The following is a 40,692-nucleotide window of genomic DNA, read 5'->3' as shown; positions in this document are numbered from 1 at the left end:
CATCAAGTATGACCGCTGTTTTGTTGTTTTGCCTGAACGATAAACATCTCGTTCAAAACTGCTCCGCATCTTAAAAAGAGAGGTTTTTGTGTCGGGCAAGGCGAAGACGCGCGGAAATACTTGATGTATTTCAAGCGGCTTTAACGCAGACCGGCGCGAAAAGATCCTTTTTAAGACCGGCGTATCCCTGATTTGCACGCCCTAAGGGCCGTGCTTTATCAGTTGAGAAGACTAACCGTTGATGCGTTCCTTCAGGGTGTCGATAACGAGGTTCTGCTTCGGATCGAGCTTCTCCTTGATGGTGTACCAGCTTTCGCCGTTCATCGCCATGCTGAAGTATTCGTCGAGCGATACCAGATCGATGCAGGTGTACTGGTTCTTATACTTGCGGGGCGCGCGCATACGGAGGAACTGATCGTAGGTCCAGCCGTTGATCTCGCACTGCGCGAGCGTGGAGGTCTTGTCGTATTCGGGGGTCTGCTTATAGAAGTTGAAGATCTCGATGAAAGCTCTCGCTTCGTTGACGTTCTTCGCGCCGATCGGGATAGCGTGACCTTCGATGTAGTAGTCCTGCCTCGGACCGAGACCGTTGGCGGTGTTGTCGGGGACCGGTACAAAGTCGATCTTGCCGTTCGCAGCCATCGTGCGGTAGGGCTCGGACATGGTCAGCCAGTTGCCGTAGTAGAGCATCGCGAGCTTGCCGGAGGCGAAGTAGGCGTTCGCTTTATTGAGGTCGCACCATACCTTCTCGACAGTGTTCATCCTGGTGGCGTAGCTCATCGCGTCGGCGAGCTTGGGATCGTCGGTGTTGCTGACGTAGAGGCCGTCCTTGAAGACCGCGAGGTTGGTATCGAACATCGCGAGGATGTCGCGGTACCAGCAGTGGTCGAAGCCGAAGCCGTAGATGCTGGTGTTGCCGCCTTCCTTAATGGTCAGCTTGCGGCAGATGCTGTCGAAGTTATCCTTCGTCCACTGGCCCTTGTTCCAGAGGGAGAGCGGGTCTTCAACGCCGTATTCCTCGAATATGGTCTTGTTGAACCACACCATGTAGTTGGCGTTGACTTCGGGAGCGGCGAGGATCTTGCCCTTGTAGGTGACGTACTGCATATACTGGGCGAGGTCGCGCCAGTTGCGGTTGTTCCAGTCGAACTTGTCGGAAACGTCGGACCAGACGTCCGCGTAGAGCAGACTGGTAAGGTCGCCGATACGGAGCTTGTAGACGTCGGGGGCGTTTTCCGCCAGGACCATCGCCTGGAGCTTCATTCCGCAGTCGCCGTAGTTATAGGTGAGGAACTTGATATTCGGTCCGCCGTACTTCTCCATATAGGCGATCATATGGACGGAGTCGGGGGTCTCGGCGTTCCAGTGGCTCAGGAAGGTGATGGTCTTGTCACGGTAATGATAGTCGGGCGTGACGTATTTCTCGCCTTCGGGGTCGACGAATTCTTTTTCGGTACCGATGTCGACGGACGCCGCGTCGATACTGACAAAGCGGTTGCCGTTGGTGTTTTCACCGGGCTCGAAGTTGGCACCCGAGCTGGAGGATTCTCCGCCGCCGCCCGTCTTCTTGCAGGCCGCAAGCGCGAACGCCATGGCGAGCACGAGTACGGCCGCGAGGATTCTTAACAGATTCTTCTTCATAGTATCATCTCCGAAGCGTGTTTTTGCGGCTCCTGCCGCGGTATCGGGTTTTCCCTCGTCTATATTATACGATATGATAATAAAAAGTGCAAGTATATTCGGCGTTTTTTTTCATTTTTCGTAAATAGAACTTATTTCCATAAAAAATATATCATAATTACGGAAAGCTCCGGAACGGTTCAAACCGTTCCGGAGCTTGAAAAAGGCGTCAGTTATTCAGACTTGGCAGGGAGTCGAGTACGAGCTGCTGCTTCGGGTCGTACGCGGCGCGTATCTTATACCAGCTTTCGCCCTTCATCGCTTCCTCAAAAGCGGGATCCCAGTCGGTGAGGATTATCGCTGTGTAGGGATTTTTGTAATAGCGCGGCGCGCGCATGCGGTAGAATTGCTCGAGCGTCAGCCCGTTAAGCTCGCAGTCGGCGAGCGTGGAGGTCATATCGAGCTCCGGCGTCTGCTTGTAGAAGTTGAATATCTCGATAAACGCCCGCGCCTCGTCGACGTGTTTGGCGCCGACGGGTATGGCATGTCCCTCAACGTAGTAGTCCTGTCTCGGACCGAGACCGGTGGCGGTGTTTTCGGGGACCGGCACGAAGTCGATCTTGCCCTGCGCAGCCATTGAGCGGTAGGGATCGCTCATTGCGAGCCAGTTGCCGTAGTAGAGCATCGCGAGCTTGCCGGAGGCGAAGTATGCGTTCGCCTTGTTCATGGCGCACCATAGCTTCTCTGTATTGTTCATCTGCGAAATGTACGCGAAAGCGTCGGCGAGTTTGGAGTCGTCTGTGTTGCTGACGTACTTGCTGCCGTCGAAGATCGCGAAGTCCGTGCCGTACATTCCGAGAATATCGTAGAACCAGCGGTGGTCGAAACCGAATCCGTAAATCGTGGTATTACCGCCTTCGCGGATAGTGAGCTTGCGGCATATCTTGTCGAAGTTATCCTTCGTCCATTGCCCCTTGTTCCAGAGGGAGAGCGGGTCCTCAACGCCGTATTCTTCGAATATGGTCTTGTTGAACCACACCATATAGTTGGCATTGACCTCGGGCGCCGCCATAACTCTTCCGTTGATGGTGCAGTATTTCATAAAGGGCTTTAAGTCGCGCCAGTTGCGGTTGTTCCAGTCGAACTTGTCGGTGACGTCGGACCATACGTTCGCGAAAAGCAGCGTCGTCAGGTCGCCGATACGGAGCTTATAGACGTCGGGGGCGTTTTCCGCCAGCACCATCGCCTGAAGCTTCATTCCGCAGTCGCCGTAGTTGTAGGTGAGGAACTTTATCTGCGGTCCGCCGTATTTGTCCATATAGGTGATCAAGTGGAGGCAGTCCTCGGGGTACCAGTGGCTCAGAAAGGTCACGGTCCTGTCGCGGTAGTTGTAATTAGGCGTGATGTATGGCTCGCCGGATTTATCGACTATCGTCTCGACTTCGCCGAGGTCTATCGAAGAAATATCTCTGATATTGCTCCCCTGGCTGTAGGATTCGATTTCGGACGTAAATCCGTAATCAGGATTGCTGTTTGAGCTGCCCTCGTCGGCGTTATTGCCGGCGACCTTGCAGGAAGTCAGCGCGAAAACCGTTATTATCGCGGTTATCAGCGCAACCGCCCGGGCAATGCGTCTCTCTTTTTTCATAGAGATCATCTCCCGTCTCATTTTTTGTGTTTTGGTTTAATTCGGTACGGTCGTATTCCTGCTCTATCACCCCCGTTTCAATTACATATTATAACATAGCCGTCCGCGCAAAGTCAATAATCTTTATTTAGGGATTTGCGGGCTAAACGAACTTGTTCGGCGGATTTAGGATAATACCGACTGCGTAATGAAATAATTGTTGCAATATTTCTTGAAAGTGCTATAATGATAAAATCAGATATTATTTTTTTCGAGAGTTACAGAGGCGGTACCGATGGACACACGGCGCGTTGCGCGGGGCGAAACGGATATGACTAAGGGGAGCGTATACTCCCATATTATCCGCTTTGCGCTGCCGGTTTTCGTCAGCATGGTCTTCCAGCAGCTTTACAATACCGCAGACAGTCTCATCGTCGGGCAGTTTCTCGGCACGGAGGCGCTCGCGGCGGTCGGTTCCTCGGGAACGATCATCTTCATGCTGATCAGCTTCTTCGAGGGAATGTTCATGGGCGCGGGCGTGCTGATTTCCCGCCGCTTCGGCGAAGGGGACCTCAACGGCGTCTCCCGCGCTGCGCACACCAACGTCGCGATAGGACTTTTAAGCGGCGCGGTGCTGACGGTCATCGGCGTTTTCTTCACCCCGACGCTGCTGCGCTGGATGAACGTCGACCCCGACGTTATGCCGCGCGCGATCGACTATTTCCGCTATTTCTTCCTCGGCTCGATCGGCATGGTCATGTATAACGTCTGCCGCGGGATGATGTCCGCGGTCGGCGACAGCCGGCATCCGCTCTATTACCTTATGTTTTCGTCGCTGCTGAATATCGCGCTCGACATAATCTTCGTCGGCGTGCTCGGCTGGGACGTTTGGGCCGCGGCGGTCGCTACGGTGATCTCGCAGGTGCTCAGCGCGGCGCTCTGCTTCATCCGGCTGATGCGCCGGGGAGGCGCGGTGAAGATATACCTGCGCCGCATACGCATCCACGTCGAGTCGCTGAAAAAGATACTGAAATACGGCATACCGTCCGGCATACAGAACTCCGTTATCGGACTTGCCAACGTCATCGTGCAGTCGCAGATAAACACCTTCGGCAAGATGGCGATGGCGGCGTTCGGCGCCCACGCGAAGATAGAGGGCTTCACCTTTATGCCCATAAACAGCTGCTGCTTCGCGATAACGACCTTCGTCAGCCAGAATCTCGGAGCGCAGGAGCATGAACGCGCGAAAAAGGGCGCGCGGTTCGGGATTCTTTCCGGAATGATAATGGCGGAGATCATCGGCGCGATATACTTCATTTTCGCTCCGACGCTGATCTCGGCTTTCGACGCTACGCCGGCGGTCGTCGCCTTCGGAACGCAGCAGGCGCGGATAGAAGCGCTCTTCTACTGTCTGCTCGCGCTTTCGCACGCGATAGCGTCCGTCTGCCGCGGCGCCGGCAAGGCGTTCGTGCCGATGACGGTCATGCTTTCGGTGTGGTGCGTTTTCCGCGTGATATACATTTTCTCCGTGATGCACTTCTTCGGCACGATAAACATGATATACTGGGCGTACCCGATAACCTGGGCGATCAGCTCGGTCATCTACGTAATTTATTATTTGAAGTCCGACTGGGTACACGGCTTTGAGAAAGAAAAGCTTCGGGAGGCGGTCGCGTGAAGTGTGAGGCGCTGATAAATAAAGACAAGGCGCTTTACGCCGATATGCTCGACGCGCTTGAAGGCGGCCGCGCGCACGTGGTCTTCGATTCCGAAACCGCCGTGCTTGCGCGGTATAACGCTTTCCCGATGTATATGCTCGGCGCGGAGGACGAAGCCGCGGGCGAACGTCTGCTTAACGGCATTTCCGAGCCGGAGTACACCGTCATCCTGCGCGGAGAAGCGCTGATCGCTTACGCGAAGGCGAAGGGCATGTGGGTATCCAATCCCTGCTTTCAGGTCTTCTACGAGGGCGCGCCGCTCGACGAAAGCGGCCAGATGGAGATACGCCGCCCGTCGCCGGAGGACTTCGACGCCGTCGCCGCGACCTACTCGCTGACTACGAGGGAGGAGCTGCGCAAGGATTTCGAGCGCGAGGACTTCTTCTGCGGATACCTCGGCGGAAAGCTCGCCGCCTACGCCGGAGTGCATTCCGAGGGCTCGCTCGGTATGCTTTACGTTTTTGAAGAATACCGCGGCATGGGCCTTTCCAAGCAGATGTCGCGTTTCATGGTCAATAATCAGCTCAGAAAGGGCAGACTGCCCTACGCGCAGGTCTTTTGCGACAACACGGCGTCGCTGGGACTTCAGCGCCGGAACGGGATGACCTTTTCGTCCGGCGTCATCGCGTGGGCGCGCACGTCGCCGCGGAAAAGAGATGATAGCGAAGAATGAGTAAAAAACAACGGAATATCAGTCTTGCGGTCTTTATCGGGCTTGTCGTGCTGCTGCTCGTCGGGATATTTCTGACAAAGGGAGCGCCGAAGACCGAGACCGTTACCGAAACGATGCGCGACGCGGTGCTCCACGAATCCGCGCGCATAAACCTTTTCGGCATAACGGTCAACCCGGCGCTGATCTCGGCGTTCTGCGTGACGGGAGTACTGCTGCTCGCGGCGCTGCTGCTGCGGATATTCGCGGTGCCGAGGTTCAAGGACAGGCCCGGAAAGCTGCAGCTCCTGCTCGAGCAGGGCGTCGGACTTTTCGACGGGCTCGCGCACGAGAACGGCACGCGCAAGACGCGCTTTCTGAGCGCGTACGTCTTCACCGCGGGAGCGTACATCTTCTTCGGAACGCTCTTCGAGCTGCTCGGCTTCCAGGCGGTGACGACCGCGGGCGCGCCTGTGTCGCTTCCGGCGCCGCTTGCCGACATCAACGGCGCGATCTCGCTCGGAGTGCTCTCCTATTCGGTGATACTCTTCGGCGGGCTCTTCGCCGCGGGGCCGAAGGGCGCGGGACGCGCGCTGAAGGACATTTCGCTGCCGATCTCCATGAGCTTCAGACTCTTCGGAGCGCTGCTCAGCGGCGCGATAGTCACCGAGCTGGTCTATTACTATTTCGCGACCAGCTTCGTCATCCCCGTAATCGTCGGCGTGCTGTTCACGCTGCTCCACGCCGTCATACAGGCGTACGTTCTGACGATGCTGACCTCGCATTTCTACGAGGAATCCACCGAGAAGAAGCCGAAAAAAGTCAAGGCAAAATAAAACAGTTCACATAAAGGAGAAAACCGCTATGAAAAAGTTTATCAGAGTATTCGCGATCGTTCTTACGCTCTGCGCGCTGATCGCGTGCGTATCCATGCCGGCGCTCGCCGCCGAAGGCAACGAAGCCGCCGAAGCGGCGGAGACCGTCGCCGCCGCGACGGACAGCACCGCCGTCAAGGCGATAGTCGCCGCCGCGATAATCATTGCCGGCGCCGGTATCGGCGCGGTGTGTATGGCGATCGCGATCAAAAAGTCGGTCGACAGCACTGCGCGCCAGCCCGAAGCCGCCGGGGACATCCGTTCCTCGATGATGCTCGGTCTGGTCTTCATAGAAACCGCGATAATCTACGCGCTGATAGTCGCGATACTCGTGATCTTCGTAATGTAAGGGAGCGGAAAGATGGGTCTTCCCCTGAACATCGACCTGCAGCAGATACTGCTGCATATGCTGAACTTCGTGCTGCTGTTCGGCGGTCTGTATTTCATTCTTTACAAGCCCGTGAAGAAGTTTATGGACAGCCGCGCTTCGCGCTACGCCGAAAAGGAATCCGAAACGGAACGCAAACTGCGCGAGGCGGAGGAAGCGAAGGCGGAGTATGAGGAGAAGCTGAAAAACGCCGAGGCCGAGATCGCCGCCATGAAGTCCGAAGCGGCGGCGCAGGCGGCCGCGGAAGCGCAGGCGGAACACAGCCGCGCGCTTCAGGACGCCGAAAGCATCCGCCGCTCCGCCGAAGCGGAAGGCGAAGCGGAGAAACAGCGCCTTATCCGTCAGGCGAACCGCGAGATCTCCGATCTTGCGGCGCAGGCGGCGGAAAAGGCGGTCTTCGGCAGCGCCGAAGAGGCGTTCGACAGCTTCCTCGACAGCGCCGAGAGGAGCGACGGCGAATGAGCAGAAAGCTGACCGCCGTAATATACTCCGAAAAGGCGCCGGACGAGGCGCGCCGCGCGCGCTTTCTCGGTTTCATCGAGAGCAGATACGGCAGGAGCGCCGTTCTCGAATGGCGCCCCGATGAAAGCATAAAAAACGGCTTTCGGCTCGAGGTCGGCTCGGACGTCTACGACTGGACGACCGAAGGCCGCCTTGCGCAGCTGAAACGCGAAATATACGCCGCCGGCGAAAGCGAAGGCGGCTTTGACGTCGTGCCGCTGATAAAGGAAAGCATCGGCGCGTGGGAGCCGCGCGTCGTCGCTGACCAGGTCGGCAGGGTAGTCAGCGTCGGCGACGGCATCGCCGTCGTCAGCGGACTTGCCGAGGCGTTTTACGGCGAGATAGTCATTTTTGAAGACGGCAGCCGCGGAATGGTGCAGGACCTGCGTGAAAACACGCTCGGCTGCATACTTTTCGGCGGCGACGAGGGGATATGGGCAGGCAGCGAAGTGCGCCGCACCGGCAGGGTGGCGGGCGTTCCCTGCGGTGAGGGTTTCCTCGGCAGAGTCGTCGACGCGCTCGGCTCGCCTATCGACGGCGAAGGCGCGATCGAGGCCGAGGGATACCGCCCCGTTGAGCAGGCGGCTCCGGCGATAATCGACCGCCGCCCCGTCAGAGTTCCGCTCGAAACGGGGATCCTCGCGATAGACTCGATGCTGCCGATAGGCAGAGGGCAGCGAGAGCTGATAATCGGCGACAGACAGACCGGCAAGACCTCCATCGCCGTCGATACGATAATAAACCAGAAGGACAAGGGCGTCATATGCGTCTACGTCGCGATAGGGCAGAAGGCGAGTTCCGTCGCCTCCATCGTCCGCACGCTGACGCTGGAGGACGCGATGAAATACACGGTCGTCGTCAGCGCGACGGCGGCGGATTCCGCGCCGCTGCAGTATATCGCACCCTACGCCGGCTGCACGATCGCGGAATACTTCGCCGCGTCCGGCAAAGACGTGCTGATCGTCTACGACGATCTTTCCAAACACGCCGTCGCCTACCGTGCGCTGAGCTTGCTGCTCGGACGCACCCCGGGCAGAGAGGCCTATCCCGGCGACGTTTTCTATCTTCATTCAAGACTGCTTGAACGCTCCGCCTGCCTGACGGAAGAGAAGGGCGGCGGCAGTATCACCGCCCTGCCTATAGTCGAGACGCAGGCGGGCGACGTTTCCGCGTATATCCCGACGAATATAATCTCAATAACCGACGGGCAGATATTCCTCGAAGTCGATATGTTCCACGCCGGCCAGCGTCCCGCCGTCAACGCCGGACTCTCCGTTTCCCGCGTCGGCGGCGACGCGCAGACGAAGGCGATGAAAAAAGCGGTCGGCACGCTGCGCCTCGACCTTGCGCAGCATCGCGAGATGGAAGCGTTCATGCAGTTCTCCGGCGATCTCGACGAAGCGACGCGGCACAAGCTGAAATACGGCGAATGCCTGATGTATATGCTCCGCCAGCCGAAGCAGGCGCCGATGAGTATGCACGCGCAGGTGATATTCCTCGTCGCCGCGCTCGCCGAATGTTTCCCCGACGCCGAGCCGGAGGAGTTCCGCGCGCGGCTCGAGCGCCTCGTGGGAGTCTGCGAGCGCGAGCATTCCGCGCTCTGCGCCCGCATCGACGGCGGAGTCCTTTCGGACGACGACAAGGCGGAGATAATCGCCGCGGCTGCGAAAATGGGATAACGGAATGTCGGATATAAAAGAGCTGAAAAACCGCATAGAAGGCATAACGGATATGCGGAAAATAACGAACGCGATGTACCTCATCGCCTCCGTCAAGCTGCGGAAGGCGAAGGAGGAGCTTGAGAAGACGCGCCCGTTTTTCGACGTCGTGCGGCATGAGATGAAGCGTATTTTCCGCGCCGATGAAGCGGAAAAGAGCGAGTATTTCTTTCCCGCCTACGGCGGCAAGCGCGACGACGAAACCACCGTCGGTTTCCTTGTGATAACCGCGGATAAAGGGCTTGCCGGCGCCTACAGCCGCGACGTTATAAAAGAAGCGCTCGCCCGCGCTCAGGCATGCACAGGGGCGGACGGCACAAAGCTTTTCGTCGTGGGCGAATACGGCAGGCAGTACCTCCGCAACCGCGCGATACCCTTCGCGGAGGAGTTCGACTTTCCCGCGCGCAACCCGTCGTATCACCGCGCGCACGAGATCAGCGTCGACCTGCTGAGGCGTTATGACAGCGGCGAGATAGACGAGTTGAGGGTGCTTTATACCGACTACGTCAATGGTATGAGCACGACCGTCAAAGAGGCGCGCATACTGCCGTTCGAGCGCCGCGACTTCGCGGACGAATCTGAAGAGCGCGATGAGTACGAATTCATACCGTCGATAGGGCGCGTGCTCGAAAGGGCGGTCACCGGTTACGTGACCGGCTTCGTTTTCAGCGCGATGGTCGACAGCTTCTGCAGCGAGCAGAGCGCGCGCATGAGCGCGATGGACGTTGCGAACAGGAACGCGGCGGAGCTGCTCGCCGAATTGAAACTTCAGTATAATCACGCGCGTCAGAGCGCGATAACGAACGAGATAACGGAGATATCCTCCGGATACAAGCACAGAAGAAGGGAGGCGCCGAGGGCGTGACCGGAAAAATAGTAAAGATCGCGGGCTCGGTCGTGGACGTCGCGTTTGACGGCGGGCTCCCGAGAATAAACGAGGCGCTGACCGCAGAACTTTCCGGCGGCAGGCGCGTCATGGAGGTCGCGCAGCATATAGGCGGCGGCATGGTCCGCTGCGTGCTGCTTTCCGGAGGCGAAGGTCTTTATCGCGGTCTCGAGGTTACCGCGACGGGCGACGGCATCCGCGTTCCCGTCGGAGAAGCGGTGCTCGGCAGGATGATGAACGTCACCGGCGATCCCATCGACGGCGGCGAACCGATACCGGATACCGCGGAGCGCTGGAGCATCCACCGCAAAGCGCCCTCTTTCGAGGACCAGGACCCCGCCGTAGAGATACTTGAAACGGGTATGAAGGTCATCGACCTGCTCGGTCCGTACCCCAAAGGCGGCAAGATCGGCCTTTTCGGCGGCGCGGGCGTCGGCAAGACGGTGCTCATCCAGGAGCTCATCCACAACGTCGCCGTCGAGCACGGCGGCTACTCGGTCTTCGCCGGAGTCGGCGAGCGCTCGCGCGAGGGCAACGACCTCTGGCGCGAGATGAAGCAGAGCGGCGTTATTTCAAAGACCGCGCTTGTTTTCGGCCAGATGAACGAGGCGCCCGGCGTCAGAATGCGCGTTGCGCTTTCGGGGCTCACGATGGCGGAATACTTCCGCGACCGCGAGGATAAGGACATACTATTCTTTATAGATAACATATTCCGCTTCGTGCAGGCGGGCAGCGAGGTCTCGACTCTGCTCGGCAGAATGCCCTCCGCCGTCGGCTACCAGCCGACGCTCGCGAGCGAAATGGGCGCCCTGCAGGAGCGCATAACCTCAACGAAGCGCGGCTCGGTAACGTCTGTGCAGGCGGTCTACGTGCCCGCCGACGACCTGACCGATCCGGCGCCCGCGACGACCTTCTCGCACCTCGACGCGACCACCGTTTTGAGCCGCAGGGTAGCGGAGCAGGGAATATACCCGGCGGTCGATCCGCTGGAATCCAACTCGCGCATACTCGATCCGACGATCGTCGGCAAGGAGCATTACCGCATCGCGCGTTCGGTGCAGGAACTTCTGGAGAAATACCGTGAGCTGCAGGATATTATCACTATCCTCGGCGTCGAGGAGCTCGGCGAATCGGACCGCAGGATCGTCAGCCGCGCCCGCCGCGCCCAGCGTTTCCTCGCGCAGCCGATGTTCGTCGCGGAGAGGTTCACCGGCGTTCAGGGGATGTATATCCCGCTTGAAGAAACGCTGAAGAGCTTCGATATGCTTATCTCCGGCGAACTCGATGGCTGTCCGGAGGAGGCGTTCTATAACGTCGGCACCGCCGAAGACGTGCTTGCCAAGGCGAAACGCCTGGAGGAGAACGGAAGATGAACACCTTCAACCTTCGCATCCTTGCGGCAGACAGGCCGTTTTTCGAGGGCGAATGCGCGTCGCTCCGCATTCAGCTCGAGGACGGGCAGTACGGTATCCTTGCGGGACACGCGCCGATAGTTGCCGCCGTGGTGCCGGGTGTGATGAAGTACACTCTGCCTGACGGGACTGCCGAAATGGTCTACGTTTCCGACGGCATCCTGCGCGTCGACAGAAAGGACGTGCTCGTTCTGACGTCGACCGCCGAGCGTCCGGACGAGATCGACGCGAAACGCGCCGAGCGCAGTCGGGAAGCGGCCCGTGAAGCGATCCTCCACCGCAAGACCGAGGAGGAGTACAAGCAGGCGCAGGCCCGCCTCGCCCGCGCTCTCGCGCGGTTGAAGGCGAAGGGCAAGACGCTTGATATGAGTGAATAACAGTTAAACGCCTTCCGGCCGGAAGGCGTTTAACCGAATACGAATAATTATTGAACAAATCCGCTTCCGAAAGGAAGCGGATTTGAGCGGTTTCGCCTATTTATGTATGCCGAGGAAGAATACGGCCAGCGTGCCGGGACCGGAATGTGCGCCGATGACGGGTCCGATGTCGGTTATCAGCGCAGCGGTAACTCCGAATTCCTCGGTGATTTTTTCTTCGAGCAGCTTCGCGTCGTCGATGCAGTCGCCGTGAGAGATGAAATAGACGGGCTTATCCTCCATGGCGAGCTCCTTCATTTTCGCGAGCATCGTGTTCAGCGACATGCGCCTGCCGATAACCTTGTGGACGGGGATCAGGTGTCCGTCGTCATCGACGTGCAGCACCGGCTTGATGTTCAGTGCGGTGCCGAGTAGGGCGGATGCAGTGCTGACGCGTCCGCCGCGCTTGAGATACTTCAAGTCGTCAACCGTGAACCAGTGGCGCATATGCGGCACTTTTTCGCGGATATCGGCGGCGTTTTCGTCGAGCGAAAGACCGTTTTTGAAGTTTTGCACCGCGTACCGGACGAGAAGCCCCTGTCCGGCGGAGGCGGCGAGGGAACTGACGACTTCGACGCGGCGTTCGGGGAACCGCTCCGCGAGCGTCTGTGCCGCCTTGACGGCGGCGCCCGCGGTGCTGCTCAGTCCGGAGGAGAAGGCGATATAAAGTATATCCGTCCCGCCCTCGAGCACGGGGGTGAAGGCGTTTGTGAAATCGTCTTCGTTGGCGGCGGAGGTCTTGAAGACCGCGCCCTCACGCATCTCGCGGTAGAATTCCGGAGTCGGCATCTGCGCCTGAACGTATTCAGCGGTCTCGCCGTCCCTGCGGAAGCGCAGATCGACGCATTCGACCTGCCATTCATTCAGCAGCTTCGGCGAAATATCGCATCCAGTATCGGTGAAAAGAGCGTAGTTTTGCATATGAGATCAGTCCTCCGCGTAAATAATTACAAAAACAACGTCAAGTAATATCGAAGATTAGTTTAACACATTTACATTATTATGTCAATACCCGATCGTTCGACAAAATATAGAAAAATTCGTGAAAACGCGCTTCAGTCGCGAAATCTGCTGAAAATCTTTGTTTTTTTGCTTGTCACCGTGATTATTTGGTAGTATAATATCCATATAATATTTGATTAAGCGAAGGGTGAGCTTATGAATTACGATAACGACCTCGTCGCCGGCAAACTTCGCCGCTGGGAAAAGTATCTGAACGAATACCGCCTTCCCGATTGGGACAGTATCCCCGATTTCGGGCTCTATATGGAGCAGGTGCTCGCGCTGCTGACAGAATACCTCGATTATCTCCCGCCGGAGATAAAGGAGGAACGCTTCATCACCGCCGCGACCATAAACAATTACGTCCGCAATAAGTTTATGCCGGAGCCGCGCAAAAAGAAGTATTACCGCATACATATAGTTTACCTGATCATGATATGCACCCTGAAACAAAGTCTCAGCATCGCGACTTTGCAGAAGATGATCCCCGTCGGCATATCCGAGGCGGAGGTCAAGGAGATTTACGACGCTTATGCGCTCCGCCACCGAGTCGCCGCAGAGTACTTTGTGGGTCAGGTCCGCGTTATCGCCGCCCCGCTGCTCGGTCACGACGACAGGGCGATCGACGAGTCCGTGCACAGCACCGGCGACCTTATATCGCTGAGCGCGATATTGAGCGGACTCTGCGGTCTGCTCGCGGAAAAACTGCTTCTGCTCGACGGCGTTCCGATGTCGGAAGAGGCGGTCAAGCTGCCGGAATAGGAGCGTTTCAGCCGTCCGGCAAAAAAAAACAGCGCAAAAAAACGGGGTATCGTCGATACCCCGTTTTTTGTTATTTCCGTTCTTTGTCCTCACACGATGCCGATGAAGCGGAGTACGCAGAGTATCGCGCCGACGATCGCGTAGATGCCCATCAGCGAGCCGACAACGTAGAAGACGACGCCGACGATGGCGATCTTGCTGAGTACGGTGAAAAGCCAGCCGATGACCGCGCAGATGATGAGGAATATCAGCAGCTGCACGAGGAAGGAGATCAGGTTGCCCTTCTTGATCTTGAACGGCGTAGGCCACAGTTTTTTGATAAGATCCATTATTATACCCCTCTCGTTTTGTTATGGAAATATTTTATCACAGAAAGCGCGTAAATTCAATATTTTTTTGATCCGCGCGCGGAGACTATTTAATGTTGCAAAAAACGGCCGCATATTGTATAATAAATTTGATCGGCGATCGCCGATCGGCAAGAAAGAGGTGAAGCGTATGGACGTTTTCCGCGATCCGTTTTACAGGATCGTCGACAGCGAAATAGTTATCCCCGGCGTCGCGGGAACGCATACGCTCATGCAGGTCAGCGACCTGCACCTCGCGGTTTCGGACGAACTGTCGGATGAGGAGGAACGCGAAACAGCCGCTTCGCGCGAGGCGAACTGGATGACGCTCCGCGAGGACTTCACCCGCTGGCACAGCGAGCCGTTTGACGATTCAAAGCGTATTCCGAGCGCGAAGGTGCTGGAAAAGATATTCGCGCTTGCGGAGGCGATGCGGCCGGATGTCCTGCTGATGACGGGCGATATGCTCGACTTCGTCGGCCCCGCCGGCGTGCGCGCTATGCGCGCGGCGCTTGCCGGCTACGGCGGACGGCTGATATACGTAGACGGCAACCACGACGCCGGTACCGGCGGAGTGCGCGGTGGAGGCGCCGAGGTCGCGCGGCTCGACGGTTTCAACGTCGTCGGAGTCAACAACGGAGGCCTGACCGTCTCGGACGCCGAGCTTGCGGAATTGAAGGCGCTGTGCGCCGAGGGGACGCCGCTCATAGTCGCGCAGCACGTTCCGGCGCTGACCGAAGCGAGCCGCGAAAAGATCGCCGGCTTCGGCGAATACTTCTACATCGACGCGGATTCGGAAAAAGCCAACGCCGCCGAATTCGTCCGCCTCGAGCGCGACGAAGAAGCGGTCAAGGCGGTGCTCTGCGGACATCTTCACTGCTTCGTCCGCAGTGAGATCGCGCCCGGCAAGCCGCAGCTTTGCGCTTCATCTGTATTATGCGGCTTCATACATAGAATAACGATAAGGGGGACAAGGGAGGTATTTTAATGAAAAGATTTGCAAAAATCGCGCTCGCGCTGCTCCTGGTCGGCGCGTCGCTGTTCGCGTCCGGCTGCGGAAACGAACAGAAAAACGTTGATCCGTCGTCTTCCTCACTCGATTTCGGTGAAGATGTGTTGTACATCAAGGATATGTATTACTATACGTACTATCAAGCTTTCAACCATAATCCCGAGGATTATAACGGTAAAAAGTTCGCCGTTGACGGAATGTTCCATATGAATAAATACGAGGGCGGAGAGACCCCGATGCTCTTCCGCTATCATCTCGAGACTGACCCGTCAGACGGGAAGGAATACGCCTACTACCGCGGATTTATGCTGAAGGGCGACGCCGTCAAGACCGACACGGAAGAAAAGGCGTGGATCCGTGTCGTCGGCACGCTCGATGCAGAACCGCACGATGATCACTATCACGTTTTCCTTGACGTCGAGAGCTTCGAGCTGCTCGATACGCCGGGGCAGGAGTACGTTGAGTAACTGTTATTCAGTTAAAAATACAAAAGAAGGAAGGGGGAGCTTATGAACAACAAACAGATCTACAAAAAGACGCTCGGCTTCTCGCTTCGCCGCCTGCTGTGGGATTTCCTCGCGCTCGTTGCCTTCGCGGGACTCAGCACAGTCGGTTACGTGATCGGAGACAGAGCCGCGAAGAACGGCCCGATAGGACTTCTTATCGGCGCGCTCGTCGGGCTTGTCGTTCTCATCATCGTGCTGCGCTTCGTGTCCTTCATGCTGAAGGCGGGGCAGATCGCGATGATGACGCGCGGCATAACTGAAGGCGAACTGCCGGATAACGTCGTCGCGGAGGGTAAAAAGACCGTCCGTGAGCGTTTCGTGACGCTCGCGGTCTACTTCGCGATAACCGGCGCGATCAAGGGCATCTTCCGCCAGCTCGGCAGACTTATCACCAAGCTCGGCGAGAGCATCGGGGGCGACACCGGAGGCACCGTCGGCAGCGCGATCAGCTCGATAATGCAGACGATAGTCAACTACCTCAGCGACTGCTGCCTCGGCTGGATCTTCTACCGCAAGGACGAAAAGCCCGCCAAAGCCGCCTGCGAAGGCGCCGTGATCTTCTTCAAGCACGGCAAGACCTTCTTCAAGAATATGGGCAGAGTTTTCGGCATCGGGCTCGCTTCGCTGATACTCATAGGCGGCGTGTTCTTCGGCGGCTGCTACCTTTTCCTGAGCGGACATCAGGAGCTTTACGCGAACCTTGCTTCGCAGATTTCCGAGAAGCTCGCCGGCAAGACCGGCTGGCTGGCGCAGGCGCTGCAGGATCCCAAAGCGCTCCCCGTCATCTTCTCGGTCATCGGCGCTCTCATCCTCTGGTCGATCGTCCACTCGATTTTCATAAAGCCGTTCGTCCTGACCGGCGTGCTGAGAAACTACATCGAGTCGGGTATGAACGATATCCCCTCGGAGCAGAGCTTCTCCGAGCTTGACTCCAAATCCAAGAAGTTCCGCAAGCTGCACGATCAGATCTGACGCATATCGCTCAATAAACGTAAAAGCGCCCCCGCGGGGGCGCTTTTTTCATACAAAAACAGCAGTCGTTAAAACACCGTGAACGGGTGCTTTTTGATGCCGTCGCCGCCGTCGGCGTCGCGGTCGAAGAACGCCTTGACCAGCTCCGCCGCGCGCTCGAAGTCGGCTTCGGAAACGTACAGCTCTTGACCGAAGACGGTATAGCCCATCGTCACCTTCATGAAGCCGCCGAGCCCGAGGTCCTTGACGAGCACGGGGATACCCTCGTCCTTCAGCAGCCCGACTATCATCTGACTTTCGGTGAAGTCGCTGACGGTGGTCAGCAGTTTAAGTTTGATTTCCTGTTTTTCTTCTTTTGCCATAATATCAGTCCAGACGCGGTTTGACCTTCAGCCCGTGCGGTTCGACGCCGCACTTGCGGGTGTCGGGGTCGACCTCGAGTATGCCGAAGGTGAGCAGGTCGCCTTCGCATATCGCTGGCTGGGTGTAATACATAACGCCGTTTACGGGGCGCAGACGCCCTTCGTGGTAATGGCCGGATACGACGAGCGGCACCTTGCCGCTTCTCTCGATTATCGCGCGCACCTCGGCGGCGTTGTCCGGCGCGTAGACGTCGGGCTTCTCCGGGGTGCCGAGGTCGTCGAGGCAATGGTGGCAGACGATTATCGCCCACTTGAAGTCCTCGCGCGCGAGGACGCGGTCAAGCCAGACGAGGCGGCTTTCACTGATATGCGCTACCGTCCAGTCGCGCGGCGCGCCGCCCTCCGCGGAGTAGTTGGCGTCCAGCACGACGAAGCGGACGTCTCCGCGCTTGAAGGAGTAGTCCGCGGCGGGCAGCCCGAGCGTTTGCACGAGCTCGGCACGGGGCATCGCCCAGAGGTCGTGGTTGCCGATGGCGTGATAGACCGCCAGCGGCTGTGCGTCGAGCGCCTTCAGCACGCGGCGCAGGTCGGAGCGGTCGATGTCGCGCTTGCCGGAGCCGTTGACGAGGTCGCCGAGATTCAGTATGAAATCGCAGCCGGAGACCTCCGTTATGAATCTGTCGAGCCGGTCGAGCGCACCGGAGGTGCGTCTGCCATCATAGTCGGCTACCGCGGATGAATAATGCAGATCGGCGAGCAGTGCTACCTTCATATATCAGATCTTCCTTTCGATAAGCGCCTTGACGTAGTCGTATACGCGTCCGGCGGAGTCGGCGTCGAGGCGTTCGGCGGCGGTGTGCACGTCGCGGAGCGTCGGACCGATGGAAACGCAGTCCGCGCCGCCGAGCTTCGCGGCGATGACCGCGGCTTCAAGTCCGGCGTGAATCGTGCCCACGAGCGGACGCGAGCCGTACATCTCTTCATATACCTTCACGCAGAGATCGCGAAGCGGGGAATCCGCGCGGAACTCCCACGCGCCGTAGCTGCTTGAAACGACCGTTCTTCCGCCCGTGAACGCGAAGAGCGTTTCAAGCCGCATACGCAGCTCCTCGGCGGCGCTGTCGATCATGCTGCGGAGCATAAAGGTCAGCTTCATGCCGTTTTCGTCGAGCTTGAGGATGCCGAGGTTGAGCGAGGTCTCGACCATGTCGTCAAGCCCGTCGCACATACGGACGATCCCGTCCGGCGCCTGATACCACGCGAAGAGCAGCCGCTCCTGATCCGCCGGCGTCAGCACGCGGCAGTCCGCAGCGCCGGCGGGCGCGAGCGCGATCGTCATACCCGGATCGGAAAGCGAGTATTCGTGTTTTATCGCCTCCGCGGAGGCGTTTATCGCGGCGGCGATCGCGTCGCCGTCGGAGTCGGAGATGAAGAGCGCCTCCGCTTTGCGCGGGATGGCGTTGTCGAAGAAGCCGCCCTCGGCGCAGGAAAGACGGAAGTCGGCGCGGAACTGAAGCTCGGTCAGCAGGCGGGCGAGCACCTTGTTCGCGTTCGCGCGCTGTGCGATTATCTCGGTGCCTGAGTGGCCGCCGATAAGCCCCTGCACGGTCAGCTTGTAGAGCATGCCGTGTATCTCTTCGGATTCGGCGCCGAATTCGCCGGTCAGGCATACGCCTCCGGCGCATCCGGTGGTGATGACGCCCTCCTCCTCGCTGTCGAGGTTGAGCAGACGCCTGCCGCGCAGCATGGAAACGTCGAGCGCGTTCGCGCCGATCATGCCGATCTCCTCGTCGGTGGTGAAGACGCATTCGAGGCGCGGATGCGAGAGCTCCTTATCGTCGAGCAGGGCGAGCATCATTGCGACCGCGATGCCGTCGTCGGCGCCGAGACTTGTCCCTTCCGCGCCGACAAGGCCGTCCTCGACCTTCAGGCGAAGCGCCTGCGTTTTGAAGTCGAAGTCGGCGTCGTCGTCTTTCGCGCACACCATATCGAGATGCCCCTGCAGAATCAGCGCGGGCTCGGCCATCCTGCCGGGCGTGGCTTCGGAGATTATCACCACGTTGTTCGCGCCGTCGCGGTGGTGCTCCAGCCGATGCTCCTCGGCGAAGCGCTCTACGAAGTCGGCGATGCCGTTCATATTTCCGGAGCCGTGCGGAATGGCGCAGATGCGCTCGAATATTTCAAACATTTTGCGCGGTTCAAGTCCGCGGAGAACATCCATAAAATGACCTCCAAAGTGATTTTCGCGGAATAAAGCCGTCCGCGCGGCAGAGAATAATCGTGGATTTCAAAAGAAAGGGGTGAGCGCCGTTGATACCCTGCGCGAAAGAATGCGTTTATCAGCTTGACGGCTGCTGCGGTCTCGAGCAGGTCTACGGAGCCGGCGGGGACGCCGACTGCTCATATTTCATCGCGCGGTCAGTCGCCGAAAAGCCGTCCGCACGCCTCGAAAACGGATTTGACGGGGATGAGGTTAAGCTTCGTGGAGAAGCCGTCGGGGAGGGTGCGCGCGGTGTGCGCCGGCAGCACGCAGTCGGTGAAGCCGAGGCGTTCGGCCTCGGTGATGCGCTTGACGGCGCCGCTGACGCCGCGTACTTCGCCGCCGAGCCCGACTTCGCCGAAGATGAGCGTCGTTTCGGGGACGGCGACGTTCTTCAGCGCGGAAACGAGCGCGGCGCAGACGCCTAAATCGGCGGCGGGCTCGTCGATCTTCAGTCCGCCGACGGCGTTGACGTAGACGTCGTTGACAGAGAAGCGGTAGCCGCAGCGCTTTTCAAGCACCGCGAGCAGCATCGCGAGGCGGTTGTAGTCGAAGCCGTTGGCCATTCTGCGCGGATTGCCGAAGCCGGTCGGGGTTACGAGCGCCTGCGTTTCGGTGAGTATCGGGCGGCTGCCTTCAACGAGGCAGATGACGCAGTTGCCGCTCGTGCCGCGGGGCCTGTCCTCCAGCAGCTTCGCGGAGGGGTTCTCCACCTCGGCGAGTCCGCGGTCGGTCATTTCGAAAACGCCGATCTCGTTGGTCGAGCCGAAGCGGTTTTTCACCGCGCGGAGTATGCGGTAGCTCATGCTGCGCTCGCCTTCGAAGTAGAGCACGGTGTCTACCATATGCTCCATCACCTTCGGGCCGGCGATCGCGCCCTCCTTGTTGACGTGGCCTACGATGAATACGCTTATTTCGTTCGACTTCGCGCATTCGGTCAGCCGCATGGTGCATTCGCGCACCTGCGAAACGCTGCCCGTCGAGGAGGTCACCGCGGAGCAGTACATAGTCTGTATCGAATCTATTATAACTATCTCGGGCGCGGCGGAGTTTATCGCCTCGATGACGGAATCTATATCGGTTTCGTTGAGAATGTATATCTCGCCGCCGTTCACTCCGAGACGCTCGGCGCGCATCTTCAGCTGTCTTGCGGATTCCTCGCCGGAGACGTAAAGCAGCTTGTGCTTTCCGCCGACCGTTCCGCAGAGCTGGAGCAGCAGGGTGGACTTGCCTATGCCGGGATCGCCGCCGACGAGCGTGACGGAGCCCTTGACGATGCCGCCGCCCATAACGCGGTCGAGCTCGCCTATACCGGTGGAGGAGCGGTCCTCGCCCTTCGCGGAAACGTCGTTTATATGCGCCGGCGCGGTGAAGGCGCGCGAAGGCCTGGCGTTAGCGGCCTTCTTCGGCTCCTCGGCGCGCACCTCCTCTACGAAGGTGCTGAACTCGCCGCAGTCGGGGCAGACGCCCATCCAGCGCAGCTCCTCGTGTCCGCAAGAGGAGCAAACGAATACGGTTTTGGTTTTCAAGGGTTTACCGCCTTTCAGCCATGCTTTCGCCGAAGAATCCCTCCGCGACGCCCTTCGCGATCGCGAAAGCGATCTCGGCGCGGCTTTCCGGTTTGGAGAGCGTCAGCGCGTCGAGCGGGTCGGAGAGGAATCCGCATTCAACGAGGATGGCGGGGTTCTTTGCGTTGTTGAGTATATAAACGGAGCTGCCCGCGGTCTTTACGCTGCGGGCGTTTTCTTTTCGCAGTTCCGCGAGAGCTTCGCGCACGCTTTCCGCGAAGGCGCGGCTGCGCTCGCCGTTCGGAGCGCAGAAAACCTGCGCGCCGCGTGCGACGCCCTTTCCGGCGTAGGAGTTCTGGTGAACGCTCACGCAGAGGTCGACGTCGCCGGCGTTTATCGCTTCCACTCGCGTCTGAAGGTCGGACTGTTTGCGCTTTCCCTCGCCGGTGTGGAGCGAAACGTCCGTTTCGCGCGTCATCCGCACGCGGAAGCCCATCAGCCGCAGCACGTCGCGCAGCTTAAGGGCGACGTCGAGGTTCAGCTCCTTCTCGAGCAGTCCGCCTGCGCCGGAGGCGCCTCCGTCTTCGCCGCCGTGTCCGGCGTCAACGAGGATGAGCGGAGCGTATGCTTTCGCCGTTCCGCCGACGCGCGCGGCCGAAAGCTTCGCCGCTGCAAGCGTGCAGAGCGCGACGCAAAACGCTGCGAGCGCGCACGCCGCGAGCCGCGCGGCAAGGGATTTGTTTATTCTGAATTCGATATGCTTTTTCATACGCATCCTCCCGAATAATACTATTGCGGGAGGCGCGCGGGTATGTTACTTATCTCTGTAGAAAATCTTCGGCAGCTTTACGCCCTTGATGACCACCATCCAGTAGGATATCTCGACGACGCAGATCATTATCAGCGGCGGGAAGAAGGGCGTCAGCCATGACTTCTGATAAAACGCCAGCAGGAAGCCGAAGACGGGACCGTAGAGAATATTGTGCGGGAAGCGCATCGCCTCATAGAAGTTCGTGTTCAAAAAGACTCCGCCGCCTGTCAGCGCGGTAAACGCGCTGAAAAGGAACGGCAGCGCGAAAACTATTCCCGCCGCCTTCAGCGCGAGCCATCTGTCGACCGGCGCTTCGTTGAACGGGGAGTTGATTTTTTCGGCGACCGGTCCCATATATCCGAGCGTCAGCGCGAAGTATATCAGCAGCGTGAAGCAGCCGAGTATCACGCAGGGGATGACGCGCGGCACGGTCACGTTGCCGTCCGCGGAGGTGGAGGTCACCACGCGGGTGAATGGCAGGTTTATGAAAAATACCATAAAGTCGACGGCAAGATACCAGCCGAGGACTTTTTTTATCATCGATCCGAGGGTTACGCTGTCGTTGTTCATATCGTTTTCCTTTCGGTGGGGTATTACCACCCGTTGAGGTGGGAACGGCGGATCGCGCCGAAGATCTTATTCATCGTGCCGCGCTTTTCCTTTTCGAGCGCGAGAAGCATTTCCTTCGTCTCCTGGCGGGAGGTCTCGCCGTCAGCGGGGCAGCGCTGACGGAGTATCGGCAGCTTCAGGCGGTTCGCGGCGCCGACGACGTCGCGTTCCGGCATCAGCGCGAGAGGACGGATGACGGTGATATCCTTGCGGTCGAGGTAGGTCATCGGCGCGAAAACGCCGAGCCGCCCTTCGTAAAGCATATTCATCACGAAGGTCTCCAGCAGGTCGTCGCGGTTGTGCCCGAGCGCGACCTTGTTGCAGCCGAGCTCCTTGGCCGCGTCGTGCAGCGCTCCGCGGCGCATACGCGCGCAGAGGGAGCAGGGGGAGTCCTCCTGCCGTATATTGAAGACGATCTGCCCTATCTGCGTTTCGCGGACGCGGTATTCGATCCCCTCGTTCGCGAAAAACTCCGCGAGCGGAGCGAAGTCCGTCTTCTCGTCAAAGCCCATATCCAGCGTTATCCCGACGAGCGAGAAGTCTATGCCGCAGAAGCGTTTGAAGGCGTTCAGCGCGCAGAGCAGCAGCAAGGAGTCCTTGCCGCCGCTGACGCCTACCGCGATGCGGTCGCCGTCGGATATGAGGTCGTAATCTTCAACTGCGCGGCGCAGGTATGACAGCACTCGCTGCATAAAAACGTCCTTTCGTTTGGTTCGTGTATGCGGCGCTCCGCGAAATCGGGCTACCGCACGCGGGCTGCGCCCGTGCCCGTCAGAATATCGACAGCTGCTTGTTCAGCTCGTCGCCTTCCGCGGGCTTAGCGCCTGCGGCGGGGAGGTTCTTGACGCGGTAGCGGTGCGGCGAGGAGAGCGAGCCGTCCTCGTAGACGCGGACGCCCGCGACCTTGTGCTGCGGTTTCATTGACATAACGGCGACGCCGATGGTATCCTTCGACGTCTTCAGCGGCACCTGAGCGGCGTCGATGAGCAGCAGCTTGCCGTTCGTGGAGTTGAGCAGCAGCAGGAGGTTGCCCTCCGTCTCGGTGAAGGCGGCGATAAGCGGGCTCTTGTCGCTGTAAGCGGAGATGAGGCGCTTGCGGTTGGTCTTCGTCTCGTAGCTCTTCAGCGCGATGCGGGCGCACTTGCCGTTCTCGAAGAAGAAGAGTATGCTGCCGGAATAGTCCTTCGTCGCGACCATATAGACGGGGAGCTCGTCCTCGTCCATGCCGAGCTTGACGGGCAGGAAGTCGCCGATGAGGGAAATCTTCGTATCCGCGAAGTTATACGCCTTCGCCTTATAGACCTGATGCTTGTCGGTGAAAAAGAGCAGGTCGGTGCAGTTGGTTATCTCCGCGGACTGCGCGACGGAGTCGCCCTCCTTGAGCTTGTGCTCGCCGCTCATACGGAGCGAAAGCGGAGTGACCTTCTTGAAGTAGCCGTCCTTCGTCATGAAGACGGTGACGGGGTAGTCGTCCGGCTCGTCCGCCGCGGCGACGGTCGGCTCCTCGAAGTTGTAGATGATCTCGGTCTTGCGCGGCATGCCGTACTTCGCCTTGACCTCGAGCAGCTCGCCGCGGATGACCGCGCGCTGTTTCTCGGGGCTTTTCAGTATCTCGCCGAGGCGCTTGACCTCGGATTTAAGGTCGCTTATCTCCTTGGTGCGCTTGAGGATGTATTCGCGGTTGAGGTGGCGCAGTTTGATCTCCGCGACGTACTCCGCCTGCGTTTCGTCGATGCCGAAGCCGATCATCAGGTTGGGCACGACCTCCGCCTCCTCGGCGGTGTCGCGGACGATGCGGATGGCCTTGTCGATATCGAGCAGGATCAGCTCGAGGCCTTCGAGCAGATGGAGGCGGTCGGAGAGCTTCTGACGGTCGAAGTAGATGCGGCGCTTGACGCATTCGATGCGGAAGGCGATCCACTCGAGCAGGAGCTGGCGAACGCCGAGCACGCGGGGCGAGCCCTCGATCAGCACGTTGATGTTCGCGGAGAAGGTGTCCTGCAGCGTGGTGGAGGCGAAGAGGCGCTCCATAAGCTTCTCCGGCTCGGCGCTTCCGCGCAGGTCGATCGTCAGGCGCAGGCCGTTGATGTCGGTCTCGTCGCGGATGTCGCGTATTTCTTTGAGTCCGCCGCCCTTGATAATGTCGATTATCTTATCCTTTACCGCCTCGACGGTGGTCGTCGGCGGGAGCTGGGTGATCTCGATGCGATTGCCGGATTTGTCGTAGCTCCAGACGGAGCGTATTTTGAAGCTGCCGCCGCCGGTCTCGATGACCTTGTTCATCTCCTCGGCGTTGTAGATGAGCTTGCCACCGCCGGGGAAGTCCGGCGCCTTCAGCACGGAGGCGACGTCGAAGTCCTCGTTTTCGAGCAGCTCGACGGTGACGTCGATTATCTCCGCCAGGTTGAAGGAGGGGATGTTCGACGCCATGCCGACGGCGATGCCGACGGTGGGGTTGCAGAGTATCGCGGGGAAGGTGACGGGCAGCAGGCGCGGCTCGGTCGTCGTGTTGTCGTAGTTGGGGATGAAGTCGACGGCGTCGCGGTTGATGTCGCGGAAAAACTCGGAGGTTATCTTCGCGAGCTTCGCCTCGGTATAACGCGCGGCGGCGTACTTCATATCGCGGGAATACGCCTTGCCGAAGGAGCCCTTCGACTCCACCAGCGGATGCAGCAGCGATTCGCAGGCGCGCGTAAGGCGCACCATCGTTTCGTAGATGCCGGCGTCTCCGTGCGGGTTGTAGCGCATCGTCTGGCCGACGATGTTCGCGGACTTGACGAAGCCGCCCTCCGAGAGCCCCATCTTATACATGGTATAGAGGAGCTTGCGGTGAGAGGGCTTCAGGCCGTCTATTTCGGGTATGGCGCGGGAGGCGATAACGCTCATGGCGTAAGGCATATAGTTCTCCCGCAGGGTTTCGGTGATTTTCTGGTCAAGAACGGTGCCGGCGCCGGATATTTCGGCGTTCGGGTTCACTGCGCTCTTCGGCACGGGCTTTTTGGTACGCGCCATCGGTTCACATCCTGTTTCTCATAATCGGTCTTCTCGCAGAGAAGATTTTTCGCGCAAAGAAGCGTCAGCGGCTTCTGCGCGGCTTTAAGTTATAACGCCAGTCGAGGTCTCCGCGCTGAAGCGCGAGGATAAGCACCTCCGCGCCGGCGAGGTTCGTGGCGTAGGGGATATTATGCACGTCGCAGACGCGGGAGAAGTCGAGCGACTCGTCCGCCGCCTGCGGATCGCGGAAGTATATCACCAGATCGATCTCGTCGCAGGAGATGCGGGCGAGCACCTGCTCGCCGCCTCCCTGTATTCCGCCGAGGTACGGCTCGATAGTCAGACCGGTCGCCTCGGAGATCTGTCTGGCGGTGGCGCCTGTGGCGCAGAGATTGTGCTTGTTGAGGGTGCCGGCGTAGGCGATACAGAACTGTATCATCAATTCCTTTTTCTTATCGTCGGCCATTAACGCGATTTCCATAAAAAATATACCTCCGTTTCGCGAAAATGAATGTTTGAGGGATTGGAAGGATCAGAGCAGAAGCGGCACGCGCTCGCCGCAAAGACGGGCGGCGGCGTTGCGGAGCTGCTGCGATTCGAGACTTTTGCCGGTGACGAGCAGCGTGTTGGCGCGGCTCGCTTTTTCAACTCCGTCGGTGCGGTAGACGACGCCGAGCAGCCGCGCGCAGCAGGAATCCATAATCTGATCCGGTGACATATCACGCCGCCCGATACCGCGCGGATTTACCATGTTCACAAGGACGAAGAAGGGCTTGTCCGGACTCGCGCGGCGCACCGTTTCGGCCGCCGCGGAAGCGGGTATCGCCGCTTCCTTCTGCGGATTGGTGACGATAACGACCTTGTCCGCGGCCTGTGCGGCGTTTCTTACGGAAGCGCCTATGCCGGCGGGGCAGTCGAAAATGACGAAGCGGTATTTCTTCGCGGCTTTCTCCGCGAGCTTTTTAAGGAATTCCGGCTCGGGAACGTAGTCGGGATCCTTCGCGCCGGGTATCAGCGCGAGACGACCGCCTCCGGCGACGTCGACAATGGCGTCTTCAAAGGAGCAGTTTCCGCGCTCGATATCGGAAAGGTCGTATATGAAGCTGTCGCTTTTGCGAAGTATTATATCGGCGTTGCGCATACCGGAGTCGACGTCGACGATGAGAGACGCTTTGCCGCGCATCGCGAGCGCGGCGGCGGAGTTGACGCAGAAAAAGGATTTTCCGACGCCTCCCTTTCCGGATATGACGGCTATTGACTGTGCCAAGGGTCATCCCTCCCTGTGTGTTTTAACTGCGGAATTACGGCGGCGGTTCGCCGCCTCCGTTGTCCGGCGGGTTTTCGGGATTATCGGGTTCGGGCTCGGAGGAGCTTTCCTCCTCGCCGCCGTTGTCGGGCTCGCTCTCCTGCGACGAGCTTGAGGGCTCGGAAGAACTGCTGTCGGGAAGGGCGGGCTCCTGCCCGGAGGAGCTTTCGCCGCGTGAGCTTGAAACCGAGGACGAGAGCGGCTCGGAGGAGGACGGCGGGGCTTCGTAGCCGTCGGCGTACTTGCCGAGCTTGAAGTAGGCGTCCATTATCTCTTTGGCGACGGGCGCGACGCCGTTGCCGCTGCCGGCGTGCTCAACGAGCACGCATATAACTATTTCGGGGTTCTTGTACGGGGCGAAGCTGACGAAGACGCCGGTCGCGGTGCCCTTGGAAACGGACGCCGTTCCCGTCTTGCCGCCTACGGAAATGGGGTAGTTCTCAAAAACTCTTGAGGCGGTGCCGCCTTCCTCGGTGACGGAGCGCAATCCGCGCAGTATCGCGTTCTGCTCCTGTTCGGTCATGCTGACGGTGGAAACGACCCTCGGCTCGAACTGGTTGATGACCGATCTGTCGTTGTAATCGAGTATCTTGTCGAGCAGGTGGACCTGATAGCGCGTTCCGCCGTTGGCGATGGTGGCGATATAGTTCGCTATCTGCAGCGGGGTGAAGAGGTGGTATGACTGGCCGATCGCGGCCTGGAGGTCGTCGCCGCCGTACCACGATTCGCCGAAGGTGTTTTCCTTATACTTTCTGCTGGCGAGGACGCCCGCGCTTTCGCCGGGGATCTCGATACCGGTCTTTTCTCCGAGTCCGAGCCGCGTGCAGACTTCGTCGAGCTTATCTATGCCGAGCCGCCTGCCGACCTCGAAGAAGAAGTAGTTGCAGGAGGTCTGCAGCGCCTTGGCGACGTCGCAGGGTCCGTGCGTAGTGCCATAGCTGTCGTAGATCCAGCACTTCGGCTGGTAGTCGTCGTAGAAGGTGTATATTCCCTTGTCGTAGATTATTTCGTCGGTGGTGATGACTTTATTTTCAAGTCCGGCGAGCGCGGTCGCGGGCTTGAAGGTCGAGCCGGGGGAGTAGGTGCCGCCGATAACGCGGTTGAGCAGCGGGTTGGCGGGATTGCTTATCAGATCGGAGAAGTCCGCGGAATACCGCGTCAGGTCGTAGGTCGGATAGCTTGCCATCGCGTAGATCGCGCCCGTGTTGGGGTTGATCGCGACGACGGAGCCGGCGTTGCAGTCTTCGCCGACGCCGTTTTTGGCGTTTGCTTTGATGCGCTTAATGGTGGCTTCAAGCGCGTCCTGCGCTACGCGCTGCAGTTTGGAATTTATCGTCAGCTTTATGGTGTTGCCGGGTTTGGAGGTCTCGCCGGAGTGTACCCCGACGACCTTGCCGGTGCTGTCGACTTCAACGAGACTCTCGCCCTCGGTGCCGCGAAGGTAGTCCTCGAAGGCCTTTTCCGCGCCTTCCTTGCCGACCGTGGCGTTAAGCGGGTAGCCGCGTTCTACGTAGCTGTCGGCCTCCTCGGCGGAAATAAGGCCCGTCCTGCCGATGACGTGCGGGGCGAAGGTGCCGTCGTTTATAATCCGTATCGGCTCGACGGTCACGTCGACGCCGCTCATTTCATAGCGGCGCTCCTTTATCTCGCTGGCGGTCTCGGCAGAGATGTCGCTGGCGGCGGTGAAAGGCGTGCCGATCGCGAAGTTGCGGAGCTCCATCTCGTAGCGAAATCCGGCGAGGCGGCGCATTCCGGCGGCATCGCCGCCTTCAATGCCGTAACGGTTGTAAAGCGCGGCGAGCGCGTCCTGAGGCGAAGCGCCGTCGTCAAGGCCCAGTGTTTTCAGCAGCTTTTTCTTCGCGTTTTCCTTGCCCGCCTCCCATTCATATGGGGATACGTCGGTTATCGGAACGCCGTCCTTGATCTCGACTTCGTTTTCGAGCAGTATCTTTATGAGCTTTGCGCAGGTGTCGTTCTCCTGGCCCTTGGGTATGTACGCGCGGTCGAGCGTAACGGAAAGCCCCATGCGGTTGGTGACTATCGGCTCACCGTCGGAATCGAGTATCTCTCCGCGAACGGCGACCGTCGTTTGAGTCTTATAAGAACGCTTCGTGGCGGTCTCTAGGTATTCGTCGCCGTGGACGAGCTGGAGGTTCATGAGGCGAACTATGTATACGACGACGACCAGGCACCAAAAGACGCCCAGTATAAACGTTTTTATCCTTTTGCTTCGCTTATCCATAGTTTCCCCTTATCCGACGGGCGAATTGATCTTCCTGCTTATCGGGCGGAAAATGATGAAAAAGATCGTTCCCGTTACCGCCGCGCTCAAACCTCCGTGCAGGATGGCGAGGAAGACGGTGTACCAAGCTCCGCCGTTGCCCCATATCAAAAAGAAGAAAAAGTAGGTTATCAGCTGATATATCGCAGCGAACGCCGCAACTGTCACGAGATTCGTCAGCCATTTGACGCGGATGAGGTTCGCCGCGACGATCTGCGCCGCGAAGGCGAAAAGCAGCATCAGCAGCGCGTTATAGCCGAAAAGGCGCCCCGAAGTGACGTCCCAGAGCAGACCGAACACGCACCCGAGCACGAGCCCTACGTCCGAATCGTCGTTCAGTGAGATGACGACAACGGCGGGCAGCACGAGGCATATGTACGAAATGTGAAGCGACAGCGTGTTCTGCAGCACGAGCATGAGAAGCAGCAGAAACGAATACACCGTCCACTTTGCGAAGGAGGCCTTCGGTTTGTTGCTGTTCACGTTATTCCTGCTCCTGTCCGGTGAAATCTGTGATTATATAGACGTTGCGCAGCTGGCTGATGTCGGTGTAGGGAACTATCACCGCGTAGCTTGAAGCGCCGTGAGTCTCGGCGCGGACCTCTTCCACGGTGCCGACGATTATGTTTTTCGGGAAGGCGCCGCCGAGTCCGCTCGTGACGATCATATCGCCCGCGGCGACCTCGGTCTCGCGCGGCAGGTAGCTCATTTTGCACTTGCCGTCCTCACGGAGCTTCGCGTCGCCCTCGACCACGGCGACTTCGCCGGTGCGTGTCTCGAGCGCGCCGCACTCGAACGAAACGTCGAGTATGGTCGTGATCTTGCTGTAGGTCAGATAGACCTCGCTGACGTAGCCGATGATGCTGCCGCTTGAAATGACCGGATCGCGCACCTCGACTCCGTCGATGCTCCCACGGTCGACGGATATGACGTCGAACCAGCCGGAAGGATCGCGGCCTATGACCTTCGCCTTGGTAAGCGAAAGCTCGGTAAGGCGCTCGGTCAGTCCGAGACTGTCTTTAAGGAAGGCGTTTTCCTGCATCAGCATCTCATTCTGGCTTTCCAGCGTCTGCAGCCGTCGTATCTCCTGCCGGAGCATGTCGTTCTCCTCTTTCAGCCGGTCGTAGTCGCCGAGCTTGACGAAGAAATCCGACAGCCCGTTGACGATGGCGGCGTTGGCCTTCTGGAACGGTGTGGTGAGCGCGCCGAAAAAGCTCTCGAGATAGCTCGCTTCGCCGCCGCGGCTGAGCGAATAGATCATCGAGCCGATGAGCACGAGGCAGACCGCGGCGATTATTTTAATTTTCTTTCCGGTGAAGAAATCCCGCATTTCGTGACCTCTTTTGCAAGATGAATGGAACGGTTACGCGGCGGAAACCGCGTGAACGGCGGTTACGCCATTCTGTAGCCGTAGGAATCGTCGTTGTCGAATTCGTCGATGTGCTCGAGCATCATTCCGGCGCCGATGGCGACGCAGTCGGTGGGCTCCGGAGCTATATAGACGGGCATGCCGGTCTCCTGCGCGATGACGGTGTCGATGCCGCGCAGCAGCGCGGAGCCGCCGCAGAGCATGATGCCGCGCTCGATGAGGTCGGCGGAAAGCTCCGGCGGTGTTTTCTCCAGCGTCGAACGCACGGCTTCGAGTATCGCGGCGACGGAGTCGCTGAGCGCCTCGCGCACCTCGGAGGCGGTTATCTCGAGTTCTCTGGGAAGTCCGTCGATGATGTTCCTGCCCTTGATCAGCTCGCGCCCTTCGTTCTCATAAGGGTACGCGGAGCCGATATGTATCTTGACCTCCTCGGCGGTGCGTCCGCCGATGGCGATATTGTATTTGCGTCTGACGTAGTCGACGATGGCGTCGTCGAAGTCGTCGCCCGCGACCTTGACCGAGCAGCTGGAAACTATGCCCTGGTAGGAGATGACCGCGACCTCGGTCAGTCCGCCGCCGATGTCGACTATCATCGAACCGGTCGCCTCGGCGATCGGGAGTCCGGCGCCGATGGCCGCCGCCATGGGCTCGTCGACGGTGCGCGGATCGCGCACTCCCGCGCCCGCGGCCGCCTGCTTGACGGCGTGGCGCTCGACCTCCGTGACGTTGAAGGGCACGGCGATGACCGCGCGCGGCTTCGAGAAGAAGCTGTTGCCGCAGACCTCCTTGACGAAGCGGCGGAGCATCCCCTCCGTGCTGGTCAGGTCGGCGATGACGCCGTCCTGGATCGGACGTACGGCGGTTATGTCCTTCGGCGTGCGGCCGAGCATTTCCTTGGCCTCGTTGCCGGCGGCGCGTATGACCTCGTCGTAGTTGTCGATGGCGACGACGCTGGGTTCGCGCAGCACTATGCCGCGGTCCTTGTAATATATCTTCGTGTTGGAGGTGCCCATGTCGATGCCGATGAAGTTATTGAAAAGTCCCATATAAAACTGCCTTTCTCCGCCATGGCGGGAGGGGATAAAAAACGAAGGTGGTTATCTGCCGGTCGAGCCGAATCCGCCCGCACCGCGTTCGGTCTCCTCGAGCTTTTCCGTTTCAACGAGAGTTACCGGAAGGGGAGACGTAACGACGAGCTGCGCGACGCGGTCGAGCGGCATTATCGTGTAGGGTTCGTCGGAGACGTTGCAGAGCCCGACGAAGATCTCGCCGGTGTAGTCGCTGTCGATGACGCCGACGGAGTTGGAGAGCGTCACGCCGTGCTTGACGCCGAGTCCGCTTCTGCCGAAGAGCAGACCGACGCTGCCTTCGGGGAGCTTTACGGCTATACCCGTCGGCACGGAGGCGAGCTTGCCGGGTTGAAGCGTCAGCGGCGCTTCTATCGCGGCGCACAGGTCGAAGCCGGCGCTGCCGGAGGTCGCGCGTTCGGGCGCTTTCACGCCCGCGCGTCCGGTCAGCTTAACGAAAACTCGGGCGTCAGACAAAGCTGCTCACCTCGCCGCCGTAGCCGTAACCGTTCTCGCCGTTGTCCTTCTCCTCGGGTTCGTCGTCGAGCGGTTCGGACGCCGCGCCGTGCTGCGCCTCAAAGAGCTTCTGCTTGAGTTCGTCCGTCTCCTTCTGGAGATAGAAGAGCTGCTTGGAAGTCTCGCGGTAGCGCGCGTTGACGTTGTCGACCTCGTCTTTGAGACGGAGGTAGCGATCCGCGAGCTCGATTGAAGTCAGCGCAAGCGCCTTCTCGGTGCTGAGCCACTGCGCGTCGCGCTGGTGCGCGGCGATGCGGCGGTCGACGTCGGCGGCCGCGCGTTCAACGTTCACCGCGGGCTCGTCGGTCTTGATGGTGTAAGGAACTCCGCCGATCTTTACGTTGATAAGATTTTTTTCGCTCATGTTGTCCACCCCGAAATTGTACATATTTATACTATTATACTATCATCTCACATTATAGCAAACATTTCCGCGTTTCTCAACACTTTTTTGTTGACATATTCAAAAAATATGATAAGATAACAAAATAAGGGAACGACTGATAAGCTTGGCCGCGCCGAAAGGCGCGAAAGGAGCGGAACGTATATGGAAAAAGGGAAGAGAATAGTCGTCAAGATAGGCACCTCCTCGCTGACTGCCAACGGCGGAAGCATCAACCTGCGCAGGATCGACGAGCTCGCGAAGGTGCTCAGCGGCGTGCGCAATACCGGCAACAGCGTAGTGCTCGTCAGCAGCGGCGCGGTCGGAGTCGGCAGCGCGATGCTCTGGAACGGAGTTCGCCCGACGGAGCTTGACGGCCTCCAGGCAGCCGCCGCGGTGGGGCAGATCCGCCTTATGCACATATACGACAAGCTCTTCGCCGAGTTCGGCGTGCCGGTCGCGCAGGTGCTTCTGACGCGCAACAACGTTGAAAATGAGGTCCAGCGCCGCAACTGCCTCAACGCCTTCGAGCGCCTGCTTTCAATGGGCGTCATCCCGATAGTCAACGCCAACGATGTCGTGAACACCGACGAGATAAAAGAGCTCGCCGGATTCCGCGATAACGATAACCTTTCCGCCGTCGTCGCGGAGCTGATAAGCGCGGATATGCTCATCTTCCTGACCGACGCGGACGGGCTTTTCGATTCAAATCCGCACTCGAATCCGGACGCGAAGCTCATCCCGCGCGTGACCGAAATCACGCCGGAAATGTACGAGAGCTGCGAGGGCAAATCCGCCCTCGGCACGGGAGGCATGACCTCCAAGCTCCGCGCCGCCGAGCGTATGCTCGCGCAGGGCAGGGAAACGGTGATAATGAACAGCGAGGACCCCGCGCTGATTTACGAACTGCTTGAAGGGAAACAGGTCGGCACGGTCTTTGCCGCCGGGTGAAAAGAAAGGCAGGGAATATGGATATCAGAGCCATCGGCGCCGCGGCGAAAGCGGCGTCGCGCATAATAGGAACGTCGTCGAACGAAACGCGCAACGCCGCGCTTCGCGCGATAGCCGCCGCGCTTGAAGAGCGCAAAGCCGAGATCTTCGCCGCGAACGAAGCGGACCTCGCCGCCGCGCGCGAAAACGGCATGAGCGCCGCGATGCTCGACCGCCTCGCGCTGAACGAGAGCCGCGTGAAGCTCATGGCGCAGGGTGCGCTCGAACTGCTCGGCGTTCCCGACCCGCTCGACCGCGTATTCGACGAGCGCGTCCGCCCCAACGGGCTGAAGATAACGAAAAAAGCGGTGCCGCTCGGCGTCATCGCGATCATATACGAGGCGCGTCCGAACGTCACCGTCGACGCCGCCGTGCTGTGTCTGAAAAGCGGCAACGCCGTCATCCTCAAGGGAGGCAAAGAGGCGATAAATTCCAATCTCAAGCTCGGCGAGATAATGCGCGCCGCGCTCGAGAGCGCGGGGCTTCCCGCCGACTGCGTCACCGTCCTGCCGGATACCTCGCGCGAAGCGGCTACGGCGCTGATGACGCTTAACGAGTTCGTCGACGTGCTTATCCCGCGCGGAGGCGCCGGACTCATCTCGGCGGTGGTGAAGAACGCCACCGTCCCGACGATAGAAACCGGAACGGGCAACTGCCACGCCTTCGTGGACGCCTCCGCCGATCTCGATATGGCGGCTGATATAATCTTCAACGCCAAGACTTCGCGCCCCTCCGTCTGCAACGCGCTCGAAACCGCGCTCGTCCACGCGGACGTCGCGGAGAAGTTTCTGCCGCTGATGAAGTCGAAGCTTGACGAGAAGAACGTCGAGCTGCGCGGCTGCGAACGCGCCCGCGCCATCCTCGGCGGCTGCGTGAAGCCCGCGGTCGAAAGCGACTGGGCGAACGAATTCCTCGACTATATCCTCGCCGTGAAGGTCGTCGGCGGTATCGACGAAGCGCTCGCGCATATCGCGCGCTACTCGACCGGACACAGCGAGGCGATAATCACGGAGAACGCGGAAAACGCCGCGCGCTTCCTGCGCGAAGTCGACGCCGCGGCGGTCTACGTCAACGCCTCCACCCGCTTCACCGACGGCGGCGAGTTCGGCTACGGCGCGGAGATCGGCATCTCCACGCAGAAGCTCCACGCCCGCGGCCCGATGGGCGTCGACTGCCTGACCACATACAAGTACCTAATCGAAGGCGACGGTCAGGTGAGATAACCCTCAATACCCGTCATCCCGAAGGGCGAAGCCCGAGGGATCCCCTGCCGTCTGCAGCGGGCCTGTCATCCTGAGCGGAGCAACCGAAGGTTGCAAAGTCGAAGGATCTTAAAGAAAACGGTAATACAAATAGCAAAAGTGTGTATTCGGAGCGGGTGATGACCCTCATATCCGAATACACACTTTTTTCTTTTATGCTTCCGTTACCTTCAGGATCCTTCGCTGACGCTCAGGATGACAGTCTCCGGTTCGCGTCAGTCGTCGTATTTGATCGAGAGACCGCCGAAGCTGACGGCGGCGTTGACGCGCAGGACGTAAGGCGCGTCGGGATCGGGCATACCGGTAACGCCCTTGCCGGAGAAGGAGCCGGCGGTCGCCAGCTCGGCGCGGACGTTCTTCGGCAGCAGTACCTCGGCGTCGCCGAAGGAGACGTTGAGGTCGAGCGAGGCGTTCTCCCCGAACTCGCTGACGCCGCGCAGGTCGAGCGTGAATTCTCCGAAGGAGACATTAACCTTGCCGCCGACGATCTTTTCCGCCCTGCAGACGATCCTGTCGTCGCCGAAGCTGGCGTTGTAGTTGATGAAGCCGTCCGCGTCGGAGTACTCGGACTTGAATTTCCCGCTTTTGCCGTTCATTTTAACGCCGGGCGAAAACTTGACGCGCGAACGCTTGCGGTGCCTGCGGAAGAACTGGTGAAGTATGATCGAGAGACCGACGAAGACCAGCACGATCGCGAGAATGATCGTCCAGATGCCTTCGCCCTTGATGACGCCGATGTTTCTGAGCAGGAATATAACGCCCGCGGCGGTTATGCCGAGTGAGAAACCGGATATGTCGCGCGAGCAGCAGCCGGAAAGTCCGACGAAGATTATCGCCGAGGGCCATACGACGTCCCAGAATCCGATCTCGCCGAACCATTCGGCGTTTGTCTTCATAAGTATCAGCAGCACGCCGGCGAGGAGTATGAATACCCCTAAGAATATCGCCGGTATCCTGCCCGCGCTCCAGTCCCAGACGAACGCCTTTTCCGTCTTGCCGCCTTCGCGCGCGGTCTCGCCCGCGTCGCGGACTATCCCGGTCTTTACCTCTGCGGCGCCTTCGCCTCCGAGCAGCGCGTCGACGCTGACTCCGAGCGCGCCCGCGAGCAGCGGAAGCGCGGTGATGTCGGGGCAGGATTCGTCGGTCTCCCATTTGCTGACCGCCTGCGGCGTCACGCCGACCGCGTCGGCGAGCTGCTTCTGGGTGAGTCCGCGTTCCTTGCGGAGCGCCTGGATCCTTTTGCCGATGGTGTTTTCGTTCATATTTATTCCCTCCGTGGTATTATTTGCGTCTGCCGTTCCCGCGGGAGCGCTCCGAAGGTTTTCCGGAAGCCTTTTCCTTTGGTTTGATTCAATTATACCACATACGCGAAAAATGTCTATAACTTATTTGGAGAGTGCCGGAAACAACCGCCGGTTGAGCGGAACAACCGTCGGTTGAATTCCGAGAACTTCGCATTTGCACTTGATTCGGCGCGGTATGTGTGATATAATCAGCGCATAAATAAAGAGAAAGGGTGCAGAATGTGAAATATATCCTCGATCACGATTTTCACATACACACGCAGCTTTCCCCCTGCTCGAACAACCCCGAGCAGAATCCGGAGAGCATCCTGCGCTACGGAGAGAAATACGGCCTGCGCCATATCGTGCTGACCGATCACTTCTGGGACGAAGCCGTTCCCGGCTGTATCGGCTGGCAGGGATATTCGCACATCTCGAAGTGGCTGCCGCTGCCGCGGAGCGAAACGACGCGCCTTCACCTCGGGTGCGAAGCGGATATGAACCGCGCCAACGTCCTCGGGCTCACGAGAGAGACCGCCGAGAAGCTCGAGTTCATCACCGTCTCGATCAACCACCTGCATTTCCAGATGGGCGCGGATGAGCACTACGACGCGAAGTGGTACGCGGAGCAGTTCATCCTGCGCTGGAACGTCGTGCTCGATTCAGGCCTGCCGTATCATAAAATGGGCATCGCGCACCCGACCTACCGCGGCGTCGCGGGCAATATGCCCGACCCGCGCGCCCACCTCGACGTGCTCGAGGCGATCCCGGACGGCGTCTGGCTCGATATGTTCGCGAAGACCGAAAAGCTCGGCATGGGCGTGGAGCTGAACGCGAAAAACAACGAGTATTCGCCGGAGGACTTCGAGCGCGTGCTGCGCGTTTACCGCCTCGCCGTTGAAGCCGGCTGTCATTTCTACGGCGCGACCGACGCGCACCATCCGGCTCATATCGAGCCGCGGCGCGAAAACTGCCTCAAGCTCATCGACGCCCTCGGCCTGACCGAGGATCAGAAGTTCCGCGTGTTCGACTGATACAAACGCTAATATGAAAAAGAAAAGCAAGCCGATCGGCTTGCTTTTTTCATCAATATAACTACGACAGCACCTTGCGTATGATCCAAAACTGCATCCTGCGCGGCAGGGCGCCCAGCATAAGCAGCAGGGGATTGCGGTTGAGGTTGTAGGCGAAGCGCGGACGCTTCTTTTTCAGCACGCGCAGCGTCTTTTCCGCGAGCTTTTCCGGCGTTATGCTTCGCGCCTCGACGCGCTCGACTATCCTTTTGAAACGCTTCGCGTTGACGGGATAAAGCCGCGTTTCCGCGCAAAAGCGCCCGAGCGCGCCGACGGAGGCGGGGAGCATATCCGTCTTCACCGCGCCGGGGCGCAGCGTCACGACCCTGCAGCCGAGCAGCTGGAGCTCCATCCGCAGCGAGTAGGCGTATTTCTCCAGCGCCGCCTTCGTTATCGCGTAGATGCCGGTGAAGGGAAGAGGATCGAGCGGCGCGAGCTCGCTCGTGATCATTAGTATCCGCGCGCCGTTATTCAGCAGCGGCACGGCGAGCTTGTTGACGCGGTAGACGCCGAAAAGGTTGACGTTGAAGGCGCGGACGAAGGCGGCCTCGTCCATCTCGACGAGGGAGTTCAAGTCGTATATCCCCGCGGCGTGTATCACGCCGTCGAGCTTTTCTTCGCCGAGCGCCGCGAAGGCGGCCTCGAGCGAAGCGGAGTCGGTGACGTCGGCGCGTATGACGCGCCACGGCGTTTCCTCACGCGGCTCCGTCAGGTCGAATCCGACGGCTTCGTTCCCCGCGTCGGTCAGTGCGCGGCAGATCGCTCTGCCCATTCCGCCGTTCGCGCCCGTGACTAAATATCTCGCCATTACCGCGCTCCTTTCTTCGTGTTATCCGGAAACGTTATTTATCCCGAAAAACCGGAATTTGTCGAAATCTAACTTTTTAAATGGTCACGTATTAACAAAAGAGTCTTATATTCTCTCTGATTCCATGCTTGTACTCCATCTTTTTCCAACACTCTCTTACTCTTTTCTAATGCGTCTTCAATGGAATACAATACCTGCCTAAATCCGGACTTTACTTCATTCTCCGTATAAGTACATTGACCTTTAGTTGGATTTACCTTGCAAAAGTATAGTCTACTTATCTGATGCCACAACTTCGGTTCAAGGATAGATAACCTTTTTTCTTCAATTTCACCAAACGGTTCTATTGTGTTAAAAATCACATCATATCCGGTTTCTTCTTTTACTTCTCTCACCAACGCCTGACAATCATCTTCACCGTCCTCGATCCCTCAGCCGGGCAGCTTTAATTTACCGGAATTGCTCTCTATCATCAATAGCTTTCCTTCAACAATAATGATCCCTCGCACAGCCACTCGATAGATTTCATCTAAATCAGGTGGGTAATTCATCTCGTCCATAATCAGTATTTTCTTCATCACAGTACCTCGTCAAATCCCGATTTGTCGGGATCATTTCTTCCCGTTTCCGTTTTTCTTCTGCTTCGCTTCGGCGGCCTCGAGCGAAGCGGAGTCGGTGACGTCGGCGCGGATGACGCGCCACGGCGTTTCCTCACGCGGCTCCGTCAGGTCGAATCCGACGGCTTCGTTCCCCGCGTCGGTCAGCGCGCGGCAGATCGCTCTGCCCATTCCGCCGTTCGCGCCCGTGACTAAATATCTCGCCATTACCGCGCCCCTTTCTGCTGTGATGGCAGTATCCTTTATGCTGTAAAACGGAATACGTCAGAAGCACTTTTCCTTTCGACCGCTTTTACACTTTTCGATATTGCCGCAGCGATAGCAGAGTTCGTTATCACAAGCTCCGTCATTGTCGAAGCAGGAGCGTATATTGCCGACCGTTGTTTCCGCAATATTATTCAGCGCCTCTTCTGTGAGAAACGCCTGATGCGAGGTAACGATAACGTTAGGCATCGAGATCAGCCGCGAGAGCAGATCGTCGTCGAGTATATGTCCCGAGCGGTCCTCGAAGAATATGTCGGCTTCCTCCTCGTAAACGTCGAGGCATGCCGCGCCGATCTTTCTCGACTTGATACCGTCGAGAAGAGCTTCAGCATCGATCAGCGCCCCGCGCGAGGTGTTCACGATCACGACGCCTTTTTTCATCTCTGCGATTGTCTCGGCGTTGATAGTGTGGAACGTGCCGTCGTTCAGCGGACAGTGCAACGAGATCACGTCGCTTTGCACGAATAACTCGCGGAGCGAGACGTATTCTATTCCCGCGTCGTCGGAGGGGTAGGGATCGTAAGCGATCACCTTCATCCCGAAGCCCTTGCAGATGTCGACGAAAATGCGCCCGATCTTGCCGGTGCCGATCACTCCGACCGTCTTGCCGTGGAAATCAAAGCCGGTCAGCCCGTTAAGCGAAAAGTTGAATTCTCTTGTGCGGTTATACGCCTTGTGGATACGGCGCACCGAAGTGAGCAGCAGCGCCATTGCGTGCTCCGCCACGGCGTAGGGAGAGTATGCGGGAACGTGAACGACGTGGAGTTTTCCGAATGCATGCCGCACGTCGACGTTGTTGTAGCCCGCCGAGCGCAGAGCGATCAGTTTGACGCCGAGCGCATAGAGACGGTCAATCACGGCGGCGTTTACCGTATCGTTGACGAACACGCACACCGCGTCGCACCCTTTTGCGAGATCGGCGGTGTCTTCGGTCAGCTTTGTTTCCAGGTATTTGAACTGCACGCCGCGAGCTTCTCCGTAACGCTCGAACGACGGCTTATCGTATGCCTTTGCATCGTAAAACGCGACTTTTATCATGCTTTGCCTCCTCGTATTCCGTTCGGAGTTGCAAAAAAATCTCCGTCAAGATATGTATGGAGCGTTATTTCTTTTTTTCGCTTTCCTTATGCTTCGCCTCGGCGGCCTTCATCGCTTCGTCGGCTTCCTCGTCCCAGACGGTCCTTTCGGGGCCGAGGGTGCCGTACATAGTGTTCTCGAAGGAATAGGTCATTTTCGCCGTTTTTATCAGCCGTTCGTTATCCGTGTCGTCCCCGAAGGTGCCGAGCCGGGCGTAGATATCCCGCGTTATTTCGTAGTCGTACTGCTCGCGCCCCTCGCGGCTCGTGTACATTATCTCCGCGAAGTAGCGCCCCGTGTCGGGATCGTAATACGCGGTCCAGTTATTGCCCTGCTTTTTCGTTTTCATATTCTCACCCGTGTTCATTCGTTCTCGGTCTGAACCGTAATTGCTTCGCCGGACAGAGATTATCTTTCTTTTCTTAAATCGGCAGTTTGCTGAACCGCTTTCGGCAGCCATTCAGCGTTTACGTAGTCGAGAGGGATAACTATTTCCCGAATCTTGTCTTCGGGGTTTGGTCTTTTTATATCTTTCGGGAAACAGTCCAATCCTACTTCGCGCAAGCTGAGAACTCTGTCGTGTATCCAACCTACCGCCTGACCGTCGCAGTATAAGCAATGACAGCCGAACATTTTCTTTGTATAAACGTTCAACTCCTTGAGATGATTCATCCATTCTGATACGATTTCATCTTCAAACACAATATCCACGCCCCTTTCTTCGCGCGTTACCTGTGGATATAGACACGCGATTCGTTCCCGTCGTCGCACTGCGCGGCGCAGAAGAACTCCCAGCCGTAGCGCTCGTAGAAGCCGACGTGGTCCGTCACGAGATAGACCGGCGAAACGCCCTTCGACCGCAGATCCTCAACGGCGAAGTTCAGCAGTCTTCCGGCGATGCCGCGGCGGCGGTGCTCCTTCTCCGTATAGACGGCGCAGACGTTGGGGGCGAGGTCTTTCCTTTCGTGGAAGTCGTTTTCAACGACTCCGAGCCCGCCGGCGATCTCGCCGCCGCAAAGGCAGAGATACCAGCCGTATTCCGTTTCGCCGCCGAGGTAGGCGCCCATGCATTCGAGGTACGCCTCGACCGGCGCGCTCCACTTGCCGTGGAACCATTCGGCTGCCTTTCGCTTTATCTCCGGTTTTTCTCTCAGCGTGATGAATGCGTATTCGTTCATGGCGTTGCGGACGCTCCTGTTTTTTATATTGTAAGTATAGCAGAAAATCGCGGATTATTCAATCCTTCATTTTCGCGTTTCGGTTTGCCCGCCGGAAAAGCGGCGTAAAAAAAGAGATTGCCGTAAAGGGCGCGCAAATTAGGGATAAGTCGGGTTTTGAACGGCTGTTTCCCGCCCATGCTTCACAAAAAACAGCGGCCATACATCAAGTATGACCGCTGTTTTGTTGTTTTGCCTGAACGATAAACATCTCGTTCAAAACTG

At 58.7% G+C, this 40,692-nt stretch carries 45 protein-coding genes; 16 read left to right on the top strand and 29 right to left on the bottom strand.

Features of this window, described 5'->3' with window-relative positions:
• Window positions 1-231: 231 nt before the first annotated feature.
• A complete protein-coding gene (locus tag IJL83_04360) occupies window positions 232-1,641 on the bottom strand; it encodes an extracellular solute-binding protein (protein MBQ6552831.1) in 1,410 nt (469 codons plus the stop codon).
• Window positions 1,642-1,849: 208 nt separating this feature from the next.
• Window positions 1,850-3,268: an extracellular solute-binding protein gene (locus tag IJL83_04355; GenBank protein ID MBQ6552830.1), complete on the bottom strand. Its 1,419-nt coding sequence runs from the start codon at window positions 3,266-3,268 to the stop codon at window positions 1,850-1,852.
• Between the two features lie 274 nt (window positions 3,269-3,542).
• Here IJL83_04355 and IJL83_04350 point away from each other — a divergent pair, with 274 nt between their 5' ends.
• The 9 genes from IJL83_04350 to atpC are packed head-to-tail and all read left to right on the top strand — an operon-like array spanning window position 3,543 to window position 11,771.
• Complete coding sequence (locus tag IJL83_04350; protein MBQ6552829.1) at window positions 3,543-4,925, top strand: MATE family efflux transporter; 1,383 nt, start codon at window positions 3,543-3,545, stop codon at window positions 4,923-4,925.
• Window positions 4,922-5,638, top strand: a complete 717-nt coding sequence (locus IJL83_04345; GenBank protein ID MBQ6552828.1) for a GNAT family N-acetyltransferase — start codon at window positions 4,922-4,924, stop codon at window positions 5,636-5,638. The genes IJL83_04350 and IJL83_04345 overlap by 4 nt, the downstream gene beginning before the upstream one ends.
• A complete protein-coding gene (locus IJL83_04340; protein MBQ6552827.1) occupies window positions 5,635-6,450 on the top strand; it encodes a F0F1 ATP synthase subunit A in 816 nt (271 codons plus the stop codon). Before IJL83_04345 ends, IJL83_04340 begins: the two co-directional genes overlap by 4 nt.
• A gap of 28 nt (window positions 6,451-6,478) precedes the next feature.
• Entirely contained in the window at window positions 6,479-6,838 is a 360-nt protein-coding gene (locus IJL83_04335; GenBank protein MBQ6552826.1) for an ATP synthase F0 subunit C, read from the top strand.
• A gap of 12 nt (window positions 6,839-6,850) precedes the next feature.
• On the top strand, window positions 6,851-7,339 hold the full coding sequence (locus IJL83_04330; GenBank protein ID MBQ6552825.1) for an ATP synthase F0 subunit B: 489 nt from the start codon (window positions 6,851-6,853) through the stop codon (window positions 7,337-7,339).
• A complete protein-coding gene (locus tag IJL83_04325; protein MBQ6552824.1) occupies window positions 7,336-9,057 on the top strand; it encodes a F0F1 ATP synthase subunit alpha in 1,722 nt (573 codons plus the stop codon). Before IJL83_04330 ends, IJL83_04325 begins: the two co-directional genes overlap by 4 nt.
• Window positions 9,058-9,061: 4 nt before the next feature.
• Window positions 9,062-9,961 (top strand): ATP synthase F1 subunit gamma, encoded by a 900-nt coding sequence (atpG, locus tag IJL83_04320; GenBank protein MBQ6552823.1) that lies wholly within the window; start codon window positions 9,062-9,064, stop codon window positions 9,959-9,961.
• Window positions 9,958-11,355 carry a F0F1 ATP synthase subunit beta gene (gene atpD, locus IJL83_04315; protein ID MBQ6552822.1) on the top strand — a complete coding sequence of 466 codons (1,398 nt, stop codon included), beginning with the start codon at window positions 9,958-9,960 and terminating at the stop codon, window positions 11,353-11,355. The genes atpG and atpD overlap by 4 nt, the downstream gene beginning before the upstream one ends.
• On the top strand, window positions 11,352-11,771 hold the full coding sequence (atpC, locus tag IJL83_04310) for an ATP synthase F1 subunit epsilon (protein ID MBQ6552821.1): 420 nt from the start codon (window positions 11,352-11,354) through the stop codon (window positions 11,769-11,771). Before atpD ends, atpC begins: the two co-directional genes overlap by 4 nt.
• 96 nt (window positions 11,772-11,867) lie before the next feature.
• Here atpC and IJL83_04305 read toward each other — a convergent pair whose 3' ends face one another.
• Window positions 11,868-12,731: a DegV family protein gene (locus IJL83_04305; protein MBQ6552820.1), complete on the bottom strand. Its 864-nt coding sequence runs from the start codon at window positions 12,729-12,731 to the stop codon at window positions 11,868-11,870.
• 237 nt (window positions 12,732-12,968) lie between these two features.
• Between IJL83_04305 and IJL83_04300 the strand changes: the two genes are divergently transcribed.
• A complete protein-coding gene (locus IJL83_04300) occupies window positions 12,969-13,574 on the top strand; it encodes a DUF1836 domain-containing protein (GenBank protein MBQ6552819.1) in 606 nt (201 codons plus the stop codon).
• Between the two features lie 89 nt (window positions 13,575-13,663).
• On the opposite strand, the gene IJL83_04295 is transcribed toward IJL83_04300, so the two are convergent.
• Window positions 13,664-13,903 carry a hypothetical protein gene (locus IJL83_04295; GenBank protein ID MBQ6552818.1) on the bottom strand — a complete coding sequence of 80 codons (240 nt, stop codon included), beginning with the start codon at window positions 13,901-13,903 and terminating at the stop codon, window positions 13,664-13,666.
• Between the two features lie 169 nt (window positions 13,904-14,072).
• Between IJL83_04295 and IJL83_04290 the strand changes: the two genes are divergently transcribed.
• From IJL83_04290 to IJL83_04280, 3 genes are read left to right on the top strand one after another with little or no spacing between them, the layout of a single operon-like run.
• Entirely contained in the window at window positions 14,073-14,909 is an 837-nt protein-coding gene (locus IJL83_04290) for a metallophosphoesterase (GenBank protein MBQ6552817.1), read from the top strand.
• The gene (locus tag IJL83_04285; protein ID MBQ6552816.1) at window positions 14,909-15,400 is read left to right on the top strand and encodes a hypothetical protein; all 492 of its coding nucleotides are present in this window, start codon (window positions 14,909-14,911) and stop codon (window positions 15,398-15,400) included. Before IJL83_04290 ends, IJL83_04285 begins: the two co-directional genes overlap by 1 nt.
• Window positions 15,401-15,442: 42 nt before the next feature.
• Window positions 15,443-16,411: a hypothetical protein gene (locus IJL83_04280; protein MBQ6552815.1), complete on the top strand. Its 969-nt coding sequence runs from the start codon at window positions 15,443-15,445 to the stop codon at window positions 16,409-16,411.
• Between the two features lie 68 nt (window positions 16,412-16,479).
• Here IJL83_04280 and IJL83_04275 read toward each other — a convergent pair whose 3' ends face one another.
• The 16 genes from IJL83_04275 to IJL83_04200 form a co-directional block, all read right to left on the bottom strand.
• Window positions 16,480-16,773, bottom strand: coding sequence for a DUF2007 domain-containing protein (locus IJL83_04275; GenBank protein ID MBQ6552814.1), 294 nt, complete (start codon window positions 16,771-16,773; stop codon window positions 16,480-16,482).
• A 4-nt stretch (window positions 16,774-16,777) separates the two neighbouring features.
• Window positions 16,778-17,545 (bottom strand): metallophosphoesterase, encoded by a 768-nt coding sequence (locus tag IJL83_04270; protein MBQ6552813.1) that lies wholly within the window; start codon window positions 17,543-17,545, stop codon window positions 16,778-16,780.
• 3 nt (window positions 17,546-17,548) lie between these two features.
• Window positions 17,549-18,994 (bottom strand): beta-Ala-His dipeptidase, encoded by a 1,446-nt coding sequence (gene pepD / locus IJL83_04265; protein ID MBQ6552812.1) that lies wholly within the window; start codon window positions 18,992-18,994, stop codon window positions 17,549-17,551.
• A 197-nt stretch (window positions 18,995-19,191) separates the two neighbouring features.
• Complete coding sequence (radA, locus tag IJL83_04260) at window positions 19,192-20,562, bottom strand: DNA repair protein RadA (GenBank protein ID MBQ6552811.1); 1,371 nt, start codon at window positions 20,560-20,562, stop codon at window positions 19,192-19,194.
• A gap of 4 nt (window positions 20,563-20,566) precedes the next feature.
• The gene (locus IJL83_04255) at window positions 20,567-21,310 is read right to left on the bottom strand and encodes an N-acetylmuramoyl-L-alanine amidase (protein MBQ6552810.1); all 744 of its coding nucleotides are present in this window, start codon (window positions 21,308-21,310) and stop codon (window positions 20,567-20,569) included.
• 45 nt (window positions 21,311-21,355) lie between these two features.
• The gene (locus IJL83_04250; GenBank protein MBQ6552809.1) at window positions 21,356-21,922 is read right to left on the bottom strand and encodes a hypothetical protein; all 567 of its coding nucleotides are present in this window, start codon (window positions 21,920-21,922) and stop codon (window positions 21,356-21,358) included.
• A 23-nt stretch (window positions 21,923-21,945) separates the two neighbouring features.
• Entirely contained in the window at window positions 21,946-22,653 is a 708-nt protein-coding gene (locus tag IJL83_04245) for a tRNA 2-thiocytidine(32) synthetase TtcA (protein ID MBQ6552808.1), read from the bottom strand.
• A gap of 79 nt (window positions 22,654-22,732) precedes the next feature.
• Window positions 22,733-24,973 (bottom strand): topoisomerase IV, encoded by a 2,241-nt coding sequence (locus IJL83_04240; protein MBQ6552807.1) that lies wholly within the window; start codon window positions 24,971-24,973, stop codon window positions 22,733-22,735.
• A gap of 64 nt (window positions 24,974-25,037) precedes the next feature.
• A complete protein-coding gene (locus IJL83_04235; protein ID MBQ6552806.1) occupies window positions 25,038-25,436 on the bottom strand; it encodes a methylglyoxal synthase in 399 nt (132 codons plus the stop codon).
• Window positions 25,437-25,487: 51 nt separating this feature from the next.
• A complete protein-coding gene (locus IJL83_04230) occupies window positions 25,488-26,222 on the bottom strand; it encodes an AAA family ATPase (protein ID MBQ6552805.1) in 735 nt (244 codons plus the stop codon).
• A gap of 34 nt (window positions 26,223-26,256) precedes the next feature.
• The gene (locus IJL83_04225) at window positions 26,257-28,503 is read right to left on the bottom strand and encodes a hypothetical protein (GenBank protein MBQ6552804.1); all 2,247 of its coding nucleotides are present in this window, start codon (window positions 28,501-28,503) and stop codon (window positions 26,257-26,259) included.
• Between the two features lie 9 nt (window positions 28,504-28,512).
• Complete coding sequence (mreD, locus tag IJL83_04220) at window positions 28,513-29,025, bottom strand: rod shape-determining protein MreD (protein MBQ6552803.1); 513 nt, start codon at window positions 29,023-29,025, stop codon at window positions 28,513-28,515.
• Between the two features lies 1 nt (window position 29,026).
• Complete coding sequence (gene mreC, locus IJL83_04215; GenBank protein MBQ6552802.1) at window positions 29,027-29,872, bottom strand: rod shape-determining protein MreC; 846 nt, start codon at window positions 29,870-29,872, stop codon at window positions 29,027-29,029.
• A gap of 62 nt (window positions 29,873-29,934) precedes the next feature.
• Complete coding sequence (locus IJL83_04210) at window positions 29,935-30,957, bottom strand: rod shape-determining protein (protein ID MBQ6552801.1); 1,023 nt, start codon at window positions 30,955-30,957, stop codon at window positions 29,935-29,937.
• 51 nt (window positions 30,958-31,008) lie between these two features.
• Window positions 31,009-31,428 (bottom strand): dUTP diphosphatase, encoded by a 420-nt coding sequence (gene dut / locus IJL83_04205; protein MBQ6552800.1) that lies wholly within the window; start codon window positions 31,426-31,428, stop codon window positions 31,009-31,011.
• A gap of 19 nt (window positions 31,429-31,447) precedes the next feature.
• Window positions 31,448-31,858: a cell division protein ZapA gene (locus IJL83_04200; GenBank protein MBQ6552799.1), complete on the bottom strand. Its 411-nt coding sequence runs from the start codon at window positions 31,856-31,858 to the stop codon at window positions 31,448-31,450.
• 183 nt (window positions 31,859-32,041) lie between these two features.
• Between IJL83_04200 and proB the strand changes: the two genes are divergently transcribed.
• Together proB and IJL83_04190 are read left to right on the top strand one after the other, a co-directional pair.
• On the top strand, window positions 32,042-32,827 hold the full coding sequence (gene proB, locus IJL83_04195) for a glutamate 5-kinase (GenBank protein ID MBQ6552798.1): 786 nt from the start codon (window positions 32,042-32,044) through the stop codon (window positions 32,825-32,827).
• A gap of 17 nt (window positions 32,828-32,844) precedes the next feature.
• Entirely contained in the window at window positions 32,845-34,089 is a 1,245-nt protein-coding gene (locus tag IJL83_04190) for a glutamate-5-semialdehyde dehydrogenase (protein ID MBQ6552797.1), read from the top strand.
• A gap of 254 nt (window positions 34,090-34,343) precedes the next feature.
• Here the strand turns inward: IJL83_04190 and IJL83_04185 are convergent, their stop codons facing one another.
• Complete coding sequence (locus tag IJL83_04185; protein MBQ6552796.1) at window positions 34,344-35,390, bottom strand: helix-turn-helix domain-containing protein; 1,047 nt, start codon at window positions 35,388-35,390, stop codon at window positions 34,344-34,346.
• A gap of 263 nt (window positions 35,391-35,653) precedes the next feature.
• On the opposite strand from IJL83_04185, the gene IJL83_04180 reads away from it, so the two are divergent.
• The gene (locus IJL83_04180) at window positions 35,654-36,445 is read left to right on the top strand and encodes a hypothetical protein (GenBank protein MBQ6552795.1); all 792 of its coding nucleotides are present in this window, start codon (window positions 35,654-35,656) and stop codon (window positions 36,443-36,445) included.
• 61 nt (window positions 36,446-36,506) lie between these two features.
• On the opposite strand, the gene IJL83_04175 is transcribed toward IJL83_04180, so the two are convergent.
• The 8 genes from IJL83_04175 to IJL83_04140 form a co-directional block, all read right to left on the bottom strand.
• Window positions 36,507-37,292, bottom strand: a complete 786-nt coding sequence (locus tag IJL83_04175; protein MBQ6552794.1) for an SDR family NAD(P)-dependent oxidoreductase — start codon at window positions 37,290-37,292, stop codon at window positions 36,507-36,509.
• Between the two features lie 68 nt (window positions 37,293-37,360).
• Window positions 37,361-37,687 (bottom strand): hypothetical protein, encoded by a 327-nt coding sequence (locus tag IJL83_04170; GenBank protein MBQ6552793.1) that lies wholly within the window; start codon window positions 37,685-37,687, stop codon window positions 37,361-37,363.
• Window positions 37,688-37,723: 36 nt separating this feature from the next.
• Entirely contained in the window at window positions 37,724-37,870 is a 147-nt protein-coding gene (locus tag IJL83_04165) for a hypothetical protein (protein ID MBQ6552792.1), read from the bottom strand.
• Between the two features lie 33 nt (window positions 37,871-37,903).
• Window positions 37,904-38,116 (bottom strand): NAD-dependent epimerase/dehydratase family protein, encoded by a 213-nt coding sequence (locus IJL83_04160; GenBank protein ID MBQ6552791.1) that lies wholly within the window; start codon window positions 38,114-38,116, stop codon window positions 37,904-37,906.
• A 57-nt stretch (window positions 38,117-38,173) separates the two neighbouring features.
• Window positions 38,174-39,208, bottom strand: coding sequence for a 2-hydroxyacid dehydrogenase (locus IJL83_04155; protein MBQ6552790.1), 1,035 nt, complete (start codon window positions 39,206-39,208; stop codon window positions 38,174-38,176).
• Window positions 39,209-39,275: 67 nt separating this feature from the next.
• Window positions 39,276-39,599, bottom strand: coding sequence for a hypothetical protein (locus IJL83_04150; GenBank protein ID MBQ6552789.1), 324 nt, complete (start codon window positions 39,597-39,599; stop codon window positions 39,276-39,278).
• A gap of 59 nt (window positions 39,600-39,658) precedes the next feature.
• A complete protein-coding gene (locus IJL83_04145; protein ID MBQ6552788.1) occupies window positions 39,659-39,952 on the bottom strand; it encodes a hypothetical protein in 294 nt (97 codons plus the stop codon).
• 26 nt (window positions 39,953-39,978) lie between these two features.
• Window positions 39,979-40,428, bottom strand: coding sequence for a GNAT family N-acetyltransferase (locus tag IJL83_04140; protein ID MBQ6552787.1), 450 nt, complete (start codon window positions 40,426-40,428; stop codon window positions 39,979-39,981).
• Between the last annotated feature and the right edge of the window lie 264 nt (window positions 40,429-40,692).

It is taken from the genome of Clostridia bacterium (assembly GCA_017438525.1).
GTDB lineage: Bacteria > Bacillota > Clostridia > Oscillospirales > RGIG8002 > RGIG8002.
Note: the sequence above shows the minus strand (reverse complement) of the source record. Positions and strands in the feature narration are given on the sequence as shown.

Bases quoted from the DNA above. Each gene is read 5' to 3' on its own strand.
- IJL83_04285 (MBQ6552816.1), top strand. From the start codon at position 14,909: ATGAAAAGATTTGCAAAAATCGCGCTCGCGCTGCTCCTGGTCGGCGCG.
- IJL83_04330 (MBQ6552825.1), top strand. From the start codon at position 6,851: ATGGGTCTTCCCCTGAACATCGACCTGCAGCAGATACTGCTGCATATG.
- IJL83_04350 (MBQ6552829.1), top strand. From the start codon at position 3,543: ATGGACACACGGCGCGTTGCGCGGGGCGAAACGGATATGACTAAGGGG.
- IJL83_04165 (MBQ6552792.1), bottom strand. From the start codon at position 37,870: ATGAAGAAAATACTGATTATGGACGAGATGAATTACCCACCTGATTTA.
- IJL83_04140 (MBQ6552787.1), bottom strand. From the start codon at position 40,428: ATGAACGAATACGCATTCATCACGCTGAGAGAAAAACCGGAGATAAAG.
- proB (MBQ6552798.1), top strand. From the start codon at position 32,042: ATGGAAAAAGGGAAGAGAATAGTCGTCAAGATAGGCACCTCCTCGCTG.
- IJL83_04360 (MBQ6552831.1), bottom strand. From the start codon at position 1,641: ATGAAGAAGAATCTGTTAAGAATCCTCGCGGCCGTACTCGTGCTCGCC.
- IJL83_04160 (MBQ6552791.1), bottom strand. From the start codon at position 38,116: ATGGCGAGATATTTAGTCACGGGCGCGAACGGCGGAATGGGCAGAGCG.
- mreC (MBQ6552802.1), bottom strand. From the start codon at position 29,872: ATGCGGGATTTCTTCACCGGAAAGAAAATTAAAATAATCGCCGCGGTC.
- IJL83_04250 (MBQ6552809.1), bottom strand. From the start codon at position 21,922: ATGAACAACGACAGCGTAACCCTCGGATCGATGATAAAAAAAGTCCTC.
- IJL83_04150 (MBQ6552789.1), bottom strand. From the start codon at position 39,599: ATGAAAACGAAAAAGCAGGGCAATAACTGGACCGCGTATTACGATCCC.
- atpG (MBQ6552823.1), top strand. From the start codon at position 9,062: ATGTCGGATATAAAAGAGCTGAAAAACCGCATAGAAGGCATAACGGAT.
- IJL83_04280 (MBQ6552815.1), top strand. From the start codon at position 15,443: ATGAACAACAAACAGATCTACAAAAAGACGCTCGGCTTCTCGCTTCGC.
- IJL83_04270 (MBQ6552813.1), bottom strand. From the start codon at position 17,545: ATGAAGGTAGCACTGCTCGCCGATCTGCATTATTCATCCGCGGTAGCC.
- IJL83_04305 (MBQ6552820.1), bottom strand. From the start codon at position 12,731: ATGCAAAACTACGCTCTTTTCACCGATACTGGATGCGATATTTCGCCG.
- IJL83_04355 (MBQ6552830.1), bottom strand. From the start codon at position 3,268: ATGAAAAAAGAGAGACGCATTGCCCGGGCGGTTGCGCTGATAACCGCG.
- IJL83_04335 (MBQ6552826.1), top strand. From the start codon at position 6,479: ATGAAAAAGTTTATCAGAGTATTCGCGATCGTTCTTACGCTCTGCGCG.
- IJL83_04275 (MBQ6552814.1), bottom strand. From the start codon at position 16,773: ATGGCAAAAGAAGAAAAACAGGAAATCAAACTTAAACTGCTGACCACC.
- IJL83_04340 (MBQ6552827.1), top strand. From the start codon at position 5,635: ATGAGTAAAAAACAACGGAATATCAGTCTTGCGGTCTTTATCGGGCTT.
- IJL83_04325 (MBQ6552824.1), top strand. From the start codon at position 7,336: ATGAGCAGAAAGCTGACCGCCGTAATATACTCCGAAAAGGCGCCGGAC.
- IJL83_04300 (MBQ6552819.1), top strand. From the start codon at position 12,969: ATGAATTACGATAACGACCTCGTCGCCGGCAAACTTCGCCGCTGGGAA.
- IJL83_04295 (MBQ6552818.1), bottom strand. From the start codon at position 13,903: ATGGATCTTATCAAAAAACTGTGGCCTACGCCGTTCAAGATCAAGAAG.
- IJL83_04245 (MBQ6552808.1), bottom strand. From the start codon at position 22,653: ATGCAGCGAGTGCTGTCATACCTGCGCCGCGCAGTTGAAGATTACGAC.
- IJL83_04290 (MBQ6552817.1), top strand. From the start codon at position 14,073: ATGGACGTTTTCCGCGATCCGTTTTACAGGATCGTCGACAGCGAAATA.
- IJL83_04175 (MBQ6552794.1), bottom strand. From the start codon at position 37,292: ATGGCGAGATATTTAGTCACGGGCGCGAACGGCGGAATGGGCAGAGCG.
- IJL83_04225 (MBQ6552804.1), bottom strand. From the start codon at position 28,503: ATGGATAAGCGAAGCAAAAGGATAAAAACGTTTATACTGGGCGTCTTT.
- IJL83_04190 (MBQ6552797.1), top strand. From the start codon at position 32,845: ATGGATATCAGAGCCATCGGCGCCGCGGCGAAAGCGGCGTCGCGCATA.
- IJL83_04235 (MBQ6552806.1), bottom strand. From the start codon at position 25,436: ATGGAAATCGCGTTAATGGCCGACGATAAGAAAAAGGAATTGATGATA.
- IJL83_04185 (MBQ6552796.1), bottom strand. From the start codon at position 35,390: ATGAACGAAAACACCATCGGCAAAAGGATCCAGGCGCTCCGCAAGGAA.
- atpC (MBQ6552821.1), top strand. From the start codon at position 11,352: ATGAACACCTTCAACCTTCGCATCCTTGCGGCAGACAGGCCGTTTTTC.
- IJL83_04255 (MBQ6552810.1), bottom strand. From the start codon at position 21,310: ATGAAAAAGCATATCGAATTCAGAATAAACAAATCCCTTGCCGCGCGG.
- IJL83_04200 (MBQ6552799.1), bottom strand. From the start codon at position 31,858: ATGAGCGAAAAAAATCTTATCAACGTAAAGATCGGCGGAGTTCCTTAC.
- IJL83_04210 (MBQ6552801.1), bottom strand. From the start codon at position 30,957: ATGGGACTTTTCAATAACTTCATCGGCATCGACATGGGCACCTCCAAC.
- IJL83_04240 (MBQ6552807.1), bottom strand. From the start codon at position 24,973: ATGGCGCGTACCAAAAAGCCCGTGCCGAAGAGCGCAGTGAACCCGAAC.
- pepD (MBQ6552812.1), bottom strand. From the start codon at position 18,994: ATGGATGTTCTCCGCGGACTTGAACCGCGCAAAATGTTTGAAATATTC.